Raw genomic sequence first — 56626 nt, forward strand, 5'->3', positions numbered from 1 at the left:
CGCACCCAGACGGAGATCATCGAGCTCTCGCAGTCGGCGGCCAAGATCGGCGAAGTGGTGATCCTGATCACCAACATCGCCAGCCAGACCAATCTTCTGGCCTTGAACGCCACCATCGAGGCGGCCCGCGCCGGCGAGATGGGCAAGGGGTTCGCGGTGGTGGCCCAGGAAGTCAAGCAATTGGCCGCTCAAACCGCCAAGGCGACGGAAGAGATCGCCGGCAAGGTCGGTGAAATCCAGCAGGCGACCAACCGCTCGGTGGCCTCCATCGACCGGATCGTCAACACCATCGGCCAGATCCGCACCGCCTCCTCGGCCATTGCCGCCGCCATCGAGGAGCAGGGCGCCGCGACCCAGGAAATCGCCACCAATACGCAGCAGGCGGCGCGCGGCACCGAGACGGTGAACGACAACATCAACGGCGTTGGCCGCGCCGCCACCATGACCGGTGCGGCCTCCTCGCAGCTGATGACCTTGTCCGGTTCACTCACCGGCCAGGCGCAGCAGCTGAAGATGGAAGTGGAACGGGTGGTTGCCAATCTGCGCGCTGGCTGAATCCCCCCCGGCCGCTCGCAGACGAAGGGTCCCGCGCCAGGCGCGGGGCCCTTCTCGCGTTTTTCGCCCGGGGTAAGGCTCCGATCGCCCGCCGCCAGAGCTTGCTTACGCCGGAGCCGCGCAGCGTGATCCAGGCCGAGCGCTGACGCCGCCCGCCGAAGAGCCTCTAAAGCAGGCCCAGTGCGCGCAATTCCCGTTCCATATGCTCCGGCAGCGGGTCGCCCGAACGCCCACCCGCATTCAGATCAGACGGCACTTCGGCGGCTTTGAGGTAACGCCAGCCCTGGAACGGGCGCGACGGCCGGGGCACCACCTTCACCACCTGGGGATCCAGCACCAGATGGCAGCGGCGGATGCCATCCGCGTCGACAAACGGCCGCACCTCCAGCAGGGTCTGGCGGCATGCCACTTCGCCCTTGATGACCCAGTAGAGCGAACCGCCGGAGACCAATTCGTCGATCCGGGTGGGGACCATGCGTGTGGTGTGGAATTGCTCCACCGGCTGTCCGGCGGCGCGCCGCTGCGCCAGACGCTCGCCGATCCACTCTTCGAGATCGGCAACCGACGTGGCGCCCACACACAATTTCAGCAGATGAAGCGGCATCGGTGATCCTGCAACATATCCGGACGCGGTCAGACCGCGCATGCGCCGCGTACGTTGAGCGCATCACGCCCGCCATGAAACGCCCGCCATGACACGCCCGCAAAGGCACTTTTTTTCAAGAAACGCCCGAGCGGTGCTCCGGCAGAACACTGCGGCTATGAAGCAGGCACCGCGCGGCCCGGCAAGGTCCGGTCAGCGGGCGCGCTTGACCACCGGCCAGTCCACCTCGTCTTTCGCCACCACCCAGTCCTCGGCCAAGGCGGCGGCGTGCCAGCGCACGAAATCCGGCTGGGCGTAAATGGCGTCCACATAAGCGGCGCTGACGGGGTCCAGCGGCACCTGATAAGTGCGCAGCCGGGTCGCCACCGGCGCGAACATCGCGTCCGCTGCACTGAAGTCGCCGAACAGGAACGGTCCCGCCGCGCCGAAATGCGCGCGGGCATAGGTCCAAATGCTCTGGATCCGGGCCACATCCGCTTGCGCCCCGGGACTGATGGCGCGGGCCTCCGGCGGTCGGGCGAGGTTCATGGCCAGTTCCCCGCGCAAGGACGAGAAGCTGGAATGCATTTCCGTCGCCACCGAACGAGCCATGGCGCGGGCTCGGGGATCTTCCGGCCAGAACGCCAGATCGCGGTAGCGCTCGGCGGCATAGTCGATGATGGCGAGGGATTCCCACACGATCACATCGCCATCCACCAGCATCGGCACGCGACCGGGCGCGCCATGGGCGCGGAAGGGCGCCAGTGTGGTGATGAACTCCTCACAGTCCAAAGGCACCACTTGCTCTTCGAACGTCAGGCCCGCCGCCGAAAGCGCGAGCCAGGGTCGCAGAGACCAGGACGAATAGGTCTTGTTGCCGATGAAAAGCTTAAGCGCCAATCCCACCTCCCCTATGGCCCCGGCGGTCAATGCGGCGGGGCGGCGGGGCGGCGGCGGCGATTGTGCCTTTAACGTCAGCGCATCGCGATGAAATTCGGATCGAACCCACCGAAGACATAGACGATGGCGATGCCCAGGCCGAAGGCCGTCAAGGCGAGACGCGCGAAACACCAGCAGGACCGGTTGGTTGCGACACTCATGATGAGATGATGAACCCTGTTCAGACGATGGCGGCCGTGTTGCGGCGCCGAATGCAAACTGAGTTAAGAAAGTGTTGCATAAAGTGCAATGGACTCTTCGCCGCAGCCCACAGGCTTTCATGGCAGCCATGCGCCAGGCTTGCATCGCGGCGCGCCCAATGTCAGGAGGGCTTATGACCAGCGAGCGCGCACCCGACCAATCCCCCCTCCCCGCAGAAACCGACGTGGAGCAGGCCATTCTCGACATCGCCCGCCAGCGCGGCGACGGCAAGACCATCGACCCATCGGACCCGGCCCGTGCCCTCTCCACGGGCGACGGCTGGCAGCGGGTGCTGCCCCTGGTACGCCGGGTCGCGGTGCGCCTCGCGCAGGAGGGTCGCTTGATCATCTACCGGAAGGGCAAGCCCGTGGACCCGAGCGCCTTCCGCGGCGTCTATCGCCTCGGGCTGCCGCGGGACGAATAGTCCAGGCGACGCGCTAGGACGCCGCGCCCACCGGATTGGGCGCGGGGAACAAAGCGGGGATCCGGCCGGAGAGATAATAGGCCAGGAGGCCCAGCCACTCCTTGGCCACCAGGTCGGTTAAATCCAGCCCCTGCGCCACGCGGGTGAAGCCGCCATCGAGGGCGCGTGGGGAAACCGTGCGATAGTCCACCGGATAGGCCTCCACCGGGAAATCCGCACCGCGGAAACAGCCCACCGCGCGCGGCATGTGGAAGGCGGAGGTCACCAGCAGCCACCGGCTGCCCGGCGCCGGATCCACCAATTGCCGGGTGAAGGCGGCATTCTCGGCGGTGTTGCGGGAGCGCCGCTCGAAGATCATCCGCTGCATGTCGATGCCCAGGTCCACGAGGGTGAGGCGAACCGCGTCCGCCTCCACCGCTTCCCCCGGCTCCAAAGCGGCGCTGCCGCCGCTGAACACCAGCCTGGCCTCGGGATAGCGGCGGGCCAGCGCCGCGAAGGCGACCATGCGCTCCGCCGCGTCGTTCAGCGCCGGCACGCCCCGCGCCAGTGCCACATCCGGCACCTCGGCGCCCCCCAGCAGAATGATGCCAGCCACCGGCTTGCCGTCATCCTGGAACGGCGGAAACCGCTCCTCCAGCGGGGAGGCGAGATAATTGGCTGCCGGCGAAAAACCGAACACCAGCACGCCCAGCACCGACAGTCCGGTCAATGCGATGGCGGGGCGGCGCACGTCCGCAACCCGCAACAGCAATCCGACCACAATGCCGAACACCAGGAGGTTGGACGGGGCGGCCAGCAGCCACCCCACCTTCGAGACCGTAAAGAACGAATCCATGCCCCCTCCCGCAGCCCCTCGTCTTACCCCATTTGGGGGATCGCCCGAAGCCTGAGCGGGATCACGCGGTCTTGTCGAACAACTCCCGGCCGATCAACATCCGGCGGATCTCGCTGGTGCCGGCGCCGATCTCATAGAGCTTGGCGTCCCGCAGCAGCCGACCGGTGGGATAATCATTGATGTAGCCATTGCCGCCGAGGGTCTGGATCGCTTCCAGCGCCATCCAGGTGGCTTTCTCCGCCGCCAGCAGGATGGCGCCGGCCGCATCCTCGCGGGTGGTTGCGCCGCGGTCGCATGCCTTGGCGACCGCATAGACGTACGCGCGCACGGAATTCATCGCCACGTACATGTCCGCCAGCTTGCCCTGCATCAATTGGAACGTGCCGATGGCCTGGCCGAACTGCTTGCGCTCATGCACATAGGGCAGAACGATATCCATGCACGCCTGCATGATGCCAACGGGGCCGCCCGCCAGCACCGCGCGCTCATAATCGAGCCCGGACATGAGCACATTGACCCCACGGCCAACCGCGCCGAGGACATTTTCTTCCGGCACTTCGCAATCCTCGAACACCAGTTCACCGGTGTCGGAGCCACGCATGCCCAGCTTGTCCAGCTTCTGCGCCGTGGAGAAACCCTTGAACCCCTTCTCCACAAGGAAGGCGGTCATGCCGCGCGCGCCCGCAGCCGGATCGGTCTTGGCATAGACCACCAGGGTCTCGGCGATGGGGCCGTTGGTGATCCACATCTTGCTGCCATTGAGAATGTAGCGGTCGCCCTGCTTCTCGGCGCGGGTGCGCATGGACACCACGTCCGACCCGGCGCCGGGCTCGGACATGGCCAGCGCGCCCACATGCTCACCGGAGATCAGCTTGGGCAGGTATGCGCGCTTCTGCGCCTCGCTGCCATTGCGGCGGATCTGGTTGACGCACAGGTTCGAGTGCGCGCCATAGGACAAGCCCACCGAGGCGGAGGCGCGGCTGATCTCCTCCATGGCGATCACGTGCTCCAGATAGCCAAGGCCCGAGCCGCCATATTCTTCTTCCACCGTCAGCCCCAGCACGCCCAGTTCGCCCATCTTGGGCCACAGGTCGCGGGGGAATTGGTTGGAGCGGTCGATCTCCTCGGCACGGGGGGCGATGAGGTCCTGGGCAAACCCGCGCACCGTGTCGCGGAGCATGTCGGCGGTTTCGCCGAGATCGAAATCGAAACCCGTGTGCGTATTGGCGATCATTCCCGTCTTCTCCCGCGGCTGAGCCGCCTGTGCTGGTTTTCGTCGCGGGGCTTCTGTGTCCCCGACGGAGCGATGGTAGAGGGGACCGGTCCCCGTTGAAACCCGCCGTCTGTTGCAACGGCGATCCCGCTCACGTGGGATGGCGCGCGCCATCCCGTCCGGCGCCCCGCCGTGACGCGGATAGCAACGCGCGGTTCTGCTCCAGCAGCGCCACGGCCGCCGCAAGGGGAAGCGGAGGCGAGAACAGGAAACCCTGCGCCTGTTGCGCGCCGAACGCCCGCAGGAAGCGCAACTGCTCGCGCGTCTCCACCCCCTCGGCGGTCAGGGTGATGCCAAGGGAGCGTCCGAGCCGGACCACATATTCCACAATCGCCGCCGCATCCCGCTCCACGCCCAGATTGGCGATGAAGGACCGGTCGATCTTGATCTTGGTGATGGGGAAGCGGCGGACGTGAACCAGCGACGCATGCCCGGTACCGAAATCGTCCAGCGCCAGCCGCACGCCCTGGGCACGCAACCGAGTCAGCGCCTCGTTCACGGTGGAGCCGCTACCGATGATGGCGCTCTCGGTGATCTCCAGCTCCAGCCGGTTTGGATCAAATCCGGTCTCCTCCAGGGTGGCCAGCACCTTGTCGCTCATCTGCGGATTGCGCAGATTGACCGGTGACATATTGACCGCCACCGTTACATCGCCGAACGCACGGGCCTGAAGGCAGGCGTTGCGGAGCACCCAATTGTCGATGCGGGTGATGAGTTGGGTGCCCTCCGCGATCGGCAGGAAATCGGCCGGCATCAGGCGCCCCCGGCGGGGATGATCCCAGCGCAGCAGCGCCTCAAAGCCGACGATGCGCTCGCTTTCCACTTCCACTTGAGGTTGGAAGACCAGGGCGAACTGATCCGTGGCGATGGCCTCGGCCAGTTCCATCTCGATATTTCGACGTTGGCGCACCTCGCGCTCGAGAAACGGCTCGAACCGCACCGAACCGCCCCGCCCGTCCGACTTCGCCCGATACAAGGCGATGTCCGCGAGCCGCATCAGCTCCGCTCCGGTGCCCGCGTCGATGGGGGCCACCGCGGACCCGATGGATGCCCCCACAAGGAGGTCGGCGCCGTCAACAGCGATGGGCTGACGCACGCAGTTCAACAGCGCATCCAGCAGGCCCGGCAGCCGCTCAAGTCCGTTCGGGGTGGCCATGAGAACGAACTCGTCGCCCCCGAAACGCGCCACGAGCCCGTCGCTCCCCAGACATGCGCGCAAGCGCTGCGCCACCTCGCACAACAGCACGTCTCCGGCGGCGTGGCCGAGGGTGTCGTTGATATCCTTGAAACCATCGAGGTCGACGTACATCAGGGCGAGGGTTTCCCCATCGCGGAGCCCAGCGACCGTCCGCTCCAGCGCCGCAATGAAGTGGCCGCGATTGGCGAGGCCGGTGAGCGCGTCGTGGGACGCCTGCACCAACGCGCGCGCCTCGCTTGCACCCAGGGCCGTCGCCGTCCGGCGCGCCTGGACCAGAAAGGCCGCACACATCAAGAACAGGATCGAGGACAGCACGGCAACCGGCGGCGCAATGCGCGCCAGGAGGGTTCGCACGGGACGTTCGGTCGTCCAGGTGAGCATGATCGGATGACCGTCGGCCAGATCATCCATGGGAAGGCCATTGTGGCCCCCCTCCACATTGCCTTCGGAGACCTTGCCCTCCACCAGCTTGAAGGCGCCGGACCGGAACGCCGCTCCCAGGCCGTTGAACAGGTTGTCGTCCAGCAGGTCCACCGTCACCGCAAACAGCCCACCCTCCTCTGGCGCGGCGTCGGCTTGGGGCTTGGGGGACAGCTTCTGCACCGCAGCCACCCCCGTGAGCGCCCCGTGCGCCAGGAGTCCGGTCTCCGCTTGCTTGCTTGACGTGGCTTGTCGGGCCAGTTCCGCCAGTGCAGGGCGGACCTTCTCCACCTCCTCCGGCGTGAGCATCCGGCCCAGGCTGGCCCCGTGGAGCACGCGCCCACCGCTGTCCACGAGGAAGCTTTGCTCGAACCCGTAATTGTCGTTCAGCGGCTGGCCGAAGGTGTGCAGAAACCAGCGGGCGTTCAACCCGGTCAGATCGGTGGTCGCCTCAGCCCCTCCCGCCGCAGTCTTCAGCGCTTGAAGCATATGGGTGGCATGGGCGCGCAGAAAGGCGCGGACCATTTCGCGTTCACGGTTTGCGCTCACGTCATCCGCGCGCAGCGCCGCAGCGATCAGAAATACCAGCAGCCCCGCCGCCACAACAACGATCGCAGCCAAGGCAGCGAGGGTGGTTCGGCTCCAGCGAGGGTTCAAGACGGTTGAAATGGTGATCTCCGTTGAAACCGGAGGAGGCCCAGTCCATGGGGCATTCTTGCGAGCAGCACCGTTTTACGGAGTTTGACCCACATCCTGCAAGGTGCGCTCACCGATCACCTTTGCATGAATTATCCCATGCGAGATCTCGCGGGATCATCCGGCAAACCAAAGCGAGGCCAAGCCGAGGAATGCGAAGAAGCCCACGGTATCCGTCACCGTCGTCACGAACACGCCGGAGGCCACAGCCGGATCGAGCTTCAGGCGGTTGATGACGATGGGAATGACGATACCAAACAGACCGGCGGCAAACATGTTGATGATCAGCGCCGTGGCGATCACGCCGCCCAACTGCCAGTTGGCAAACCAGGCCGCGGCGATCGACCCCAGCAGAATTGCCAGAATGCAGCCATTGACCAGTCCCACCAACACCTCTCGCAACACCACGCGACGGGCGTTGTGACTGCCCAGGTCCTTGGTGGCGAGGGCGCGCACCGCCACCGTCATGGTCTGGTTGCCCGCATTGCCGCCCATGGAGGCGACGATGGGCATGAGCACGGCCAGCGCCACCATCTTTTCGATGGAGTCGGAGAACAGCGAGATGATCGAGGCGGCAAAAAAGGCGGTCAGCAAGTTCACCAGCAGCCAGGGCAAACGCCCCTTGGCGGTATAGGCCACCGTATCGGACAATTCCTCGTCGCTGCCGACGCCGGCCATGGCGCGCAGGTCTTCGTCCGCCTCTTCCTGGATCACGTCCACGATGTCGTCGACGGTGATGACCCCCACCAGACGGCCGGCATCGTCCACCACCGGTGCCGATACCAGATTGTAGTGCTCGAACATGTGCGCGACGTCTTCCTGGTCGGCACTGGCCTTCACCACATGGGCGCGCTCGCTTTTCACCGCGGTGACCAGCACCGCGCGCTTGGTCCGCAGCAGGCGGTCCAGGGGCAAGGCGCCCATGAGGTGGTAGGCGGGGTCCACCACGAAGATTTCGTAGAAGGTCTCCGGCAGATCCTCGGTCTCGCGCATGTAGTCGATGGCACGGCCGACGGTCCAGAACGGCGGGACGGCGATGAATTCCGTCTGCATGCGCCGCCCGGCGCTCTCCTCGGGATAGTCGAGCGAGCGCTGCAGCGCGACGCGCTCAGGGGCGGGAATGAAGGCCAGGATCGCGGCCTTGTCGTCCTCATCCAGATCTTCGAGGATGTAGACCGCATCGTCAGAATCCAGATCGCGGATGCCGTCCGCCACCGTGCGCGGCGGCAGGTGGCGCAGGATCTGCACGCGCACCGTCTCGTCCAGCTCGGTCAGCGCGGTAAAATCGAAGTCCTTGCCCAGCAATTCGATAAGGCGGGAGCGTTGCTCCGGCCCCAGCGCTTCGATCAGGTCGCCGACGTCCGCCTCATGGAGGTCGCGGACCTTGGCGCGCAGCGCTTCTTGGTCCGATTCCGCAATGGCGGCCTCAATGGCGTCGACAAAGGCAGAGGAGAGATGCCCGTCATCGTCGCGAACCGGCAACGCAGGAGCCTCCGCAAGGGCGAGATCGGCGTCGTCGCGCATAGCTCGTCTCCTTGGGGCACATTGATCGCACGCTTGGGGCGTTCTAGGTGGGAGCACCCGGGAACGCAAACCCCCATGGCAGCGAATTCGGGCCGGAGACTTCTCATGCGGTGGCGCGTCACCGGCGCGGTTTGCGCCTTGCTGGTATCCCTTTCCCTGCCGGCGGCTGCGCGCGCCGCCGCTTGTGCCGGCCGTCCGGATGCGCTTGGAACGACACGGGTGTTGGAAGTCCCGCCCGGCGTCCGGGTGGGCACAAAATCCTTCCCCGAGACTTTGCCCCTCAACCCCGGCGAAGTGGTGCTGACCTTTGACGATGGCCCCTGGCCCCACACCACCGCCGCCATCCTGGACGCGCTCAAGGCCGAATGTGTGCGGGCCACCTTCTTTCTGATCGGCGAGAATGCGAAAGCCCGGCCTGAACTGGTGCGTCGGGAGATCGCAGAAGGCCATACGGTGGCCCATCACAGCATGACCCATCCCGATGTGACCCTGGCACGCCTGCCCGAGGCGGCAGCGCAGGCGGAGATCACCCGAGGCATGGCGGCGGATGATCTCGCCGCCTATGGCGCGGCGGGCGCGGTGCCACGGGTGCCGTTTTTCCGCTTTCCCGGCTTTGCAGCGACACCGGAGCTGCTGACGTATTTGACGCAGCGTGGCATTTCGGTCTTTGGCGCGGACTTATGGGCCAGCGACTGGAACAAAATGACACCGGAACAGCAGCTTGCGCTGGTGCTGCAACGCCTGGACGCCGCTGGTAGTGGTATTATATTATTCCACGATACCAAGAGCCAGACTGCGGCCATGATTCCGGCGTTCTTGCGGACCTTAGCTGCGAAGGGCTATCGGGTAGTCCACATCATCCCCGCGCGCGCCTCGTCAGCGGTGCGTTAGTTGTCGGCGAGTTCGCGCTGGCCGCGGAACCGGAGTCGGGTGGGCGAAAGGCCTGCCTGAGGGCATTCGCTCCGTGGGGAGCGTTACGCAGGTATCGGCTTATGCGGTCCATCATCGTGGCGAGCGCCCTGGCGGCACTGGCAGGCACGGCAGTTGTCGGCGGCGCGCAGGCGCAGGTCTCTCCAGCATTGTCGGCTCCGCCATCCACCGCCCAGACGTCGGCGCAAACTCCGGTGGCGCAGCCCGCTGTCGCGCCACCGCTTCAGGCCGCCTCGGCCTCCGCCGGCCTCCACGCGCCGCAGCAACTGCCGTCCCCATCGGCCTGCCCAGGAAATCCCGATGCGCTGGGCGTCTCGCGCACCATCGCCATTGACCCCAAGACCAGCCCGCTCCTCGGCCGCCTCCAGTACAAGCAGACCTTGCCGCTGGAGAAAGGCGAAGTGGTGCTCACCTTCGACGACGGACCGCTGCCGCCCATGACCAACCGGGTGCTGGATGCATTGGCCCATGAATGCGTAAAGGCCACCTTCTTCATCGTCGGCCGGATGGCGGGCGCCTATCCCCACGTGCTGCAGAAAGTGTCCGAGGCGGGCCACACAATCGGGACCCACAGCCAGACCCACCCGCTGATCTTCCCCAAGCTCACCCAGCAGGCGGGTCTGCAAGAGATCGAGCAGGGGTTTGCCTCGGTGAAGGCTGCCCTGGCCCCCATTGGGGCGACCCCAAACCCCTGGTTCCGCTTTCCCGGTCTCGGGCGGACCAAATTCTATGAAGCCTATACCCAGGAGCACGGCATCGCGGTCTTCAGCGTGGATGCGGTCGCCGACGACTGGATGCACCTGAAGCCGGACGAAGTGGAAAAGCGCGCGCTGGACCGCCTCACCGCCAGCGGCGGCGGCATTCTGCTGCTGCACGACATCCAGCCCTCCACCGCGGTGATGCTGCCCAGCCTGCTGCGGGAATTGAAGGCGCGCGGCTTCAAGATCGTCCATGTGGTCAATGCCACCCCCGGGGTCATGGCCAGCACGCCCACGGGCGGACCGCGCGGAACCCCGGTGGCCTCAGCGCCGCCCGCTGCGGCTGCCCCGGGTGCCACAGCCGCCGCCGCAAAGCCCGCCGCCAATCCGGCAGCGGCAAAGCCGGCGACGCCCAAGCCGGTCGCAGCGAAGCCGGCAGCCGCCGATGCGGTGGCCTCCGCGCCCTTGCCGGCGGCCGCCCCTGCCCCGGCCGCCGAGGCCGGCACGCGCACCGTGAGCGAGCCGCAGGAAAATCCCTTCACGCAGTTCTGGCCGCGCTTGTGGACCGACTCGCTGCCCAAGGGTCTGCAATAGCGCCTGCGCGCACGTGGTCGGGAGACCAAAGCAGTTCGAGAATGGCCTGCGGCCATGACATGCGTGGCGCGGTGACCGATGCCCCTTCGGAGGGCTGACGCACTGCGCCGGCGACGTTCCTGCAAACGTCCTCCCCTGAGGGCCTGAAAGCGCTGCTGGTGTCAGCGGGCGGCACAAACGACATCCGGCAGGATGGCGCAAAGATAGTGCGGGCTGTGCATCACAGGCAACTGTCGCAGCCAAATCGCGATCTGGGGCATCGGCCTGGAATTCCTGAACCTGTGGGCACACAACGGCAGCCGCCTGAAGAAGGATCGCACCGTCCGCCTCCTCGACAGCAGCCCGGCCAAACAGAAGCGGCGCGTGGACGGTACCCCCGTGGAGGCCCCATCGGCCGGCCGCGACGGCGAGGCGCTGATCTGCTGCAGCTACCAGTCGACCGCATCCATCCTCAGCGGGGCCGATGCGCTCGGATGGAAGCGGGAGAACATTTTCGTCTTGCAGTGACGCGTTGGGCGGAAGACCAGCCTTTCATCGCGCGGCCATCACTGACTTTCGCTGCCGGAACGGCGGCGAAAGCAGACCGGAGGCCGAGAGGCGTAGTGCGGAGGGATGACGCATTCGCCCCTGCGTCGCCAGCCGCGCCCGATGCCTTCGCCAAACGCCGCACACGCATAAGTCCGATGGTCCCGCCTGAAGTGGACCTTCAGCCGCCGCAAGAAAAAAGCCCGCCGGATCTCTCCGTCGGGCTTTTTTCTTCAATCCAATCTGGTGCGGTCGAAAGGACTCGAACCTTCACTGGTCTCCCAACTACCACCTCAAGGTAGCGCGTCTACCAATTCCGCCACGACCGCAGTCAGAGAGGGATACCGGCGCGGTGGATCCGAGGTGGATCGTCTTGCGCCGGGGTGCATCGTCTAGCAAATCGAATCCGGCCCCACAAGGCCTCACAGTCGGCTCAGCGAAGTTCTATATGTGCCTGTGGATGGCGAGTCCTCCGAACCGAGACCGATGAAGCCCGATATGAACGTCCACCCCCGTCCCCGCTCCACCCTCACCACCGCATTCCTGCCAAGGGATCCGCAGGCGCCCCCGGTGGAGTGGCGAGTCAGCGACGCCCCTGTGGCCTATCCCGAGGCCGTGGCCGCCATGGAGGCGCGGGTCGCCGCCATTGCCGCTGGCACCGCCTCTGAGCAGATCTGGCTGGTGGAACATCCCCCGCTCTACACCTCCGGCACCAGCGCCCGCGCCGATGACCTCATCGATGCCCGCTTCCCGGTGTTCGAGACCGGCCGTGGCGGCCAGTACACCTATCATGGCCCCGGCCAGCGGGTGGCCTATGCCATGCTGGACCTCAAGCGCCGCGATCCCGACCTGCGCCGCTACGTGGGCGCGCTGGAGGCCTGGCTGATCGGCACCTTGTCGGCCTTCAACGTCATCGGCGAGCGCCGGGAGGACCGGGTGGGCGTATGGGTGCCCCGCGCCGGTGGCGAGGACAAGATCGGCGCCATCGGCATCCGCGTGCGGCAATGGGTGAGCTTCCACGGCATCTCGCTGAATGTGGATCCCGAGTTGTCGCATTTCGACGGCATCGTCCCCTGCGGCGTGCGTGAACACGGCGTCACCAGCCTCGCCAACCTCGGCCGGCTGGTATCGATGGCCGAAGTGGACACGGTGCTGCGCGTGGCCTTCGAGGAGATTTTCGGACCCACCGTGGCGGTATAGCCCGCCGGACTAGCGGCAAGGTGCCGGGCCGTGCCACCCTCGGTGAAAGGCAAAAACAGGGAGGCGCCCATGGCTGATCTTGCGGATCTCTTTCCCGGCTTTGAATCCCATTATGTGGATACCGCAGCCGGGCGCATCTTCGCCCGTACCGGCGGCAGCGGGCCGCCCCTGCTGCTGTTGCACGGCTATCCCCAGACCGGCGTCATGTGGCACAAGATGGCGCCGGAACTGGCCAAGACCCACACGCTCGTCATCCCCGACTTGCCCGGCTATGGCTGGAGCGCCGCGCCGGAGCCCGGAGCGCACCACGACCCTTACTCCAAGCGGGCCATGGGCGAGGCCATGGTGCGAGTGATGGAGCATCTGGGCCACGCCCATTTCGCCGTGGCCGCCCATGATCGCGGCGCCCGGGTCGGCTATCGCATCGGCCTCGACCATCCGGGCCGGCTCGACAAATTGGCGGTGTTCGACATCCTGCCCACCAGCGCCATGTGGCACCACATGGACCGCGCGCGGGCCATGACCGCCTATCATTGGATGTTCCTGGCCCAGCCGCATCCCTTTCCGGAAACGGTGATCGGCAAGGACCCGCGCTATTATTTCGATTGGACCCTGGCCAGCTGGACCGCGGCCAAGGATCTGTCGGCCTTCGACCCGCGGGCCCTGGCCCACTATCGCGCCTCCTGCGAGGTTCCAGAGCGCATTCGCGCCATGTGCGAGGATTACCGCGCCGGCGCCACCATCGATCTGATGCATGACGAGGCGGATCTCGCCGCCGGTCGCACCATTGATTGCCCGGTGCTGGCGGTCTGGGGCACCAAATGGATTCCCGGGCGCGGCGCCAGTCCGCTGGAGGCGTGGCGCGCTTTCGCCCCGGATGTATCCGGGGCGCCGGTGGAGGCCGGCCATTTCGTCTGCGAGGAGGCCCCCGGGGAAGTGCTCGCGGCACTTGTGCCGTTCCTGGCCCGATAGGGCGTCGAGGTGCCGGCCCGTAGAGGCCGGCGCCTCACGTCAGCAGGGTGACCAGCCAGTCGGGGTGCAGCGTCCAACCGGCAAAGCCCGCCAGGCCCATCACGAGGCCGAAGCCGCCGAAGCCCCAGGACACGAACATCAAGATCCACATGCCGGTTAGAGCCGCCACCGCGGCCAGAGACAGCGAGATGGCCAAAGCCGCATCGGCCAGATCAAACTGGTCATCGTGGATGTTCAGCCCGTCATAGACGGCCTCGAAGCCCTTGGCCCTGGTGGACAGGGCATCCGAGCGCGCCTGGTAACGCTGCTTCTCCGCCTCGATGGCCGCCAGCTTCGTCACCACCTCGGCAGACAGGTTGGGGCCGGAGGTGATGCGGATGATCTCGGAGGTCTGCTCCATCATGTGGAGCTTGAGCCGGGCGGCCTGATACTCGTTCCAGCTGTCCACCATGTCGGTCTTGGCCGCCTGCATGGCCTGGACGATGTTGTCGTCCTTGATCTTGGCCACCGCCATGAACACCGACAGCATGACCACCGTCATGGCCACAGCCCGGTTGAGCCGCTTGGCCGCGCCTTCGGTGCTGATTTCCAGTTCCATGCCGCTCCCCCGCGATTCGCCGACGGTGTTACCGCCGCCGCCACATAGGACAGCGTCCCGGCGAAATGAAACGCTGACGAAGCGGAAGGCGAAACAGAGGGACTCGGTTTCGGTTGCAGGAGACCGGGTTCTAGCGGCGTTCCTGGAAGAAACTGCGCAGGACTTCCGCCGCCTGCCGTTCGGCAATGCCGCCATAGACCTCAGGCGCATGATGGCAGGTGGGCTGCGAGAAGAACCGTCCGCCGCTCTCCACCGCCCCGCCCTTGGGATCGGACGCGCCATAATAGAGCCGGCGAATGCGGGCGAAGGAAATCGCCCCGGCGCACATGGCGCAGGGCTCCAGCGTCACATAGAGATCGCACGACAACAGCCGCTCGGCCCCCATGGCGGCGGCACCGGCGCGCAGCACCAGCATCTCGGCATGGGCGGTGGGATCGGACAGTTCACGGGTGCGATTGCCGTCGCGCACCACCATCTGATTGCCCCGCACCAGGACGGCCCCGACCGGCACTTCGCCCCGCCCAGCGGCGGCGCGGGCCTCGGCGAGCGCCATTTGCATGAAAGTCTCGCTCACCGAAGGCCCCGTGATCTCGTCTCGCTGCACATATCGTGCTATCGCCCTTGCATGCCTCGAACATCGCCTCCCCGCAAGGACAAGAACCGCGTGCCGCGCGTCAAGCGCGCACTCCCTGAAGCTGCACCCAAGGAGGCAGAGCGCATCGCCAAGGTGATCGCCCGCGCCGGCCTCGGCTCGCGCCGTGAGATCGAAGACTGGGTCACCGATGGCCGCGTGTCCGTCAACGGCATCGTCCTCACCTCGCCCGCCTTCACCGTGACCCCCGAAGACCAGATCGTGGTGGACGGCGAACCGCTGCCCGAGCGCGAGCGCACGCGGCTGTTCCTCTACCATAAGCCTCCGGGCGTGGTGACCACCAACCGCGACCCCGAAGGCCGCACCACCCTGTTCGAGTTGCTACCCACCAGCCTGCCGCGGCTCGTCAGCGTCGGTCGCCTCGATCTGACCTCCGAAGGCCTGCTGCTGCTGACCAATGACGGTGGCCTCGCCCGCGTCCTGGAACTGCCGGACACCGGCTGGCTGCGCCGCTACCGCGTGCGCGCCAAGGGGCTGGTCAATCAGGTCCAATTGGATGGCCTCATCCGCGGCATCACCGTGGAAGGCATCGAATATGGCCCGGTGGAAGCGGTGCTGGATCGCGTCCAGGGATCCAATTGCTGGATCACCGTCTCCCTGCGCGAAGGCAAGAATCGCGAAGTGCGCAACGTGCTCGGCGCCCTTGGCCTGACCGTGAACCGCCTGATCCGCGTCTCCTACGGCCCGTTCCAATTGGGCGACGTGCCTGAAGGCGGGATCGAGGAAGTCCGCACCCGCATTCTGCGGGACCAGCTGGGCGATGAAATCGCCGCCGCCGCCGGCGCCGACTTCGACGGCCCGCTGTTCGAGCGCGAGCCGGAAGAAGCGCCCCGGCCTGCCCCGCGCGCTGCTGCCTCCGACGAAGGCCGCGCGGTCCGCCGTCCCGGCGCCCGCGCCGAAGACGGCGCACGGGGCGTCCGTCGCCCCTCCATGCGCGAAGAAGATCCCGAGCGCGCTGTCGCCGCCTCGCCCCGCTCCCGCCGTCAGGCGGATACCCGCGAAGTGGTCAAGGCCGGCACTGTGGCCGACCGTCGTGGCCGTGAAATCAAGGTGGAACGCAAAATTACCCCTCCAGGCGAAGAACGCGGCCCGCGCCGCCCCCGCTCCGACACCCCCGAAGGCGAGCGGGGCTTTGACGCCCGCCGCGGCGCCGGCTTCGATGGCCCGGCCCGTGGTCGCGACGTTCGCGGCGACGGCCCCAAGCGCTCCTTCCGCAGCGAAGGGGCCGGCGACCGCCCCCGCAGTGGTCCCGGCGGCGGACGCTTCTCCCGCGATGACGCCCCGCGCGGCAATCGCGAGGATCGCCCCCGCACCGGCCGGACCGAGGGCGATGATCGGCCCAAGCGGCCCTTCCGCGCGGATAGCGCCGGCGAGCGCCCGCGCAGCGGCCCCGGCGGCCCGCGCTTCTCTCGCGATGACGCCCCGCGCGGCGCCCGGCCCGATGCCCCCCGCCGGGGTCCGCCCCGGGAGGGCGGCCCCGAGCACCGCGCCCGCGGCCTGCCCGAAGGCGTGGATCGCTCCGACAACAGCCCCTGGCGCGATGACGCCCAGAGCCGCCCCGCCCGCCCGCGCCCGCCGCGGGAAGAAGGTGAGCGTCCGCGCGGCGATCGTCCGGCCCGGTTCGAAAAACCCGCTGGCGCCCGCCCCGCTCGGGCGCCCGGTGGTGCCGGCGGTTTCCGCAGTGATCGCCCCGACCGTGGTGATCGCCCCGAACGCAGCGAGCGCACCGAGCGCACACCCCGGCCCGCCGGGGCCAAGCCCATGGGCCGCAGCGGCCCGCGCGGCGGCAAGGACGTCGGCTTCGGCGGCGGTGAGCGCTCCGAGCGTCCCCGCAGCACGGGCGGAAAGCCCGGCGGCTTCAAGTCGGGCGGCTCGCGCGATGGCGGCCCCTCCAAGGGTGGCGGCTTCAAGAGCGGCCCGCCCCGCGGCAAGGGCGGCGGCAAGCCGTCCGGACCGCGCACCCGCGGCTGATCCGTGCGGATCGTCGGCGGACAGCATCGCGGGCGCTCGATTCAGGCGCCCGCGTCCAAGGCGACGCGGCCCACATCGGACCGGCTGCGCGAGGCGGTGTTCAATGTCCTCGCCCACGCCTATGGCGATGCGGCTGACGGGGCTCGGGTGCTGGACCTGTTCGCAGGCACCGGTGCCCTCGGGCTGGAAGCGCTATCGCGCGGCGCGACATTCGCCCTGTTCGTGGAGGATGCGGCGGACGCCCGAGGCCTCATCCGAACCAATGTGGAGGCGCTCGGCCTGACCGGCGTCACCAAGATCTTCCGCCGCGATGCCACCAAGCTGGGCGATATGGGGCCCGGTCAGCCCTATAGGCTGGTGTTCTGCGATCCGCCCTATGGCCACGGGCTGGCGGAAGCGGCACTGGTCTCAGCTCGCGCCGGTGGCTGGCTGTCACCCGACGCATTGCTGGTGGTGGAGGAGAAGGCCGGCGCCTTCGCGCCGCCCGCTGGTTTCCGGGAAATCGAGCGCCGGCGCTATGACGAGAGCGAAGTGACCTTCCTCGACCTCGAGTGACAGGCCATAAGCCCGTCAGCGCCGGGCGAACAGTTTCTCCACGTCCTTCAGCGACAAGGTGACGAACGTCGGTCGCCCGTGGTTGCACTCGCCGGAATTGGGGGTGGCCTCCATCTCGCGCAGCAAGGCGTTCATCTCTTCCACCCGCAGCCGCCGCCCGGCGCGCACGGAGCCGTGGCAGGCCATGGTGGCGGCCACATGCAGCAGCCGCCGCTCCAGCGGCAGCGCGTCGTCCCATTCGACCGCATGCTCGGCCAGATCGCGCACCATGCGGGTGACGTCGGCGGTGGCCAGCAAGGCGGGAACTTCGCGCACCAGCACTGCGCCGATACCGAAGGATTCGAGGACCAACCCCAGCCCGGTGAGATCCTCCGCCCGCTCCACCAGGCGATCGGCTTCGGCGGGGTCGAGATCTACCACCACCGGCACCAGCAAGCCCTGCCGCGCCACGCCGTCGCGCTCCAGCGCGCCTTTGAGCTTTTCATAGACCAAGCGCTCATGGGCCGCGTGCTGATCCACCAGCACCACCCCCTCGCGGGTCTGGGCGACGATATAGGTCTCGTGCAATTGCGCCCGTGCCGCACCGAGCGGCTTGTCCAGGTCCGTGGCCTCGGGCACGGCGCGGTCGGCGCGGGCATCAACGGACGGCGCGCCGGTGTCGAATACCCCTTGCCCGCCGGCGGAAAACCCCAGGTCCGCCATCCCGAACACCGCCTCCGGCGCCGGGTCAGCGCTCTGGGGCCGCGCGGGGGAGGCGCGCCAGTCGTAGCCGCCGCGCAAGGCCGGATCCGGCGCATAGCTGCGCGCCGACCATCCCACTGCGGGTGTCGCTGCGGTTGCGCGCATCTCCAGTTCCGGTGCCCGTGCCAGGGAGACCAGACGGTCCGCCATGGTGCCGGCCGTGCGCGGCAGCCGCGCGGCCAGAGCGTCGGTGAGGGTGCGAATCAGCAGCGCCCGCACATTGCCGCCGTCGCGAAACCGCACCTCGGTCTTGGCGGGATGGACATTCACGTCCACCTCGCGCGGATCCAGGGTGAGAAACAGCGCCAGCACCGGATAGCGATCGGAGGGAAGAAGATCGGAATAGGCCGCACGCAGAGCGCCCATGAGCAATTTGTCGCGCACCGGGCGGCCGTTGACGAACAGGAATTGCGACAGCGAATTGGCCTTGGAGAAGGTGGGCAGGCCCGCCAATCCGCTCAGGCGTACGCCCCCACGCTCGCCCTCCACCGCCAGCACATTGCGCCCCGCTTCCGCGCCCAGAACCTCGGCAACGCGGGCGAGGCGTCCCTCTTCATTGTCCTCCCGCGCCGCCCAGGTCAGCGGACCGCGCTCCTCGGCCACTACGGTGAAGGCCACGTCGGGCCGTGCGAGCGCAAGGCGGCGCACCACATCCACCGCCGCGGCGGTTTCCGCGCGGTCGGACTTCAGGAACTTCAGCCGTGCGGGGGTGGCAAAGAACAGGTCGCGGACTTCCACCCGCGTTCCGCCGCTGAGCGGCGTCGGCCGGGGCGGCTCCAGCACGCCCCCTTCCACACGTATCTCGAACGCATGCGGCGCCCCGTTGGGTCGGGAGGCGATGGACAGGCGGGCCACCGACCCGATGGACGGCAGCGCCTCGCCGCGAAAGCCGAGGGTCGAGATCGCCAGGAGATCTTCGGTGGGCAATTTCGAGGTGGCGTGCCGCTCCACCGCCAGCGACAGTTCGTCGGGGCTCATGCCGCCGCCATTGTCGGTGACACGGATCAGCCGCCGACCGCCGCCGTCCACCACGATTTCCACTGCAGTGGCGCCCGCATCGAGGGCGTTTTCCAGCACTTCCTTCACCACCGCAGCGGGCCGCTCCACCACCTCGCCGGCGGCGATGCGGTCGATGAGGATAGGCGGCAGGCGACGGATGGGCATGAGGGCGATTCGCTTCCGAAACAGCGCGATCTTAACCACCACCGCTGACGGCAACTACAACTCAGACGAGCAATTTTCGCGCCAGCCTCAGTTTACGGGTCACGCATCATTGGCGGGGTGGGCTCCAGCAGCCTGCCTCAGATGGACAAGGTCGGGTTCGGGCCTGGGCGCGCGTTCGGTTCGCCGTCGGGCTGGCCGGCAAGCAGGTCGCGCAACGCGGTCGTCATGAGGGCGCCGGTGTAGGGCTTGGGCACACGCAGATGATCGCTGTGCCGAGGCGGAAACTGCGAGTCGCCCAAGTGACCGCTGCAGAAGATCATGGGCACACCGCGCGCGGCCAAGACGTCGGCGGCGGGGAACACCAGATCGCCGCGCAGATTCACGTCGAGAATGGCCGCGTCGATCGCCTCGCATTCGGCCGCATGGATCGCGGAGCGCAGACTGGAAACCGGCCCCACCACCACACAGCCCAGCGACATCAGAGAGTCCTGAAGGCTAAGCGCCACCAGGAACTCATCTTCCACGATCAGTATCCGCTTGCCGGAAATATCCATGATCTGAAACCCTTCACCGCCCACCTGCCCGGACAGCCAACGGGGAATGCGGCGCCAGGGTTCCCAGAACGCAAAAGGCCGCCTGCCGAATCGGCAAGCGGCCTTTTGGACAGCTTCATGTGCGCAGCGCAGCCTGGGCCACGGCGAACCGACCATCAGTCCTTGGCGCGTTCCACGTAGGAGGCGTCGGCGGTCATGATGACCACGCGGGTGCCGGTTGCCACATGCGGGGGAACCATGGTGCGCACACCGTTGGACAGCATCGCCGGCTTATAGGAGGACGACGCGGTCTGGCCCTTCACGGTGGGCTCGGTATCGACGATTTCCAGCGTCACGCGCTGTGGCAGATCGATGGCGATGGGGTTGGCGCCATGCATCGAGACGATGCACTCCATGCCTTCCTGAAGATAGACCGCCATGTCGCCAAGGATCTCCTTGGACACGGTCACCTGATCGTAATTCTCCGGATTCATGAAGGTGAATCCGCTGCTGTCCTCATAGAGGAAGGTATGGGTGCGGTCTTCCACATAGGCGCGCTCCACCTGCTCGGTGGTGCGATAGCGCTCGGACACCTTCACGCCGTCGGAGATGCGGCGCATATCCAGCTGGGTGACCGGGGTGCCCTTGCCGGGGTGGATGTTCTCGGCACTGAGAACCACGTAGAGCTTGTCGTCCACATCCACGACATTGCCCTTGCGCAGAGAGCTGGCGATGACCTTGACCACGGTTTCTCTTCCTCAGACAGATTTTGGCGGCGAGCCGCAATATTTCATCGGGCCGCAACATAGCGATCTTCGCGATTTCCGCCAGTCCGGGGGCGGTGTTTTGTCGGCAAGGTCCATCCATCGGGCTGCCACGCTGTGAACGGTTCACGCCCTGCGGCCGCAATTTCCCCCTGGTGGCAGCCGGACATCCATGCGGACCGCCGGCCGTTTCTCCTCGGTCGGGCGCGCATCACGGCGGCGATCCGCGCCCATTTCGCGGCCCAGGACTTCCTGGAGGTTGAGACCCCCGTTCTTCAGCGCTCCCCCGGAAATGAGGCGCACCTGCACGCCTTTGCCACCACGCGCCTTGCCCCCGATGCCGCCAGCGACACGCTCTATCTGCGCACCTCGCCCGAGTTTGCCTGCAAGAAGCTGCTGGCCGCCGGCGAGACGCGGATCTTCGAATTGGCCAAGGTGTTCCGCAATCGCGAACGCGGTCCCAGCCATCACCCTGAGTTCACCATGCTGGAATGGTATCGCGCCCATGCGCCCTATGAGGCGCTTATGGCCGATTGCGCGGACCTGCTGGCCTTGGCCGCCCGCGCCGGCGGCGTGTCGATGTTCCAGTTTCGCGGCGTCTCCTGCGATCCATTCCAGGCGCCGGAACGGCTGACGCTGGTGGACGCCTTCGCGCGCTACGCCGGCTTTTCCCTGGAGCCCCATCTCAGCCCGGCCGGTCTGGAACCGGAGGTGGCTCCATTCGCGCACGCCGCGGCGCAAGCTGGCATCCGGGTGGCGGTGGACGACACCTGGGCGGATGTGTTCTCGCGGGTTCTGGTGGAGCGGATCGAGCCGCATCTGGGCCATGGGCGCCCCACCCTCCTGTGCGAATATCCCAGCAGCGAAGCCGCACTCGCCCGCCCCAAGCCGGGGGATCCGCGCGTGGCGGAGCGGTTCGAGCTTTATGCCTGCGGATTGGAGCTGGCCAACGCCTTCGGCGAACTCACCGATGCGGAGGAACAGCGCCGACGGTTCGAGGTGGAAATGGACGAGAAGGCACGGCTTTATGGCGAGCGCTATCCGCTGGACGAGGATTTCCTCTCGGCCCTCGGCCAGATGCCGCCGGCCAGCGGGGCGGCGCTGGGCCTTGATCGCCTGGTGATGCTCGCCACCGGCGCGCGCCGGATCGAGGATGTCCTCTGGGCGCCCGTGGCCTAGCGGGATGGGGCAGTCGCCGGCGGACGTCCCGCCGGCGATACGATCATTGCGATGCAGGCGTCGCCGCCGCGGACTTGCCCTGGGACGTCGACGTGAGTTGGCGCATGCGCTCCGCCCCGCTGATCTGCATCCCGTCCACGGAGATGGTCTCGGGCAGCACCCCGCCGTTGGCGGCCGCGTCCCGCGCCACGGCCTCGCGCATTTTCGAGCCCATGCCGATGATCTGGGCGAACTTGCCGTGGTTCATGCCATCCATGGCCTTCACGTTGGTCAGGTCAATGACCACGGCTCCCAGTTCCACCAGTTCCGCATCGTTGGAATAGGCGCCAAGCCGCGTCTTGCCTCCGGCGATCAGGTCGGAGAAACCGAGAGCCTTGTCGTCGCGCGACACGATGACGATGAACGGTTTCGCCGGCTTGCCGAAGCGCTTGAGCTGCGACTTGAACACATCCACGTCGATGTCGGGGGCTGCCAGAATCACATTGCCGATGCGGTTCGGCGGAATGCCGCGGCCGGCGATCTTCATCTGCCGCAGCGCCTCCACCGTGACCCAGTTGCCCATGGAGTGGGCGAGGATGGTGATCTCCTCCGCATTGCTGGCTGAAGCCAGCATCAGCGTCTGTTCCAGGCTGTCGCGGGCGGCGGTGGCGCTGTTGTTGTCATAGACATAGTCTTCCGTCTTCCCGCGTGAGGCCCAGGAAAACAGGATCGGCACGCCCTTGATCTCCGAATCGTCGGCGATCTGGGTGAGGCGGTAGAGCGCCTCGGAGAACATGGTGTTGTAGCCGTGGACGAAGATCAGGACCTTGCGCTGGCCCACCGGCAGCTTGACCAATTGGGCATTGAGATCGCCGAGGAACTGCTTCTCATTGTCCTGATAGATGGCTTCCTGGACCACGAAGTCCGTGGCCGGATTGCCGGCGCCCTGCTTGGGCCATTCGATGGCGCCTTGTACGTGCGAGGGCGGGACGCTGATCTTCACTGTCGCAAAATCGATGCCCGAGCTGCGCTCGCCGCTGAAAAAGGTGCCTGGCCTGCTGTCCCGTGCCCGGGTGGTCGCCACCAGCACCACGTGCTGCCGCGCTCCGACCGCCTCCGCCTGCAACGGCACCAGCACATCCGGGCCCGGCCGATCCGCACAGCCCGAGACGAATAGCAAGGTCCCAAACAGGGCGGCGCGGGCCAAGCGCGAGATGGCGGGCACGCAATTCATGGACAGGCCTTCGCGCCCACTTCGTCCGGGCGCACGGTCCGGGCGGTTAAAAAGGGACCAGACTACCAACACACCAATGCCCTCGGACCGACAGATGACCAGGCTGTCTTAACACCGCCGCCCCTTCTGAACGGTAAAATCTTTGACCGGGTTTCTGCGCCGGCGGGGCGGCGGACGCATGGAACATATTGCGATGCATCAAAGCGTTGCAGCAAGAAAGAGGATGAATGGTCTGGTTTGAATTTGGAGACATTGCCATGTCGCTCGGCCTATCCACCTCCACCCCGACGGCCGACGGTCGCGGCCTCTCGCTTCGCACTTTGATCGGCCCGGTGACGCTGCCGGATCGCTTTGCGTTGACCGACGGCATGAACATCGTCCGCATGCTGGCCGGGCTGCTCTATGCGCCGCATGTGATCCAGAAGCTGACCGGGATCGATGGCTCGCTGGCCTTCTTCACCAAGGCCGGCCTCGTCCCCGCCCCGCTGTTCCTCGGGTTGGCGCTGGTGTTTGAGTCGCTTTCGCTGGTGGGCCTGACGCTGGGCCTGTTCACCCGCTGGATTGCCTTGGCCTCGGCCGGCTGCATGGTGGTGGCGGCCTATGCCATCATCGCCACGAAGGGGCTGCACTGGTACTGGGCGCAGGGCGGCATCGAATACCTGCTGTTCTGGGGCGTGGTCTCCCTGGCGATCGCGGTGGACGCATGGCGCAAGGAGCAGGCGCTGGCCCGCTGAACCGCGCCTATACCGGCTCGTCAACGTCACAGGGGAGCGCCTCGCCCCCTGTGACCATATCGAACTGCAAGAGTTGCCGCGCCCGCACCGGCGCGAAGGACTGGCGGTGGTGGCGGCACGGCCCGAGGCCGATAAGCGCCGCGCTGTGCTCGGCGGTGCCATAGCCCATGTGGCGCTCAAAGCCATAGCCGGGAAAGGCCAGGCCCAAGCCGGCCATGAGGCGGTCCCGCGTCACCTTGGCGACGATGGACGCCGCGGCGATGGAGGCGATCAACCCGTCGCCGCCCACCACCATCTCCACGGAACAGCTCAGCGGCGGCCGGTCGTTGCCGTCCACGAACACCAGCGACGGCGCGCACGGCAGGCCGCGCACCGCACGGGCCAAGGCCCACAAGGTCGCCTGGCGGATGTTGTTGCGATCGATCCGGGCCGGCGGTGCCAGGGATACCGATACCTCGGCGGTGGCACAGATCTCCGCGAACAGGGCCTCGCGCTTGGCGCGGCTGAGCTTCTTGGAATCGTCCAGACCGACCGGCACCCGCTTCGGGTCCAAGACCACGGCGGCGGCCACCACCGGGCCGGCCAAGGGGCCGCGCCCGACTTCGTCCGCACCGGCCACCAGCATGGCGCCCGCGCGATAGGCGGCACGCTCCCGCTTGAAGTCCAGGCCCAAGGCGGAGGAACGCGCGGCCTTGGTCTTGGCAGTGGCCATAGGGCGAACCATGTCCTCACGATTCTCCCTGGCCGATGGTCGGCGGAAAATGGCGGGCCCGTCACCCGCTGGCAAGGTGCGAGGACCGCAGCATACGGTGGTACCGCGCCCTTTGCCATTCCTGGCTCATTCCACCGGTCGAGCACGCCCGGCGCGCGTGGTAGAGCTTGACGCGCCGCGATGCGCAGGGCGAGTGATCCGCCAACGAGGATCGCGGAAAAGTGCCGGCAGGCACATCTGCGATTGAACCTGCGGGCGGCGGCAGCATTGTCTGCGCGGGGCGGACCGTGCACCCGGGAGAGCGACATGCGTTTGGATGATTTCCGGGCCAGCAGCAATGTGGAGGACCGACGGGGCGGCGGCGGGGGCTTCCAGATGCCCGGCGGGCGCGGCGGCCTCGGCATCGGCACCATCATCATCGTCGGTCTGGTGGGCTGGGCCCTGGGCATCAATCCGGTGATGCTGCTCAGCGGCATCGAGGCGATTCAGGGGACCGGGACACAGACCAGCGCGCCGCAGAGCCACCCGGTGCCTGTCAACGACCCCGAGGGCAAGTTCGTGTCGCGCGTCCTGGCCCAGACCGAGGACGTCTGGACCAAGCTGTTTCGCGACCAGGGCAAGGATTATGTCGCCCCCACCCTGGTGCTGTTCTCCGGCCGCACCCAGTCCGGCTGCGGCGGTGCCGAGGCGGCCATGGGGCCGTTCTATTGCCCGGTGGATCAGAAGATCTATCTGGACCTCTCGTTCTTCAATGACATGAAGACGCGGTTCAAGGCCCCCGGCGACTTCGCCGCCGCTTATGTGATCGCCCACGAGGTGGGCCATCATGTGCAGAATGTCATCGGCATCCTGCCCAAGCTCCAGGCCGCCCAGCGCAGCGTCACCACCAAGCGCGAGGCCAATGGGATTTCCGTGCGCACGGAACTGATGGCCGATTGCCTTGCAGGGGTCTGGGCCTACCACGCCAACGAGATGTTCCGCACCCTGGAACCGGGCGACGTGGAGGAGGCCCTCAATGCCGCCTCGGCCATCGGCGATGACCGGTTGCAGCGGCAATCCCAGGGCACGGTCGTCCCGGACAGCTTCACCCATGGCTCGTCGCAGAACCGGGTGAAATGGTTCACCAAGGGGCTGAAGACCGGCGACATGAAGCAGTGCAACACATTGCAGGGATCACTCTGATGGCTGGCATTGATCCGGAACGGGCGTTCGTGGCCCTCAAGATTGCGGTCCTGACCATCTCCGACACCCGCGCGCTGGAGGATGATCGCTCCGGCAGCCTGTTGGCGGAGCGCCTGACCACCGCCGGTCATCACCTGGCCGACCGCCAGATCGTCACCGACGATGTGGCGGACATCCGCGCCGTATTGAAGGCCTGGATCGCCGACCCGCAGATCGATGTGGTCCTGACCACCGGCGGCACCGGCTTCACCGGCCGCGACGTGACGCCTGAGGCGATCGAGCCTTTGTTCGAGAAGCGCATGGAGGGCTTCTCCACGGTGTTTCACATGATCTCGTTCGGCAAGATCGGCACCTCGACCCTGCAAAGCCGGGCGACGGCGGGGGTGGCCAATGCCACCTATATCTTCTGCCTGCCCGGCTCCCCCGGTGCCTGCCGCGACGGCTGGGACGAGATTCTGGTGAACCAGCTGGACGTGCGCTACCGCCCCTGCAATTTCGTCGAAATCCTGCCGCGGCTCGACGAGCATCTCAAGCGCGCCAAGGCCAAGGGCGCCACCGTCTGAGCGACGCCGCGAGCGATCAGATTGAATCAACCTGCTCGGGGCGTGCTCTCGAACGCGCGCTCGCCTTGCGACGCGGCGGCGACGCGCCGGGGGGCGGCGGCACGACGCGTGGCGGCGGCGCCGGGCGGGACAGCGTTCCCACATACATCAGCGCCGCGGGCACGAAGGCATTCAACACCTGAAGGATGTTGAGCGGCCACAGGCCGATGTAGTCGCGCAGATAGGCCTGGAGCGAGCCCATCAGAATCAGGTGGAAGATGACGCCGCCTGCCACCACGAACGCCAGCGCGTGCTTGGCGATTCCGGCCCGGGTCACCGCCACGAACAGCGCCCAGAGGCTGAGCGGCAAGAAGACAAGGCATGCGGTGACAAGACCGGGATTGTAGCGCCCCTCGCCCACCGCCGCCCCGATGTGCACCAGGGCATTGACCAGCGGGATCGCAAAAACGCTCAAGCCGATCGCCGGCCAGCGCCTGGCCAGCAAAGCCGAAAGCAGCCCCGCCCCCCACACTGCGCCCACATTCGCCGTGGTGATGAATGACAGCGGAACCGGACAGGAAATGGGGTCTCGGTAGCCCAGGGCGGCGCACATGGCACCCCTAAAGGCATAAGGCACGCCGCGCAGGTCGATGCCATGCTCTTCGAATGCATGCAGTAGACAGGCCGCCAGCCCCAGCCACACCAGCCAGGGCAGATCCAGCCAGCGAGAGATGCTGCGATTCGCTTGCAATCCGTCGGTACAGAACAGCACCAGCAGGAGAATCCCCGCGGCACCGATCCCGATCCACGGCCAGATGATTGCGAACACAGGCATGGGCAGACACTAGCCCACCGCCGCCGGTGGTCAAACGGCCAAAGCCGCCTTGGGGCAGATGGATGTGCATGGCCCTAAGTTGGTGAGCCGGCACCGAGATCCCCGCTGCCGCATGTTCGATCGAACCGGCATCGCATCTGGCGCTTTGGCGACGGGAGGCGTACGACGACCGTCAGGGACGACCCCGGCGATCGGTTTATCAGGTCTGATTTGTGCGCCTCCGGTGCGCTCATGGCGAGGGCGCCATTGAATCCGGGGGCCGCCTTCGCTATAGGGGCCATCGACGATACCGATGGGGCCACCCGGCCGCACCCTTCGCCGTGGCCGCCGTTTTCGCCCAAGCGAACCGGATGCGCCCGCGGCGCTTGTGCAATCAAAGAGGCGTACTGATGTCTTCGACGTTCGATACCGTGGCCAACATCATCGCCGAGACCTGCGACATTCCGCGGGACACGATCACCTCGGAAAGCCATGCCATCGACGACCTCGGCATCGACAGCCTGGATTTCCTGGATATTGCTTTCGCCATCGACAAGGCCTTCGGGATCAAGCTGCCGCTCGAGCAGTGGACCCAGGAAGTGAACGACGGCAAGGCCACCACCGAGCAGTATTTCGTGCTCAAGAACCTCTGCGCCCGGATCGACGAACTGGTCGCTGCAAAGACCGCGTGAGGTCGGACGGAGCGTATGCGCCCTGAAGTTTTCAAGATGGTGGACCGGGTCGTCGCAATCGATCCCGGTCTTGAGACCATTCAATGCGAGGGACTGGTCCCGCAGGAGAGCTCCATCTTCGAGGGGCACTTTCCCGGCCATCCCATCATGCCTGGGGTTCTGCTCATCGAAGCGATGGCCCAGACCACCGGCTGGCTGATTCTCGCCCGCAACCGATTCGAGAAGATGCCCTTCCTGGCCACCGTCAAGGAAGCCAAGCTCCGCACCTTCGTGGTGCCGGGACAGATGCTGGATCTGCATTCGCGCATCCTGCATGAGGGCTCCGGCTTCGTGGTGGCGCAGACCAAGGCGCTGATCGAAGGCAAGCCCGTGTGCAATGCCGAACTGGTGTTCCGCGTCCTGCCCTGGCCCGAGGGCCGCATGAAGGACGTGGTGCTCAAGGTGGCTGAACGGGTGGAATTTCCGGTGGCGGGCTTCGTCGATGCGTGAGCGCAAGCGCGACGTCTGGATTACCGGCATTGGCCTGGTCTCCTCCCTGGGTGAAGGGCTCGAGGCCCATTGGGCTGCGCTGGACGCCGGCGCTCCGCCGGTCACCGATGCGGAAACCTTTGCTCCCTACGTGGTGCACCCGCTGGTCAAGGTGAATTACGACCAGCAGATCCCCAAGAAGGGGGATCAGCGGCAGATGGAGGCGTGGCAGCGCATCGGCACCTATGCCGCCGGGCTGGCGCTGGAATCGGCCGGCGTGGCGAAGAATGCCGAAATCCTCGCCCGCACCGACATGATTGTCGCGGCGGGCGGCGGCGAACGGGATTTCCTCGCGGATGCGGCGATCCTGAACGACCTTCTGGAGACCAACGACTGGGGCCGCTCGCTGAACGAACGGCTGCTGTCGGACCTGCGGCCTACCCTGTCGCTGGCCCAATTGTCGAACCTGCTCGCCGGCAACATCTCCATCGTCCATGGCGTCACCGGCTCCTCGCGCACCTTCATGGGCGAAGAGAGCGCCGGGGTGGATGCCACACGCATCGCCTTCTCGCGCATTGCGGCCGGACAGAGCGAGATCGGCCTGGTGGGCGGGGCCTACAATGCCGAGCGCGAGGACATGCTGCTCCTGTACGCGCTGAACGATCTGTGCATGACGGGCAGCTTCCGCCCGGTGCTCGGTGCCGAAGTGGCGCCCGGCATTCCCTCGGGCTCCATGGGCGCCTTCCTGGTGCTTGAGTCGCCCGAGCATGCCACCGCCCGCGGCGCCAAGCCCATTGCAAAGCTCTCCGGGGTCTGGTCGGAGCGGGCCAAGCGGGACGAGGCTGGCAGCGTGGCGGAGAAGGTCCGCAGCCTGATCGCCACCGCCGGCACCGGCCCGACCACCGCGCTCTATTCCGGCGCCACCGGTGCCTCCGGTGCCACCCAAGCCGAGGGCGAAGCCCTTAGTGATGCAGGCGTTCCGGTGCGCGTGGTCGCCAACCGCATCGGCCATGGCTTCGAAGCGCAGTTCACCGCGTTGCTGGGCCTCGCGGCCCTGAGCATCGCACGGGGCGCGGCCATTCCGGCCTCCCCCGCGCTGCCCCTGGAGGCCCCCCACGCGGGTGCCCTGGAGCGGGTGATCGTGACCTCCGTTGGCCATTGGCGCGGCGAAGGCGCGGGCCTGGTGGAGAAAGTCGACTGAGAACGGCCGACTGGGCATTTGCCTGCGGCGCCCCCGTGCAAAACCACGCGGACGCATTAGGTTAAGCGCAGCGGCGACAGACCGGGCGGGGTCTGCGCAAATTTAGGAACCCTTGGCGACCCTGGCTTTGCTCGAGAAACGGCAAAGCCAGACGTGGTTTCGACCACGCTCGGCCGCTGTGCCCGGTCCGCCCGGGCTTGCTCAGATGAGGAGGCGCCCGTGGCGCAAATCCACAACGACAAGTTCGGCCGTCCCATTGTGGTGGTCACCGGCATCGGCATCGTCACCTCGCTCGGCCAGGGCAAGGAAGACAATTGGGCCAAGCTCACCGCGGGCGAATCCGGCATCCATCGCATCACCCGCTTCCCCATCGAGGGCATGCGGACCACCATTGCGGGCACGGTCGACTTCCTGTTCGACGAGCGGGTCGCTGCGCCCAACCTGTCGCAGAAGCTGGCCACGCTCGCCGCCGAGGAAGCCATTTCGGAAGCCGGCATCGGCTCCAAGGGTGATTTCCCCGGCCCGCTGTTCGCCGCCGTGCCGCCGGTGGAAATCGAGTGGCCGGAGCGGCGCCAGCTGGCAGGCGAAATCAGCCGCCGCCCCCTGGTCTATCACGACCTGCTGGACGCGGCCGCCACCGGCAAGTTCCGGCCCTGGCACGAGCGTTTCCTGTTCGGCTCGGTGGCGGACGCCTTGGCGGACCGCTTCGGGACGCGGGGCCAGCCCATTTCCCTGTCCACCGCCTGCGCGTCGGGCGCCACCGCCATTCAGTTGGGCGTCGAGGCCATCCGGCGCGGCGAGTGCGATGCGGCGCTGGCGCTGGGCACCGATGGCTCGGTGCATCCCGAGGCGCTGATCCGCTTCTCGCTGCTCTCGGCGCTCACCACCGCCAACGACAATCCCGCCGAGGCCTCCCGGCCCTTCGCCAAGAATCGCGACGGCTTCGTCATGGCCGAGGGCGCCGCGGCTTTGGTGCTGGAGAGCCTGGAGCATGCCACGGCGCGCGGCGCCAAGATCCTGGGCGTTCTGGAAGGCGCCGGCGAGATGGCCGACAATTTCCACCGCACCCGGTCCAGCCCCGATGCCAAGCCGATCATCGGCTGCATCAAGCGCGCGCTGGAAGACGCTGGCGTCACGGCTGAGGACGTGGACTATATCAACGCCCACGGCACCTCGACCCCCGAGAATGACCGCATGGAGCATGTGGGGCTGGCCGCCGTGTTCGGCGACCATCTCAAGAACGTGCCGATCTCGTCCAACAAATCCATGATCGGCCACACGCTGACGGCGGCGGGCGCCATCGAGGCGGCGGTCTCGCTGCTGACCATCCGCAACAGCCGCATTCCGCCGACCATCAACTACCATGTGCCTGATCCGGCCATTCCGCTCGATGTGGTGCCCAACGTCGCCCGTGACGCCACCGTCCATCGGGTGATCTCGTCGTCGTTCGGCTTCGGCGGACAGAATGTGTGCCTCGTGGTCGCCGGGGAGCCCGCGTGACCACCGGCGCGCGGCAGAAGGTCCTGGTGACCGGCGGCGGGCGCGGGCTCGGCGCCGCCATCGTGCGCGCCCTGGCGGGCGCCGGCTTTGCCGTGGACTTCACCTATCGCAGTGCCGAGGCGGAAGCCCAGGCGCTGATGGCGGAGATTCGCAGCGAGATCCCCGATGCGGCGCTGAGCGCCCGTGCGGTGGATCTGGCGGACCGGGCCGCCGTGGACGCGCTGGCGGAAGAGCTGGAAGCGGGCGAGACCTATTTCGGCTTCTGCCACAATGCCGGTGCCTCCTACGATACGCTCGCCGCCATGGTGGACCAGGACAAGGCCGAGGCGGTGATGCAGGTCAATCACTTCGCGTTCGTGCGCATCGCCCGCGCCTTGGTGCGGCCCATGACCCGCGCCAAGGCGGGCCGGATCGTCGCCATCGGCTCGGTGGCCGCGGTGCAGGCCAACCCCGGCAATGTGGCCTATGCCGCCTCCAAGGCGGCGCTGCTGGCTCATGTGCGCGGCCTGGCGGTGGAGAGCGCCCGGCGCGGCGTCACGGTGAACTACGTCGCCCCCGGCTTCATCGACACCGCCATGCTGGCCAAGTTCGCCGATCATCGCGCGCGCCTGGAAGGCCAGATCCCCGCCGGGCGCTTCGCCCAGCCGGACGACGTGGCGCAGGTTGCCGCCTTTCTCTTCTCGCCCGGCGCGGGCTATATCACCGGCGCCATGATCCCGGTGGACGGCGGCCTCTCCGCCGCGCTCGCCGCTCATCGCTGATTTGTCAGGACCATTATGCGCGCCCTTCAGCTCGTCTCCGACCGCACCCTCCAGATCGTCGACATGCCCGAGCCCGACGCCCCCGGCGCCGGCGAAGTGCAGGTGCGCGTCAAGGCCCTGGCGCTGAACCATATCGACGTATGGGGCTGGCGCGGCATGGCGTTCGCCAAGCGCAAGATGCCCCTCGTGGTGGGCGCGGAAGCCGCCGGCGAGATCATCGCGCTGGGCGCCGACGTGCGCGGCCTGAAGGTGGGCCAGACGGTGGCCATGTATGGCGCCCTGACCTGCGGCCACTGCGCCCAGTGCCTGAAGGGCCGCGACAATCTGTGCGAGAAGGTGGGCGGCGTGCTCGGCTTCCACGTGGATGGCTTTGCCCGCGACATCATCAACATGCCCGAGCGGCTGGTGATCCCCGCCCCCGAGGGTGTGTCGTTCGAGGACGCCGGCTGCGCTGGCATCACCTTCTCCACCGTCGAGCACATGCTGTTCGACAATGCCAAGCTGGAGAAGGGCGAGACCGTTCTGGTGCATGCGGGCGGATCGGGCATCGGCTCGGCCGCCATTCGCCTGGCCAAGGATGTGGGCGCCACCGTCATCACCACCGTGGGCGACGACGAGAAGATGGCCAAGGCCCTGGCGCTCGGCGCCGACCATGTCATCAACTACAAGGTGGACCGGTTCGAGCACGAAGTGCGCAAGATCACCAAGAAGGTGGGCGTGGACGTGGTGTTCGAGCATGTGGGCGTCGACACCTGGCAGGGCTCGCTGCTGTCCATGAAGCCCGGCGGTCGGCTGGTGACCTGCGGCTCCACCTCCGGGGTCAGCACCACCATGAATCTGATGCAGTTGTTCCAGCGCCAGTACAAGATCTTCGGATCGTTCGGCGCCACCATCCGCAACGTGGCGGACGGCCTGGAGAAGATGGGCCGTGGCGTCAAGCCGGTGATCGACACCGTGGTGCCGCTGGAGCAGTACAACGAGGGCCTGGAGCGGCTGGAAAGCCGCAAGGTGTTCGGCAAGATCGTCGTGAAGTTCTGAACGGCATCCAGGGCCAGGGGAGAGAGCGCGTGCTCACCGCCAAGCGGGCGTGGCGCCGGTTTACCCGGGCATCACAGCCGGCGTTCGAGAGCTTCGTCGCCGGCTATGTCCGGTTCTCGATCTGGTGGATGCGGCTCTATCCCGTCTCCTGGTCGTCCAACATCATCGGCACTCTGGGCCGCTGGTTCGGCCCCTGGTTCGTGGTCAGCAAGGTCGCCCGTGCCAACCTGCGCGCCGCCTTCCCGGAGAAGCGTTCGGCGGAGATCGAGCGCATCCTCGCGGGGGTGTGGGAGAATCTCGGTCGGGTGACCGGCGAATTCGCCGTGCTGGACCGCATCTGGGATTATGACCCCGCCAACCCCGGCCAGGGACGTATCGAAGTGGTGGGCGGTGAAATCATGGCGCGGCTGCGCGATGACGGCCGCCCGGCCCTGTTCTTCACGGCCCATACCGGCAATTGGGAACTCAACGCCATCACCGGCGAGAAGCTGGGCGTGTCTGGCGGGGTGCTCTATCGCGCGCCCAACAATCGCAAGGCCGCCGATCTGATCGAGCGCATGCGGGCGCAGACCATGCCGGGCCTGATTCGCGCCGGCCGCTCCGCTGGCCGCCAGATGGTGCGGATGCTGGAGGACGGCGAGCATCTGGGCATGCTGGTGGACCAGCATTGGGGACAAGGCGTCACCGTCACCTTCTTCGGGCGGCCGGCGGCGACCAATCCGACGCTGTCGCGCCTCGCCCGGCAGTTTGATTGTCCCGTCCATGGCATGCGCGTCATCCGCCTGCCCAAGGGCCGGTTCCGCATCGAGATCACCGAGGAACTCCACCTGCCCCGCGATGCCGAAGGCAAGATCGACGTGCAGGGCGGCATGCAGGCCGTCACATCGGTGATCGAAGACTGGGTGCGGGAATATCCCGAGCAATGGCTCTGGCTGCACCGCCGCTGGCGATGAGCGGAGCGCAAGCCCTCGACCGTCCGGAGGTCACATTCATCCTCTTGTCGCGCAGGCGCGCTAAAACATATCCATATTGAAGCCAATTGCACTCGATTTGGAACGATACTCAGTTGCCTTCACGGCAGGTGCCGCTGATTATAGCAGCAGAGCAACGTTCCCATCATGCGACTTCAAACTCATGCGATGCTCGAACTGTCAGTGTATTTGACGCATACATACTCGTGTCATGCGATAAACATGCCATCGCATGTATGGACGTCCTTATCCTAAAAGGGCCCGAGAGTTATGCAGATCGTCCTGGTCGATGCCAGCCGCGTTACCCTCAAATTGATGACCAAAATGCTCAATGACAATGGGCATCACGTCTCCGCGTTCGCTGACGGCAACGAGGCCTTTGCGCACCTTCATGGCGGCGCGGACATCGATGTGCTGATGACCAGCTTCGAGATTCCCGGCATTTCCGGCCTGCAATTGTGCTGGGAAGCCCGGCTGATCGCCAATGCGGGGCGTCCCCTCTATGTGATCGCCATGTCGTCGAATACCGACATCGCCCACCTGGTCGAATCGCTGGATTCGGGAGCGGACGATTTCGTCTCCAAGCCGCCCGCCCTTCCCGAGCTCTATGCCCGCCTGCGCGCCGCTGAGCGCATGAACCAGGCCCAGCGCGAACTGGTGCGGCTGGCCACCCGCGACTTCCTGACCAATCTGTTCAACCGCCGCGCGTTCTTCTCCCAGGCGGAGGAACTCATCCGCAACCGCACGCCCGCGTCCGTGCTGCTGCTCGACATCGACTATTTCAAGCGCGTGAACGACACTTACGGCCACGATGGCGGCGACCTCGCGCTGCTGGCGGTGGCCCAGCTGATGGCACCCCATGCCGCCCACGCCGCCCGTATCGGCGGGGAGGAGTTCGCCATTCTGCTATCGGGCGTCTCCGAGGCGGATGCCTATGAGGAAGCCGAGCGGCTGCGCTGGGAATTCTCCAACATGTCCATCGCACTCCCGGGCGAGAAGTTCCTCAACATCACCATCTCCATCGGCGTGTCCGAGCGGAGCATGGACGACAATGTGGACGAATGGATGAAGCGCGCGGACATGGCGCTCTATGCCGCCAAGGCCGGTGGACGCAACCGGGTCGTCATGGCTGAAGAGATCGATTCGCTCGATGCGCCCAGCCTTGGCATCTCCCGCGGCGGCGGCGGACGGGCCTTGCGTGCGCCGCCTCCGCCGGCGTAAACGCCCGCTGGCGCGGACCTTACGGGCAAAGCCCCTTGCCCCAGCCCCCCCGATCCGATAAAGCCGCGCTTTCCTTTTCCGGGGATGTGTGAAATGGGGCAGCGGCCGGTGGCCGTCATCATGGGCAGCCAGTCCGATTGGGACACGATGCACCATGCTGTCGAGACTCTTGAAGCCCTTGGTGTCGGCTGTGACGCCCGCATCGTCTCGGCCCACCGCACGCCGGACCGCATGGTGGCGTTCGCCAAGGGCGCCCGCGCGGAGGGCTTCAAGGTGATCATCGCCGGGGCCGGCGGTGCGGCGCACCTGCCTGGCATGGTGGCGGCTCTCACCTCGCTCCCGGTTCTCGGCGTCCCCGTCGAATCCCACGCCTTGCGCGGCGTGGACAGCCTCCATTCCATCGTCCAGATGCCGGCGGGCATTCCCGTCGGCACCCTCGCCATCGGCAAGGCGGGGGCCATCAATGCGGCGCTTCTGGCGGCCGCCGTGCTCGCTCTGTCCGACCCCGCTCTGGCGGACCGGCTGGATGCGTGGCGGGCGGCGCGCACGGACGCGGTGGCGGAGCGCCCATCCTGACCATGCTCATCCCCGGTTCGACCATCGGCATCCTCGGCGGCGGGCAGCTGGGGCGCATGATCGCTCTGTCTGCGGCCCAGCTTGGCCTGAAGACCTTCATCCTGTGCCCGGACAAGGACAGCCCGGCCTTTCAGGTCAGCGACGGCCATATCTGCGCCGCCTATGACGATGCCGAAGCGCTGGACCGCTTTGCCGCGCAGGTGGACGTGGTCACCTACGAATTCGAGAATGTGCCTTTGGCCACCGCCGAGCGCCTTGCCGCGCGGGTGCCGCTGCGCCCCGGCGCCAAGGCCCTGGCCATCACCCAGGACCGGCTGCTGGAAAAGACCTTCGTCCGCGATCTAGGCATCGGCACCGCGCCGTTTGCCGCCGTGGATGATTTCGAAGGGCTGCAAGCGGCCGTGGCGGTCATCGGCCTGCCGGCGGTGCTGAAGACCCGCCGTTTCGGCTATGATGGCAAGGGGCAGGTGACCATCCGCAGCGGCGACGACCTGCTGGCCGCCTGGCACGCCATCGGCCGCCAGCCGGCGATCCTGGAGGGCTTCATCGCCTTCCAGCGCGAGGTGTCGGTGGTGGGCGCGCGGCGTGCGGACGATGCCTTCGCCGCCTATGACGTGACCGAGAACGTGCACCGCGAGCACATTCTCCATCTGTCCAAGGTGCCCGCCACCTTGCAGCCGGACGCCGCGCGCGACGCCAAGAGCATCGCCTGCCGCATCGCCTCGGCGCTGGATTATGTGGGCGTGATGGCGGTGGAATTGTTCGTGGGCAGCGCGGGCGGGCGGGATACCGTCATCGTCAACGAGATCGCGCCGCGGGTGCACAATTCCGGCCATTGGACCATGGACGGCGCGGTCACCTCGCAGTTCGAGCAGCATGTGCGCGCCATTGCCGGCTGGCCATTGGGCGATCCGCGCCGGCTCGGCCGGGCCGAGATGACCAACCTCATCGGCGAGGATGCGGAGCAATGGCTGCCGCTGCTGGCGGAGCCGGGCGCGCATCTGCATCTTTATGGCAAGGACGAAGCCCGCGCCGGCCGCAAGATGGGCCATGTGAACCGCCTCTGGCTTGAGGATTGAGGCTGTGCACGTCCCGGTGAAGCCGGGAGCGCCATAAGCGGGCGCTGGGACCTGCCCTCGCCGCCCGCGCACCCGCATTGCTGGAGTTCGGCCCCATGTCCCGCTCCGAACGCCTCCTGGACCTGCTCCAGACCTTGCGCCGGCATCGTCGGCCGGTGACGGGCGCGGCCCTGGCCGAGCAGATGGGCATCAGCCTGCGCACGCTCTATCGCGACATTGCCTCGCTGCAGGCGCAGGGCGCGCGCGTCGAAGGGGAGCCCGGCGTGGGCTATGTGCTGCGCCCCGGCTTCCTGCTGCCGCCGCTGATGTTCTCGGTGGAGGAGATCGAGGCCCTGGCCCTGGGTACGCTGTGGGTGGCCGAGCGCGCCGATGGGTCTCTGAGCCTTGCCGCGCGCAATGCCCTGGCCAAGGTCGCGGCGGTGCTGCCGCCGCATCTGCGCGACGATCTGGAAACCTCCGCATTGCTGGTGGCGCCTGGCCCGCCGATCCCATCTGATGGGGTGGACGAGGCACGGATCCGCGAGGCCATCCGCACCGAGCGCAAGGCGGTCATCGGCTATTGCGATCAGGCGGGCCAGCCCTCTACGCGCACCATCTGGCCGTTCGGCCTCGGCTATTGGGACCATGTGCGGGTGGTCATCGCCTGGTGCGAGCTGCGCCAGGATTTCCGCAACTTCCGCACCGACCGCATCGGCGATCTGGCGTTGACCACCGAGCGCTATCCCCGCCGCCGCCGCGCCCTGCTGAAGGCATGGCGGGAGACGAAGATGAAACGGACTGCGGACCGCAGCACTGCTGCCAGAAACTGACAGGGGGACGCGTTAGGACGGCTGCGTCTTTCCTCAACGGAGCGCAGCCATGCCCAAGCCCGGCCTGACCATTTTGTATGTCGACAACCCGCCCGCCAGTGCGGCCCTGTACGAGCGCCTGCTCGGCTGCGCGTCGGTGGAGGTGTCTGCCACCTTCGCCATGTTCGCCTTCCCCTCCGGCGTGCGCCTCGGCCTGTGGGCGCGCCCGGCGGTGGTGCCGGCGGCCACCGCCGCGGGCTGTGGCGGCGAGTTGGCCTTCACCGTCGACAGCGCGGAACAGGTGGATGCCACCTGCCAGGCGTGGCGGGCGCTCGGCCTGCCGATTCTCCAGGAGCCGGCGCAGGTGGACTTCGGCCACACCTTCGTGGCGCTCGACCCGGATGGCCACCGGCTGCGGGCTGTGTGCCCCTTCGGCTAAGGCAGATCAGAAAAAGGGGCACGATCGTGGCAAAATGCGGTCGCGCCCCTTGCCCTGTCACTGCGGAATACTAGCATGGCAGCCGTCATTGATCGGCGGCGCCAACCTCCGATCAAAACGATTTAACCGGCCGCAAAGGCCGGATCTGCATTCGTTGGAGGAAGCCCATGTCCCTGCTGTCCCGCGGCCTTGTGGCCGCGCTCGCGCTTGCGTCCGCCTGCGGCCTTGCCCCGCTGCCGGGCCTCTCCGCCGGCCCCGCCGCCGCCCAGACCAAGCTGAAATGGGCCCATGTCTATGAGCCCGCCGAGCCGTTCCACACCGCCTCCGTCTGGGCCGCCGGCGAAATCGCCAAGCGCACCAACGGGCGCTACCAGATCGATGTCTATCCCTCCTCGCAGCTCGGCAAGGAAAGCGACATCAACCAGGGCCTGACCCTGGGCACCGTGGACATGATCATTTCCGGCTCCAGCTTCGCCGGCAAAGCCTATCCGCCCATCGGCGTGACCTATTATCCCTACACCTTCCGCGATGCCCAGCACCTCCTGGCCTATGCCAAGAGCGACGTCTTCAAGGACCTCGCCAAGGGCTATGAGGACAAGACCGGCAACCATATCGTCGCCGTGACCTACTACGGCGTGCGCCAGAGCACCTCGAACAAGCCGTTCAAGACCTGCGCCGAAATGAAGGGCCTGAAGATCCGCGTGCCGGATGCGCCGGCCTATCTGGCCATGCCCAAGGCCTGCGGCGCCAATATCGCCCCCATCGCCTTCGCCGAGGTCTATCTGGCGCTCCAGAACGGCACCGTGGATGCCCAGGAAAATCCGCTGACCACCATCGAGGCAAAGAAGTTCTACGAGGTGCAGAAGAACATCATCCTCACCGGCCACATCGTCGACCATCTCAACACGGTGCTGTCGCCTTCGCTGTGGGCCAAGCTCTCGCCGGAAGACCGCAAGATCTTCACCGAGGTGGCGCAGGAAGCCGCCGCCAAGGCCAGCGCCGAAGTGGCCGCGCGGGAGAAGGAACTCATCGCGCTGTTCAAGGACAAGGGCCTGACCATCATCGAGGTCAATACCGACGACTTCCGCGACACGGTGATGAAGAACATCACCTTCGAGAGCTTCGGCTATCGCAAGGCCGACTGGGACCGCATCCAGGCGCTCAAGAGCACCATGTGAGGCGGGGGCGGTCCGCCGGCCCCCGCGGCCGGGATCGCCCATCATGGCCGTGGCTGCTGCCGACGTCCCGCGACCGCCCGCCTCCGTCGGCGGATCGCGGGGCGGTCGACGCAGGCCTTCCCTTTCCGATGATGTCCCGGAGTGCCGATGACCGCCGAGGTCCATACCCGCATAACCGGCGAAGAACTCGCCGAAACCTTCGACCAGGAGGTCCCCGTGGACCTCTCCCCCTATGCCGCCGAGGACTGGGTTACGCTTGTCCTGTTCTGGGTGATGGCGGGGCTGGTGTTCCTGCAATTCTTCACCCGCTACGTGCTGAACGACAGCTACAGCTGGACCGAGGAACTGGCCAGCTACACCCTGGTGGCGGTGGTGTTCCTGGGCTCGGCCATGTGCGTGCGGCTGTCGCGCCATATCCAGGTGGATCTGATCTATCGCTTCCTGCCGCCCGCCGTCGGGCGCGTCGCCGCCACGGTTGTGGACGGGGTGCAGGTGGCCTTCTTCGCTTACGCCTGCTGGCTCATGTGGCGCTACATCTCCCTCGTCGGCGACGAGCCCATGGTGATGGTGCAGGCCTCCAAGGGCATCCTCTATTGGGCGGTGTTCGCCGCCTTCGTGCTGATGCTGCTGCGCTCGGTGCAGGTGGCGATCGCCAATCTGCGGCGCGGCTACAGCCCGCTGGAACGCCCCGAAGCGTTCGACGGCACGGAGGCCTGAGCCATGTGGATTCTCATCGGCGGCTTTCTCGGCCTCATGATCTGCGGCGTGCCGGTGGCCATTTCCATGGCCGGCGCCTCGCTGCTCTACATCATCGTCTCCGGCACGGTGCCGGACGTGGTCATGGCCCAGCGCATGATCGCCGGGGTGGAGAGCTTCCCGCTGCTGGCGGTGCCATTCTTCATCCTGGCCGGCAACCTCATGAACATCGCCGGCGTGACCGGGCGCATCTATGCCTTCGCCGTGGCCCTGGTGGGCTGGATGCGCGGCGGACTGGGGCATGTGAACATTGTCGGCTCGGTGGTGTTCTCCGGCATGTCCGGCACCGCCATCGCCGATGCGGCCGGCCTCGGCACCATCGAGATCAAGGCCATGAAGGACCATGGCTATTCCACCGAGTTCGCGGTGGGCGTCACCGCCGCCTCCGCCACCTTGGGGCCGATCATCCCGCCATCCTTGCCGTTCGTGATCTACGGCATGCTGGCCAATGTCTCCATCGGCGCGCTGTTTCTCGGCGGGGTCATTCCCGGCGTGGTGATGACGCTGATGATGATGGCCACGGTGGCCTTCTTCGCCCATCGCAACGGCTGGGGGAGTGACGCCAAATTCTCCTGGCGCAAGCTGGGCGGGGCCGGCATCGAAGTGGGCGTGGTGGCGCTGTTTCCCGTCGCCGTCTACGTCATGGTGGAACTGGGCCTGTCCCTCAATGCCGCGGTGCTGATCGCGCTGGCGGTGCTGCTGGCGGCAGACTGGTATTTCGACTTTTCCGCCGTCATGGCGCTGATGGCGCCGGTGATCCTGATCGGCGGCATGACCTTGGGCTGGTTCACGCCCACGGAAGCGGCCGTCGCGGCGGTGCTGTGGTCGCTGTTCCTGGGGCTGGTGCGCTATCGCTCCATGACCATGCGGGCGCTGGCCAAGGCGACGTTCGACACCATCGAGACCACTGCCTCGGTGCTGTTCATCGTCACCGCCGCCTCCATCTTCGCCTGGCTGCTCACCGCCAGTCAGGCGGCGCAGGCGCTCTCGGACGCGATCTTGAGCTTCACCCAGAACAAGTGGGTGTTCCTGGCCCTGGCCAACCTCTTGATCCTGTTCGTGGGCTGCTTCATCGACACCATCGCTGCCATCACCATCCTGGTGCCGATCCTGCTGCCCATCGTGCTGAAGCTGGGCATCGACCCGATCCACTTCGGCCTGGTGATGACCCTGAACCTGATGATCGGGCTGCTGCATCCGCCCTTGGGCATGGTGCTGTTCGTGCTGGCGCGGGTGGCCAAGCTGTCGGTGGAGCGCACCACCATGGCCATCCTGCCCTGGCTGGTGCCCCTGATGCTGGCCCTGCTGGCCATCACCTACATCCCCGAACTCACCCTGTGGCTGCCGCGCATGGCGGGCCTCGGCCGATAGCCGGTTCAGACGGGCGAATGATGCGGAATTGACTGCATCATTCGCCCTTCATCACCAGACGGCCCTCCTGGGCCTTGTAGAAGAACTGGCTCGCCACCAGCCAGCCCTTCAGCGGCCGCAGCGGTGGGATGCAGGTGGCCAGCAGCAGCGGCAGCGTGGTGACCAGATGCACCCAATAGGGCGCCTGAAATGCCACTTCCAGCCAGATGGCGAACAGGATCGACGGCAGGCAACCGAAGGTGATGACGAAGAAGGCCGGCCCGTCGGCGGGATCGGCGAAGCTGAAGTCCAGCCCGCACACCTCGCAGGACGGCGCCAAGGTGAGAAAGCCGTTGAACAGATGCCCCTCGCCGCAGCGGGGGCAGCGGCCGCGCACGCCGGTCTCAAGGGGGGACAGCCGGGGATAGGAGATTGTCATAACAGCCCATCGCTTATTGTTGCGTTATTGAATGCATACGTAGCCCAATATTGATCGGATTCAATGTGGGCCGATGTCGCATCGCCCGCTCTCGCGCCCGCAGCTCCCGCCGGGCCGGGCTTGCCTGTGCGCACCTGCCGGCTAGGTTGGACGTCATGAGTCGCCCCCCGGCAGATCCCACCCGCATGAGACTGCTGGCCATCAGCGACCTGCACCTGAGCAGCCCGTCCAATTTCGCGGCCCTCGCCGCGCTTCCGGCCGCTCCCGACGACTGGCTCATCCTGGCCGGCGACGTGGCCGAGCATCCGGACAAGGTGCGCCAGGCCTTCGAGATGCTGAGTGCGCGGTTCGCGCGGTTGATCTGGGTGCCCGGCAACCATGAATTGTGGACCGTCTCCGCCGGCGGCGGCGGCGAGGCCAAGTATCGGCTGCTGGTGGATCTGGCGCGGGAGTGCGGCGTCCTCACCCCGGAAGACCCCTACCCGCTGTGGCCGGGGCCGGGCGGGCCGTGCGTCCTGGTGCCCATGTTCCTGCTCTATGACTACAGCTTCCGCCCCGCCCATGTCGCCCTGGAGGACGTGCTGGACTGGGCGCGGGAAGAGCGCGCGGTCTGCGCCGACGAGATGCTGCTCAGCCCCGCCCCTTTTGCCTCGCGCATTGCCTGGTGCCACGCGCGCTGCGCCTTGACCCAGGCGCGCCTGGAGGCGCTCGACCCCAGCGTTGAGACCATCCTGATCAATCACTATCCGCTGCGGGCGGATCTGGTGCGCATCCCGCGCATTCCGCGCTTTACCCCCTGGTGCGGCACCACGCTGACCGAGGACTGGCACCGACGCTATCGCGCCCGCGCCGTGGTCAGCGGCCATCTCCACGTCCGCCGCACGGATTGGCGCGACGGGGTGCGGTTCGAGGAGGTGTCGCTGGGCTATCCCCGGCAGTGGGATCCCCAGCGCGGCATCGCCCCCTATCTGCGGGAGATTCTCCCGGGCCCCTCGGATTGAGCGCACCGCGCCAGCAGCTCCGCCACCGGCATTGCGGCGGCGTCCACCATCACCGCGGCCGGCTGCGGATGGCGCACGGCCAGGGCCAGCGCATGGGTTCGGATCGGGCGCAGGCGTTCGAGCCGCCAGATGGCGGGATCGTCTGGACAGGCGTCGGAGAACTGGATCGACAGCGGCGCCAACGCGATGGCGAAGCTGTCCAGGGGCAGGGAGAGCCCCTGCCCCACCGCCTTGATATAAGCTTCCTTGAGCGTCCAGAGCGCGAACAGCGCCTCCGGCCGCTGCGCCGGCGACAGCCCCCGGACATAGGCCACCTCCGCCGGAGCGAAGGTGGCGGCGGCCAGATCCAGCGACAGGCGCGAGGGATCCACCGCCTCCACATCGATGCCCACGTCGCGCCGCTCCGTCACCGCCACCGCCACCAGCCCGCGACTGTGCGAGAGGTTGAACCGCAGGAGGGGATCGTCGAACGCGCGCGCAATCTCGGGGCGGCCATGGGCGGTCGGTGCAAAGCGCCACGCCTGCGGGGCACGGGGCGCGTGGGCCGACAACATGCCCCGCGTGAGGGCATGGGCCGCGATATAGGCCTCCCGGTCGGCGGCGAAATGGAACCGCGCGGACCGTGCCCGTTCACCGTCATCCAGGCACGCCGTGAGGACGGGCCAAGCGTCCGGCGGGATCTGCGCCGGCACCAGCCAGCGCACCGAGACCGTATCCGGCGGGAGGGGGGTAACGGCGGCAGGCGCGGGGGCGGGATCAGGCACGCCGGACTCTAGCCCGCCCCGCGCACCGTCGGCAAATTCCGCAGCCATGGCCGCTCAACCACCCCGCGCGCCCCATTCCGCCGGGGCGCTGCCGAGCGGACCGGCCGGACGCGACCAGCGCAGCGCCGTCCCGGAAACGGTGAGCGGCGGCACCAGGCGCTGGGCTGGCCCCCACACAGTCTGCTCCAGTTCGGGCGATCGATCGTCGGGGGTCTCCGGCGCCAGTGCCGGCCCCGGAGCTGCGGTTCCAGCCCCGACGAGAAGCTCCGCCACCCGCGCCAAAGAGGTCCTGGCCGTACCGCCCGCGCCGGTCGTCAGGCGTTGGGTCAGTCCCCGCACGGCGGCGGTGGCGAGGATGTAACCTGCGGCATGGTCGAGGGCCTGCACCGGCAACGGGGTGGGACGGTCGCGCCCGAGCAGTTCCATGCCGGCCTGCGCGATGCCCGTGCTCATCTGCACCAGGCTATCGAAGCCGCGACGCCGGTTCCACGGGCCGCTCCAGCCATAGGCATCCAGGCACACCTCCACCAAAGCGGGATTGAGCGCGCGACGGCGCGCGGCGGAAAACCCCAGCCGCTCCAGGGCATCGGAGCGGTAGCCGTGGACGATCACGTCCGCTTGCGCGAGCAGCCCTTCCAGCACCGCCAGCGCGCCGGCATCCTTCAAATCCAGCCGGGCGCAGCGCTTGCCCGGCGTCACCTCGGGCGCCAGCGAGGGCTCGTCCCAGTCGAGCGGATCGATGCGGAGCACATCCGCGCCGAACCCGGCCAGAAACCGCGTGGCCACCGGCCCGGCCAGGATCCGGGTCAGGTCCAGGACCCGGACACCGGACAAGGGACGGTCCGCGGGCACCCGCCAATCGGGGCGCCCTGCGGCCTCACCCGCGCTCAACGCCAGCAAGGGTTCGGCGGCGACGGCCAGCCCTTGCGGATGCACGGCCCACTGCGCCCTGGAGCGCATGGCCGCGGCGCATCCCCCCGCAGCCACCACCGCCGCTTCGAGCGTATCGGCACGCCACAGCGCCACCGCCGCCGCGACCGCAGCCTTGTCCGCCGCCGTGCCCAGGACGCTGAGCGCCGCTGCCCGATGGTGAGGCGCGTTGGTATGCAGCCGGATCCAGCCGTCGGCCGTGGCATAGTCGCCGGCAATGGCATCCCAGGCGGGCGGGAGATCCCACCCCATGGGCCGGATGGACATGGAAAACCACAGGGACGCCAGGCGCCGATCCACCCGCACCTGCGGCACCGCACCGCCCGCCGTCGCCACCAGTTCGGCCACGGCCGCGCCCGCCGCAGCGACGGAGGCCGCCGCGAGGTCGGTGACCGCGAACACCGATGGCAGGGCACCGCTGCCATGGGCCTCCACCGCGGCAAGCTGCGCCGGCGCGCCGCCGGCAGCGGCCCAGATGGATCCCAAGAGCTCCGAGAACACCGACGGCTCTGACATGGGCCTGCTCTCCCTTGGCCTGCACGCCAGAAAATGGTGCATGCCGTGATTGCGCTTATTCGCGGTTGTGCGCCCCGGAGAATGGACCGGACGGCTCTCCGACGCGGCGCGATGCTCTGCCGTGCCTAGGCCCACCGGACGGCACACGCAAAGGCCAAAACGCATCTTCACATGGGCAGTATCACGAAATTGTGAACAGCTGCGCGCGGGATGACGCCCCGCGGCTGTCGGCGTTTTGCGTTGCAGTGTCAGCCTGTTGGCGTTTGCGCGCCGCGGCGCGGCCACTGGCGCGGGGCCGATGAAGGGCTAACCGCGCAAGCTTCGCACAAGCTAGAATTCGCCCACTAAGCCATGGGTCAAGCGAGGAACCATGGATCAGGTCCGTGGTAGCCGGCGGGCAGCCCGGACCTGCGGGGGTCTGAAGGACGCGGAGACTTAACAGCCATGTCGGTAGCACCAGTCACGCCGGTCGAGAGCGTCAACCTTCAGAGCTTGACCCGTCAGAGCCGGGAAGCTGCGGAAGCCATGGCCGCTGCCATTATGGCCGGCGACATGGCCGCAGCCCAGCGGTACCTGATGATCGTGCAGGACGTGCAGGCCGTAACCGGCATTCGGGCCGCTGCCGCCACCGAGGTGACCGGCGGGGGCGAGCGCCGCACCGGCCTCGGCGCCTTGATCGCCGCCGTGCAGGCCGGTGACATGGATCGCGCCCGTTCCGTGGTCGGCGGCAAGACCAAGGATGGCAAAGACGATACCCGTCCCGCCTTGGCCCCGGCCCATGATGCCATTGCCGCTCCGAAGGTGGTGGATGCCTCCAATGCCGGAACCGTGCTGATCGACCTCTCCGCCCGTCTCAACGCCGAGACGTCCGGTGCGCGCAGCGCGGTCGAGATCGCAGCGGACAATCGCAATGCATCCGGTGTGTCTGATTCGCCGGAAGCGCCTGTGCATTACACCGACAATGGCCAGAAGGCCCCCGGCCCAGGCGAGGAAGAGAACGGCAACACCCGCTTCACGGGCGAGGCCATTCGCTCGCGCGAAGAGGTCCTGCACAGCTACAGCCAGAATCTGGCGATCTGAACCGCCGGGGCGGCGCAACCCACGCGCAACCCCGACGCCATAGCCTCATCGCTCAAGCGCGCCCGGTGGGCTCGCCGTGACTCGCCTCCTGATACCGGGTGCCGCATGACCATCAGTCTTGGATCCACCTACGCGACATATTCCTATATGGCGAAGAACTCTGAAAAGGTTCTCGCCCAGGAGGCCGCCGATCCGATCAATGCGCGCGAGACCGCCTATTACAAAGCGAACATCGAGAAGGTGAAAACCGTCGATGATTTCGTGAATAACTACCAGCTGTTCAACTATGCCATGAAGGCCTACGGACTCTCCGACATGGCCTATGCCAAGGCCTATATGAAGAAGGTCTTGAACAGCGACGTGAACAGCTCAACCAGCTTCGTGAACAAGCTGTCTGATGACAAGTTCAAGTCGTTCGCCAAGCAGTTCGCCTATTTGAAGAACGGCACGCTGCCCTACTCCACTGACATCACCACGGTGGTGAACAAATTTACCCAGCAGACGATGGAAGAGAATGCCGGCGCGGATGACCAGGGCGTCCAGCTGGCGCTCTATTTCAAGCGCAACGCCTCAACCACCACCTCCGCCTATAGCCTGCTGGGCGACGCGGCATTGTGGCAGGTGATGAAGACCGTCTATGGCTTCCCGGACGAGATGGCCAATGCCGACATCGCGACGCAGAAGAAGGCGGTGGACGCCAAGTTCAACGTGAAGGACCTCCAGGATCCCGAAAAGGTCGACAAGCTCCTGAAGCGGTTCACGGTCATGTGGGATGTGCAGAACAACACCTCCAGCGATCCGGTGCTGCAATTGTTCGACACCAGCAACAGCTACGTCTCCACTGGCGTCAGCTCGAGCCTGCTGGACCTGAAGTATGGCGGCTGAGCCGCCGCTGTCCGGCTCTGCCTGAGATCGTTTCCCGGGCACATTGTTTTGTCCTGCCGCAAGGCGGCGGGCGCGTCGTCGGACCACTGTTGCTGCAACGCGGTATCGTGCCTCTCCCGGTGCGGTCCCGCAGCGCGCAGCGAGTGTGTCCATGACGAGAGATATGTTGCAGAATCGCACGTTCGAAGAGCTGGCCCTGGGCGATACCGCCTCCCTCGTCCGCACCGTGACCGAGGACGACATCAAGCTCTTTGCCGCCGTGTCCGGCGATGTAAACCCCGCCCATCTCGACGCCGCCTACGCCGCCACCGACATGTTCGGCCATATCGTCATTCACGGCATGTGGACCGGCGCGCTCATCTCCACCTTGCTGGGCACCGAACTACCCGGCCCCGGCACGATCTATCTCGGCCAGACCTTGCAGTTCCGCCGGCCGGTGGCGCCGGGCGACACGGTGACCGCCTCGGTCACGGTCACCGAGAAGCGCGCCGACAAGCGGATCGTGACGCTGGACACCCGCTGCACCAATCAGAAGGGCGAGGAGGTGCTCACCGGCACCGCCACCGTGATCGCACCGGCGGAAAAACTCTGTCTGCCGCGCATGGCGGTGCCCGATGTGGCCGTGCGCCCCCATGTGCGCCATGAGCGCTTCATCGACGAGGCCCGCGGCCTGCCGACAATGGTGGTGGGCGTGGTGCATCCGTGCAGCACCGAGGCGATCCAGGCGGCCATCGAGGCCCGCGACGAAGGCCTGATCGAGCCGGTGCTGATCGGTCCCGAGCGGAAGATCCGCGCCGCGGCGGACGCGGCGGGCGTATCCCTCACGGGCCTGCGGATCGAGGAGACCGAGCACAGCCACGCCGCCGCCGCCCGCGCGGTGGAACTGGCCGCCGCCGGCAAATTGGGCGCCCTGATGAAGGGCAGCCTGCACACCGACGAACTGCTGGGCGCCATCCTGGCCTCGGGCTCCGGCCTGAAGACCGAGCGCCGCATCAGCCATGTCTATGCCCTCGACGTGCCCACCTATCCCAAGCCCTTGATGGTCACCGACGCCGCCATCAACATCGCCCCCACCCTCGCCCAGAAGCGCGACATCTGCCAGAACGCCATCGATCTGCTGCATCGCCTGGGCGTGGCGGAGCCGCTGGTGGCGGTGCTGGCGGCGGTGGAGACCATCAATCCCGATATGCAGGCGACGCTGGACGCGGCGGCGCTGGCCATGATGGCCCTGCGCGGCCAGATCACCGGCGCCAAGGTGGACGGGCCGCTGGCGTTCGACAATGCGGTGAGCTTCGATTCCGCGCGGATCAAGGAGATCGTCTCCCCGGTCGCCGGACAGGCGGACATCCTGCTGGTGCCGAACCTGGAGACCGGCAACGTCCTGGCCAAGCAGATGATCTATCTGGCCGGGGCCGATGCCGCCGGGCTGGTGCTGGGGGCGCGGGTGCCCATCATCCTCACCAGCCGGGCGGATTCCGTGCGGGTACGCCTCGCTTCCGTGGCCCTGGCCAAGCTCTCGGCCGCCGGCGCCGCCAAGGGGGCGGTGTCCGCATGAGCGACCACATCCTGCTGACCTTCAACCCCGGCTCGTCCACCATCAAGATCGGCCTGTTTGCGGACGGTGCGGAGGGAACCCGCCGCCTGGGCAAGGGCGTCATCGACCTGCGCCACGTGCCCTTGTGCCTGCACATCGTGGAAGGCCCCACCACGGCGGAGATTCCGCTCAAGGCTGCGGTCACCGAGGATCTGCACGAGGTGATCGCGGAGACGCTGGGCTGGCTGGCACAGCATTTCGGCGTGAGCGCGCTGACCGCCATCGGCCATCGGGTGGTGCATGGCGGCGATCAATTCTCCGGCCCGGTGCGCATCACCCCGGAGGTGGCGGACGCCATCGCCGCGCTGGTGCCGCTGGCCCCGCTGCATCAGCCGCACAGCGTGCGGCTGATCAAGGCCATCGAGCATCTGCGCCCGCACCTGCCGCAGGTGGCCTCGTTCGACACCGCCTTCCACCGCACCCAGAGCGACCAGGTCCGCCGCTTCGCTCTACCGCGCGATCTGTTCGATGCCGGCATCAAGCGCTACGGCTTCCATGGGCTGTCGTACAAATACATCGCCTCGGCCCTGGCCCGCGAGGCACCGGAGGTGGCGCAAGGCCGGGTGGTGGCCGCCCATCTGGGCAGCGGCGCCAGCCTGTGCGCGCTCCAGGGCGGCTTAAGCGTCGACACCAGCATGGGCTTCTCCACCCTGGACGGCATCCCCATGGCCACCCGCTGCGGCGCGCTGGACCCCGGCGTCCTCCTGCATCTTTTGACCCAGAAGGGCCTGCCGCTCAGTGAGGTGGAGGACATGCTCTACCATCGCTCCGGCCTGCTGGGCCTGTCCGGCATCAGTGCCGACAGCCGGGCTCTGCTGGAGAGCCCGGCCCCCGAGGCCCGCGAGGCGCTGGATTATTTCAGCTTCCGCATCGCGCGGGAGACCGCGGCGCTGGCCAATACCTTGTCCGGCCTGGATGCCTTGGTGTTCACCGCCGGCATCGGCGAGCACCAGCCGGCCATCCGCGCGGCGGTGTGCGCCCATCTGGGCTGGCTGGGGGTGTCCCTGGATGCGGCGACGAACGCGGCCAATGCCACCCGCATCAACGCCCCGGACAGCCGCGTTGCCGTCTTCGTCCTGCCCACGGACGAGGAGCAGGTGATCGCGGACGAAACCTTCTCCATCCTGCATGCCCCGGAGTTCAGCTCATGATGCCGATCGTCGATCTCGCCGGAAAGCGGGGCCTGATCATCGGCATCGCCAATGAAAGCTCCATCGCCTATGGCTGCGCCCGCATGCTGCGCGCCGCCGGGGCTGAACTGGCGGTGACCTATCTCAACGCCAAGGCCGATCCCTATGTGCGCCCGCTGGCGGAAGCGCTGGAGGCGTCCATCATCGTGCCCTGCGACGTGCGCATTCCCGGCCAGCTGGAAGCGGTGTTCCAGGAGATCGAAACCCGCTGGGACGGGCTGGACTTCGTGTTCCACTCCATCGCCTTCGCCCCGCGCGAGGATCTGCACGCCAATCTGATCGACTGCTCGGCGGACGGCTTCGCCCAGGCCATGGATGTGTCCTGCCACTCCTTCGTGCGGGCGGCCAAGCTGGCGGTGCCGCTGATGCGCAACGGCGGCTCGCTGCAGACGGTCAGCTTCTACGGCGCCGACCGGGTGGTGGAGCACTACAATCTCATGGGGCCGGTGAAAGCGGCGCTGGAGGCGGTGGTGCGCTATCTGGCGGTGGATCTGGCCCCGCGCCGCATCCATGTGCACGCCCTCTCCGCCGGGCCGGTGAAGACGCGCGCCGCCTCCGGGATCGATCGCTTCGATGAATTGCTGGACAAGGTGCGCGAGCGCACCCCCGCCAACCAATTGGTGACCATCGAGGAGATCGGCCGGGTGGCGGCGCTGCTGGCCAGCGAGGCCGGCGCGCCGCTGAACGGCTCCGTCACCTATGCCGACCACGGCTTCCATATCGTCGCCTGACCCATAAAAAAGGCTCCGGTCCTTCCACGGACCGGAGCCTTTATTCAGGAGACCGCCGCCCTCAGGCCGCCGTGCGGTCGAAGATGCTGGCGCCGTGCTCCGCGCTGCCCACCGCCGCGCGGAACGGCGCGAACAATTCCCGGCCGACGCCGATGTGCGAGGAGGAGAGGTCTTCCACCGCCACCGGCCGTGCCGCCCATTCGGCCGCGTCCACCAGCACGGTGAGATGGCCGTTCACGCCGTCGAAGCGCACCATGTCGCCATCGCGGATCTTGGCGATGGGGCCGCCATTGGCCGCTTCCGGCGTCACGTGAATGGCCGACGGCACCTTGCCCGAGGCGCCGGACATGCGCCCGTCGGTGACGAGGGCCACCTTCTGCCCGCGATCCTGCAGCACGCCCAAGGGCGGCATCAATTTGTGCAGCTCGGGCATGCCGTTGGCCTTGGGGCCCTGGAACCGCACCACCGCCACGAAATCCCCGGTGAGGCTGCCGGCCTTGAACGCCGCCTGCAACGCCTCCTGGGAATGGAACACGCGGGCGGGGGCCTCGATGATGTGGCGCTCGGAGGCCACGGCCGAGGTCTTGCTGACCGCACGGCCCAGATTGCCATCCAGCACCCGCAAGCCGCCGGTGGGCTGGAACGGCCGCTCCAGGGGCCGCAGCACCGCTTCATCGCCCGAGGCGGTGGCGCCTTCGCGCCACGCGAGGTTGCCCTCGGCGTCCAGCATGGGCTCCGCGGTATAGCCATTGAGGCCGGTGCCCCAGATGGTCTCCACATCCTCGTGCAGCAGGCCCTGCAACAGCAATTCGCGGATCACGAAGCCCATGCCGCCGGCGGCCTGGAAATGGTTCACGTCCGCCTTGCCATTGGGATAGACCCGCGCCAGCAGCGGTACCACTTCGGCGAGGTCCGAGAAATCGTCCCAGGTCAAAGTGAGGCCCGCCGCCGCCGCCATGGCCACCAGATGCAAGGTGTGGTTGGTGGAGCCGCCGGTGGCATGCAGGCCGACCACCGCATTGACGAACGCCTTCTCGTCCAGCATGCGGCCGATGGGGGTGTAATGGTTGCCCAAGGCGCTGATGGCCAGCGCCCGCTTGGCGCCCTCGCGGGTCAGCGCGTCGCGCAATGGCGTGTTGGGATTGACGAAGGAGGCGCCGGGCAGATGCACGCCCATGATCTCCATCATCATCTGATTGGTGTTGGCGGTGCCGTAGAAGGTGCAGGTGCCCGGCCCGTGGTACGACTGGGACTCCGCCTCCAGCAGGGCGTCGCGCCCCACCTTGCCCTCGGCGAACAATTGCCGGATCCGGGTCTTCTCGTCATTGGGCAGGCCCGAGGTCATGGGACCGCCGGGCAGGAAGATCGCCGGCAGATGGCCGAACGACAACGCCCCGATCACCAGCCCCGGCACGATCTTGTCGCAAATGCCCAGGAACACCGCCGCATCAAAGGTCTGGTGCGACAGGGCCACCGCAGTGGAGAGCGCGATCACCTCGCGGGAGAACAGCGACAGCTCCATGCCCGCTTCGCCCTGGGTGACGCCGTCGCACATGGCCGGCACGCCGCCGGCCACCTGGGCCACGCCGCCCGCCTCCCGCGCGGCGGCGCGGATCAGATCGGGATAGCGCTCATAGGGCTGGTGGGCGCTGAGCATGTCATTATAGGCGGTGACGATGGCCAGGTTGCCGCCATCGCCGGCCCGCAGTTCGGCTTTGTCGCCGACACCGCAGGCGGCAAAGCCGTGCGCCTGGTTGGCGCAGCCCAGCGCCCGGCGGCGGGGGCCTTCCTCACCGGCGGCGGCGATCTGCGCCAGATAGCGCTGGCGGGTGGCGGCGCTGCGCTGGGCGATGCGCGCCGTAACCTCACCGACGCGGGCATTGAGAGTGGCTTGGATGGCCATGGCGTGCCTCCTGGCTGGGCGGTTGCAGGCGGCGGACACGATGCCCCCACGCCCGAACAACGTCCGGGAGGGCGATGCCGAACAGCGGCATCCGTCTCTCGGCGCTGCGAGTCTGGTTCATCTTATCTATGTCGGCGCGCGACGGGGATGCGCAACCCTTGTTGCCCACCTGCCGTAGCGGCGCGGGCAAACATGGCATGGCGCCCATGACAGCGGCATGCCACCGCCCGAAGCCGCAGGGCGGTGGCGGGAGACCGATGCGCCTGTGCCTTATTCCGCCGCCGTGGGCCGCTCCAGCTGGACCACCGCCGTGTCGGCCGGCGGGTCATGGGCGGCAATGGTCTTGCGGCGCCAGCGGGCGAGGCGCGTGGTGAGCCGGTGCATGGCCAGATATACCACCGGCGTGGTGTAGAGGGTCAGGATCTGGCTGACGATCAGGCCACCGACGATGGCAAAGCCCAGCGGCTGACGCAGTTCCGAGCCGGTGCCGGTGCCCAGCATCAGCGGCAGGCCGCCCAGCAGCGCCGCCATGGTGGTCATCATGATCGGCCGGAAGCGGGTGAGGCAGGCCTCATAGATGGACTGCTCCGGCGCCATGCCCTCCTCGCGCTCCCGCTGCAAGGCGAAGTCGATCATCATGATGCCGTTCTTCTTCACGATGCCGATCAGCAGCAGGATGCCGATGATGCCCATGACGCTGAGGTCAAAGCCGGCCACATACAGCGTCAGCAGTGCCCCGAGGCCCGCGGACGGCAAGGTGGAGAGAATGGTCAGGGGGTGGATGAAGCTCTCATAGAGCACACCGAGGATGATGTAGACCGCCACCAGGGCGGCCGCGATCAGATAGGGCTGGGTGCGCAGGGAGTCCTGGAACGCCTGGGCGGTCCCCTGGAAATTGCCGATGAGCGTCACCGGCTTGCCCATCTCCTGTTCCGCTTGCCGGATCGCCGTCACCGCCTGTCCCAGCGCCGTGCCCGGCGCGAGGTTGAAGCTCAGCGTCACTGCCGGGAACTGCCCCTGGTGGCTGATGGAGAGATAGGCGGTCTTGCTGGTGTCCACCTTCACGAAAGCGGACAAGGGGATCATCTCGCTGGTGCGCGGTGACTTGACGTAGATCTTGTCCAGCGAGCTGGCGTCCAGCTGGAGCTTCGGATCCACCTCCAGCACCACATGATATTGCGACAGCTGGGTGAAGTATTGCGCCACCTGCCGCTGGCCGAAGGCATCATAGAGCGTGTCGTCGATCACCTGCGGCTGGATGCCGAAACGGGCGGCGGTGTCGCGGTCGATGGCGAGCGAGACTGTGGGGGCGTTGGTCTGCTGGTCGGTGGCCACGTCCTGGAGGCCCGGGATGGAACGCAGCTTGGCCAGGATCTTCGGCGCCCATTCGTTCAGCTCCGCCAGATTGGCGTCCTGAAGGGTGTATTGATACTGGGTGCGCGCGGGGCGCCCGCCCACATTGATGTCCTGCGATGCCTGGAGGAACAGCAATGCTCCGGGCACCTTGGCGACCTGCGGCCGCAGCCGGTTGATGATCTGGTCGGCGCTGGCGCCGCGCTCGTCGCGCGGCTTCAGGTTGATCCACATGCGCCCGGTGTTGATGGTCTGCGAGCCGCCGGTGGCGCCCACCGATCCCGCCACGCTTTCCACGTCCGGATCCTTGGCGACGATGGCCATCAGCGCCTGCTGCTTCTGCGACATGGCGGCGAAGGAAATGTCCTGCGCCGCCTCTGTGAAGCCGGTGAGGAAGCCGGTGTCCTGCTGCGGGAAGAAGCCCTTGGGAATGGCCACATAGAGCGCGATTGTGGCCGCCAGGGTCACGAACAGGCTCATGAGGGCGAGTGTCTGGTGCCGCAGCACCCACTTCAGGCCGCGGTCATAGCCGCGCAGCATGCCGTCGAAGAAGGCTTCGGACGCCATATAGACCCGGCCGTGCTTCACCCCGTGCTCGCTCTTGAGAAACAGCGAGCACATCATGGGGGTGAGGGTCAGCGACACCACCACCGAAACCAGGATGGTGATGGTCACGGTCACCGCGAATTCCCGCAGCAGCCGGCCGACGATGCCGCCCATGAGCAGCACCGGGATGAACACCGCGATCAGCGACAGGCTGATGGAAATGATGGTGAAGCCGATCTCGCCCGCGCCCTTGAGGGCCGCATCCATGGGCGAGAGCCCCTCCTCGATATGCCGGTGGATGTTCTCCAGCATGACGATGGCGTCATCGACTACGAAGCCCACCGCGATGGTCAGGCCCATGAGCGAGAGATTGTCCAGGCTGTAGCCCAGCACATACATCACCGCGAAGGTACCGATCAGCGCCATGGGCACGGTGATGGACGGGATGATGGTGGCCCAGACGTTGCGCAAAAATGCGAAGATCACCGCCACCACCAGGGCGATGGTCAGCAGCATGGTGAGTTGCACATCCTCCACCGAGGCGCGGATGGTCTGGGTGCGGTCGGTGAGGATGTCGACGCTGATGCCCGGCGGCAGCGAGGCCTCCAGGCGTGGGATCATGGCCCGCACCCGGTCCACGGTCTCGATCACATTGGCGCCCGGCTGCTTGAACACGATCAGCTGAATGCCGCGCTTGCCCTTCTGCCAGGAGGCTAGGCGCATGTTCTCGGGGGCATCCACCGCGGCGCCGATGTCGCGGATGCGCACCGGGGCGCCGTTCTTATAGGCGATGATGACATCGTTCCACGGCTGGGAGGCCAGCAGCTGGTCGTCCGCATAGATGGTGAAGCTCTGGGTCGGGCCGTCGAAGCTGCCCTTCGGCGAATCCACCGTGGCGGCGGCCAGCACCCCGCGCACATCCTCCAGGCTCATGCCCAAGGCCGCCAGCTTGGCCGGGTCCACCTGCACCCGCACCGCCGGCTTCTGCTCGCCGGTGATCGCCACCTGGGCGATGCCGGGAATCTGGCTGATCTGCTGCGCCAGGATGGTGTCCGCCAGATCGTCCACCTTGGTGATGGGATAGAGCTGCGACTGAACCGCAATGATCAGGATCGGCGAATCCGCCGGATTGACCTTGCGGAATGTCGGGGGGCTGGGAAGATTCTTGGGCAATTGGCCCGAGGCGGCGGTGATGGCCGACTGCACGTCCTGGGCGGCCGCGTCGATATTGCGGGCGAGATCGAACTGGATGGTGATGGAGGCGACGCCCAATGCGCTGGACGAGGTCATCTGCGTCACGCCAGCGATCTGGCTGAACTGCCGCTCCAAAGGCGTGGCCACCGAGGAGGCCATGGTCTCCGGGCTGGCGCCCGGCAGGCTGGCGGACACCTGGATGGTGGGAAAGTCCACCTGCGGCAGCGGCGCCACCGGCAGCAGCGGATAGGCGATGGCGCCCACCAGCACCATGGCCACCATCAGCAGCGTGGTGGCGATCGGGCGCCGGATGAAGGGGGTCGAGATGCTCATGCGGGCGTCTTCGTGCTGGCGTCGCTCACCGGCGCGGGAGCGGTCGCCGGCGGCGGCGCGCCGGTGACGGACACCTTGGCGCCCGGTGTCAGCCTGAGCTGGCCATCCACCACCACCCGCTCGTCCAGCTTCAGGCCGGAAGCGATCACGCTGGTGCCCGCCGTGGTCGGCCCCAGGGTCACGGTGCGCTTCTCCACCGTGTCGTCGGTCTTGATCACATAGACGAACAGGCCATCGGCGCCGCGCTGCACCACCTGGGCGGGGAGGGTCACCGCGGCGGTCAGCTTGCGCACCTGCACCTGCACATTCACGAACGCGCCGGGCCAGAGCTTGAGGTCGTCATTGGGGAAGGTAGCCTTCACCCGCAATGTGCCGGTGCTGGAGTCGATCTGGTTGTCGATCAGCTCCACCTTGCCGGTGCCGAGCTGGGTGGTGCCGTCGCGCTTGAAGGCCAGCACCGCCACCGGCCCGTGCGCCATGGCGGCGACCAGTTCGTCGAGGCGATCCTGCGGCATGGCGAAGATCACCGAGATCGGCTTGACCTGGGTGATGACCACCACGCCGGTGGTGTCGGTGGCGCGCACGATATTGCCCTGGTCCACCAGCCGCACGCCGGTGCGGCCGGAGATCGGCGCCTTGATGGTGGTGTAGCCCAGCTGCACCTCGGCACTGTCGATGGCCGCCTGATCGCCCTGGACCGCGGCCTCATACTGCGCCACCTGGGCGGTCTGGGTGTCGAGGGTCTGCTGCGAGGCGGCATTCTTGGCCACCAGCGTCTTGTAGCGCTCCAGATCCATCTTGGCGTTATTGAGCTGGGCCATGTCCTTGGCCTTGGCGGCCTGGGCCTGGGCCAGGGAGGCGGCGAAGGGGCGCGGATCGATCTGGGCCAGCACGTCGCCGGCCTTTACATCCTGCCCTTCGGTGAAGGACACCTTCTGCAATTCGCCATCCACCCGCACCTTCACGGTGACGGTGTTGAAGGCCTGCACCGCGCCGATGCCGGTGACATAGACCGGCACGTCCTGGGCCCGGGTCATGGCCGCCACCACCGGAATGGGCGCCGGCGCCCGGGGCCGGGCCGCCTCGGGCGCCGGGGCGGCAACGCCGAAGCGCCACGCCAAACCTCCCGCCACGATGACCATCGTGGCCACGATCCATACGGCACGGCGCATCGGCTTTTTTCCCTCGGAACGCGGCAGTCAGACCTTGAACACGCTGCATTGCACAA

Annotated in this window: 55 protein-coding genes and 1 tRNA gene; 34 read left to right on the forward strand and 22 right to left on the reverse strand. The window is 67.2% G+C overall.

Features of this window, described 5'->3' with window-relative positions; genetic code table 11:
• A partial coding sequence (locus tag AAG816_RS05525; protein ID WP_341988543.1) for a methyl-accepting chemotaxis protein occupies positions 1-555 on the forward strand: 555 nt, incomplete at its 5' end.
• A gap of 166 nt (positions 556-721) precedes the next feature.
• On the opposite strand, the gene AAG816_RS05530 is transcribed toward AAG816_RS05525, so the two are convergent.
• The 3 genes from AAG816_RS05530 to AAG816_RS05540 all read right to left on the reverse strand — a co-directional run bounded on the left by AAG816_RS05530 (position 722) and on the right by AAG816_RS05540 (position 2238).
• Positions 722-1159 carry a DUF1489 domain-containing protein gene (locus AAG816_RS05530; protein WP_341988544.1) on the reverse strand — a complete coding sequence of 146 codons (438 nt, stop codon included), beginning with the start codon at positions 1157-1159 and terminating at the stop codon, positions 722-724.
• A gap of 192 nt (positions 1160-1351) precedes the next feature.
• Positions 1352-2038 carry a glutathione S-transferase family protein gene (locus AAG816_RS05535; protein ID WP_341988545.1) on the reverse strand — a complete coding sequence of 229 codons (687 nt, stop codon included), beginning with the start codon at positions 2036-2038 and terminating at the stop codon, positions 1352-1354.
• A 74-nt stretch (positions 2039-2112) separates the two neighbouring features.
• On the reverse strand, positions 2113-2238 hold the full coding sequence (locus AAG816_RS05540) for a hypothetical protein (protein ID WP_341988546.1): 126 nt from the start codon (positions 2236-2238) through the stop codon (positions 2113-2115).
• Between the two features lie 173 nt (positions 2239-2411).
• Here AAG816_RS05540 and AAG816_RS05545 point away from each other — a divergent pair, with 173 nt between their 5' ends.
• Positions 2412-2702 carry a DUF3253 domain-containing protein gene (locus AAG816_RS05545; protein ID WP_341988547.1) on the forward strand — a complete coding sequence of 97 codons (291 nt, stop codon included), beginning with the start codon at positions 2412-2414 and terminating at the stop codon, positions 2700-2702.
• Positions 2703-2715: 13 nt separating this feature from the next.
• Here the strand turns inward: AAG816_RS05545 and AAG816_RS05550 are convergent, their stop codons facing one another.
• The 4 genes from AAG816_RS05550 to mgtE form a co-directional block, all read right to left on the reverse strand.
• Positions 2716-3537, reverse strand: coding sequence for a YdcF family protein (locus AAG816_RS05550; RefSeq protein ID WP_341988548.1), 822 nt, complete (start codon positions 3535-3537; stop codon positions 2716-2718).
• 61 nt (positions 3538-3598) lie between these two features.
• Positions 3599-4771, reverse strand: a complete 1173-nt coding sequence (locus AAG816_RS05555; protein WP_341988549.1) for an isovaleryl-CoA dehydrogenase — start codon at positions 4769-4771, stop codon at positions 3599-3601.
• A gap of 130 nt (positions 4772-4901) precedes the next feature.
• Positions 4902-7049, reverse strand: a complete 2148-nt coding sequence (locus AAG816_RS05560) for an EAL domain-containing protein (protein WP_341988550.1) — start codon at positions 7047-7049, stop codon at positions 4902-4904.
• Between the two features lie 192 nt (positions 7050-7241).
• Entirely contained in the window at positions 7242-8648 is a 1407-nt protein-coding gene (mgtE, locus tag AAG816_RS05565; protein WP_341988551.1) for a magnesium transporter, read from the reverse strand.
• Between the two features lie 105 nt (positions 8649-8753).
• Between mgtE and AAG816_RS05570 the strand changes: the two genes are divergently transcribed.
• From AAG816_RS05570 to AAG816_RS05580, 3 genes are all read left to right on the forward strand, one after another.
• On the forward strand, positions 8754-9539 hold the full coding sequence (locus AAG816_RS05570) for a polysaccharide deacetylase family protein (protein WP_341988686.1): 786 nt from the start codon (positions 8754-8756) through the stop codon (positions 9537-9539).
• Between the two features lie 101 nt (positions 9540-9640).
• Positions 9641-10870, forward strand: a complete 1230-nt coding sequence (locus tag AAG816_RS05575; protein WP_341988552.1) for a polysaccharide deacetylase family protein — start codon at positions 9641-9643, stop codon at positions 10868-10870.
• A gap of 363 nt (positions 10871-11233) precedes the next feature.
• Positions 11234-11377, forward strand: a complete 144-nt coding sequence (locus tag AAG816_RS05580; protein WP_341988553.1) for a hypothetical protein — start codon at positions 11234-11236, stop codon at positions 11375-11377.
• 262 nt (positions 11378-11639) lie between these two features.
• Here the strand turns inward: AAG816_RS05580 and AAG816_RS05585 are convergent.
• Positions 11640-11724: transfer RNA gene (locus tag AAG816_RS05585), tRNA-Leu, on the reverse strand.
• Between the two features lie 169 nt (positions 11725-11893).
• Here AAG816_RS05585 and lipB point away from each other — a divergent pair.
• Entirely contained in the window at positions 11894-12595 is a 702-nt protein-coding gene (lipB, locus tag AAG816_RS05590) for a lipoyl(octanoyl) transferase LipB (protein ID WP_341988554.1), read from the forward strand.
• Positions 12596-12664: 69 nt separating this feature from the next.
• Entirely contained in the window at positions 12665-13567 is a 903-nt protein-coding gene (locus AAG816_RS05595; protein ID WP_341988555.1) for an alpha/beta hydrolase, read from the forward strand.
• A 34-nt stretch (positions 13568-13601) separates the two neighbouring features.
• Here the strand turns inward: AAG816_RS05595 and AAG816_RS05600 are convergent, their stop codons facing one another.
• Both AAG816_RS05600 and AAG816_RS05605 read right to left on the reverse strand, forming a co-directional pair.
• Entirely contained in the window at positions 13602-14165 is a 564-nt protein-coding gene (locus AAG816_RS05600) for a DUF4337 domain-containing protein (protein WP_341988556.1), read from the reverse strand.
• Between the two features lie 130 nt (positions 14166-14295).
• Complete coding sequence (locus AAG816_RS05605) at positions 14296-14724, reverse strand: nucleoside deaminase (protein ID WP_341988557.1); 429 nt, start codon at positions 14722-14724, stop codon at positions 14296-14298.
• Positions 14725-14829: 105 nt separating this feature from the next.
• Between AAG816_RS05605 and AAG816_RS05610 the strand changes: the two genes are divergently transcribed.
• Positions 14830-16788: a pseudouridine synthase gene (locus AAG816_RS05610; protein WP_341988558.1), complete on the forward strand. Its 1959-nt coding sequence runs from the start codon at positions 14830-14832 to the stop codon at positions 16786-16788.
• Between the two features lie 3 nt (positions 16789-16791).
• Positions 16792-17343, forward strand: coding sequence for a 16S rRNA (guanine(966)-N(2))-methyltransferase RsmD (gene rsmD / locus AAG816_RS05615; RefSeq protein ID WP_341988559.1), 552 nt, complete (start codon positions 16792-16794; stop codon positions 17341-17343).
• Positions 17344-17358: 15 nt separating this feature from the next.
• On the opposite strand, the gene mutL is transcribed toward rsmD, so the two are convergent.
• The 3 genes from mutL to efp all read right to left on the reverse strand — a co-directional run bounded on the left by mutL (position 17359) and on the right by efp (position 20527).
• Positions 17359-19248, reverse strand: a complete 1890-nt coding sequence (gene mutL, locus AAG816_RS05620) for a DNA mismatch repair endonuclease MutL (protein WP_341988560.1) — start codon at positions 19246-19248, stop codon at positions 17359-17361.
• Between the two features lie 137 nt (positions 19249-19385).
• Positions 19386-19802: a response regulator gene (locus tag AAG816_RS05625; protein ID WP_341988561.1), complete on the reverse strand. Its 417-nt coding sequence runs from the start codon at positions 19800-19802 to the stop codon at positions 19386-19388.
• A gap of 155 nt (positions 19803-19957) precedes the next feature.
• Positions 19958-20527, reverse strand: coding sequence for an elongation factor P (gene efp, locus AAG816_RS05630; protein ID WP_341988563.1), 570 nt, complete (start codon positions 20525-20527; stop codon positions 19958-19960).
• 135 nt (positions 20528-20662) lie between these two features.
• On the opposite strand from efp, the gene epmA reads away from it, so the two are divergent.
• Complete coding sequence (epmA, locus tag AAG816_RS05635) at positions 20663-21724, forward strand: EF-P lysine aminoacylase EpmA (RefSeq protein ID WP_341988564.1); 1062 nt, start codon at positions 20663-20665, stop codon at positions 21722-21724.
• Positions 21725-21767: 43 nt separating this feature from the next.
• Here epmA and AAG816_RS05640 read toward each other — a convergent pair whose 3' ends face one another.
• Complete coding sequence (locus AAG816_RS05640) at positions 21768-22937, reverse strand: alpha/beta hydrolase (protein WP_341988565.1); 1170 nt, start codon at positions 22935-22937, stop codon at positions 21768-21770.
• A 257-nt stretch (positions 22938-23194) separates the two neighbouring features.
• On the opposite strand from AAG816_RS05640, the gene AAG816_RS05645 reads away from it, so the two are divergent.
• The gene (locus tag AAG816_RS05645) at positions 23195-23671 is read left to right on the forward strand and encodes a DoxX family protein (protein WP_341988566.1); all 477 of its coding nucleotides are present in this window, start codon (positions 23195-23197) and stop codon (positions 23669-23671) included.
• A 7-nt stretch (positions 23672-23678) separates the two neighbouring features.
• Here the strand turns inward: AAG816_RS05645 and AAG816_RS05650 are convergent, their stop codons facing one another.
• A complete protein-coding gene (locus AAG816_RS05650; protein WP_341988688.1) occupies positions 23679-24383 on the reverse strand; it encodes a ribonuclease HII in 705 nt (234 codons plus the stop codon).
• 306 nt (positions 24384-24689) lie between these two features.
• Here AAG816_RS05650 and AAG816_RS05655 point away from each other — a divergent pair, with 306 nt between their 5' ends.
• Together AAG816_RS05655 and moaB are read left to right on the forward strand one after the other, a co-directional pair.
• Entirely contained in the window at positions 24690-25565 is an 876-nt protein-coding gene (locus AAG816_RS05655; RefSeq protein WP_341988567.1) for a neutral zinc metallopeptidase, read from the forward strand.
• Positions 25565-26128, forward strand: coding sequence for a molybdenum cofactor biosynthesis protein B (moaB, locus tag AAG816_RS05660; RefSeq protein ID WP_341988568.1), 564 nt, complete (start codon positions 25565-25567; stop codon positions 26126-26128). Before AAG816_RS05655 ends, moaB begins: the two co-directional genes overlap by 1 nt.
• 16 nt (positions 26129-26144) lie before the next feature.
• Here moaB and AAG816_RS05665 read toward each other — a convergent pair whose 3' ends face one another.
• Positions 26145-26936: an HXXEE domain-containing protein gene (locus AAG816_RS05665; protein ID WP_341988569.1), complete on the reverse strand. Its 792-nt coding sequence runs from the start codon at positions 26934-26936 to the stop codon at positions 26145-26147.
• 395 nt (positions 26937-27331) lie between these two features.
• Here AAG816_RS05665 and AAG816_RS05670 point away from each other — a divergent pair, with 395 nt between their 5' ends.
• From AAG816_RS05670 to AAG816_RS05740, 15 genes are all read left to right on the forward strand, one after another.
• On the forward strand, positions 27332-27613 hold the full coding sequence (locus AAG816_RS05670) for an acyl carrier protein (protein ID WP_341988570.1): 282 nt from the start codon (positions 27332-27334) through the stop codon (positions 27611-27613).
• 15 nt (positions 27614-27628) lie between these two features.
• Complete coding sequence (locus AAG816_RS05675) at positions 27629-28102, forward strand: 3-hydroxyacyl-ACP dehydratase FabZ family protein (protein WP_341988571.1); 474 nt, start codon at positions 27629-27631, stop codon at positions 28100-28102.
• Positions 28095-29282 carry a beta-ketoacyl-ACP synthase gene (locus AAG816_RS05680; protein WP_341988573.1) on the forward strand — a complete coding sequence of 396 codons (1188 nt, stop codon included), beginning with the start codon at positions 28095-28097 and terminating at the stop codon, positions 29280-29282. The genes AAG816_RS05675 and AAG816_RS05680 overlap by 8 nt, the downstream gene beginning before the upstream one ends.
• 219 nt (positions 29283-29501) lie before the next feature.
• Positions 29502-30782: a beta-ketoacyl-ACP synthase gene (locus AAG816_RS05685; RefSeq protein WP_341988574.1), complete on the forward strand. Its 1281-nt coding sequence runs from the start codon at positions 29502-29504 to the stop codon at positions 30780-30782.
• Positions 30779-31543: an SDR family NAD(P)-dependent oxidoreductase gene (locus AAG816_RS05690; RefSeq protein ID WP_341988575.1), complete on the forward strand. Its 765-nt coding sequence runs from the start codon at positions 30779-30781 to the stop codon at positions 31541-31543. The genes AAG816_RS05685 and AAG816_RS05690 overlap by 4 nt, the downstream gene beginning before the upstream one ends.
• Before the next feature lie 15 nt (positions 31544-31558).
• Positions 31559-32581 (forward strand): zinc-binding dehydrogenase, encoded by a 1023-nt coding sequence (locus AAG816_RS05695; protein WP_341988576.1) that lies wholly within the window; start codon positions 31559-31561, stop codon positions 32579-32581.
• A 29-nt stretch (positions 32582-32610) separates the two neighbouring features.
• Positions 32611-33534, forward strand: a complete 924-nt coding sequence (locus AAG816_RS05700; RefSeq protein ID WP_341988577.1) for a lipid A biosynthesis lauroyl acyltransferase — start codon at positions 32611-32613, stop codon at positions 33532-33534.
• Between the two features lie 288 nt (positions 33535-33822).
• Positions 33823-34773, forward strand: a complete 951-nt coding sequence (locus AAG816_RS05705) for a diguanylate cyclase (RefSeq protein WP_341988578.1) — start codon at positions 33823-33825, stop codon at positions 34771-34773.
• 93 nt (positions 34774-34866) lie between these two features.
• Positions 34867-35349, forward strand: a complete 483-nt coding sequence (gene purE, locus AAG816_RS05710) for a 5-(carboxyamino)imidazole ribonucleotide mutase (protein ID WP_341988579.1) — start codon at positions 34867-34869, stop codon at positions 35347-35349.
• 2 nt (positions 35350-35351) lie between these two features.
• A complete protein-coding gene (locus tag AAG816_RS05715) occupies positions 35352-36428 on the forward strand; it encodes a 5-(carboxyamino)imidazole ribonucleotide synthase (protein ID WP_341988581.1) in 1077 nt (358 codons plus the stop codon).
• Positions 36429-36523: 95 nt separating this feature from the next.
• The gene (locus AAG816_RS05720; RefSeq protein ID WP_341988583.1) at positions 36524-37237 is read left to right on the forward strand and encodes a YafY family protein; all 714 of its coding nucleotides are present in this window, start codon (positions 36524-36526) and stop codon (positions 37235-37237) included.
• Between the two features lie 49 nt (positions 37238-37286).
• On the forward strand, positions 37287-37655 hold the full coding sequence (locus tag AAG816_RS05725; RefSeq protein WP_341988584.1) for a VOC family protein: 369 nt from the start codon (positions 37287-37289) through the stop codon (positions 37653-37655).
• Positions 37656-37822: 167 nt separating this feature from the next.
• Positions 37823-38833, forward strand: a complete 1011-nt coding sequence (locus AAG816_RS05730) for a sialic acid TRAP transporter substrate-binding protein SiaP (protein WP_341988585.1) — start codon at positions 37823-37825, stop codon at positions 38831-38833.
• Between the two features lie 147 nt (positions 38834-38980).
• Positions 38981-39550, forward strand: coding sequence for a TRAP transporter small permease (locus tag AAG816_RS05735; RefSeq protein WP_341988586.1), 570 nt, complete (start codon positions 38981-38983; stop codon positions 39548-39550).
• Between the two features lie 3 nt (positions 39551-39553).
• Complete coding sequence (locus tag AAG816_RS05740) at positions 39554-40960, forward strand: TRAP transporter large permease (RefSeq protein ID WP_341988587.1); 1407 nt, start codon at positions 39554-39556, stop codon at positions 40958-40960.
• 37 nt (positions 40961-40997) lie between these two features.
• On the opposite strand, the gene AAG816_RS05745 is transcribed toward AAG816_RS05740, so the two are convergent.
• Entirely contained in the window at positions 40998-41378 is a 381-nt protein-coding gene (locus AAG816_RS05745; RefSeq protein ID WP_341988588.1) for a DUF983 domain-containing protein, read from the reverse strand.
• Positions 41379-41533: 155 nt separating this feature from the next.
• Here AAG816_RS05745 and AAG816_RS05750 point away from each other — a divergent pair, with 155 nt between their 5' ends.
• Positions 41534-42379, forward strand: coding sequence for a metallophosphoesterase (locus AAG816_RS05750; RefSeq protein WP_341988589.1), 846 nt, complete (start codon positions 41534-41536; stop codon positions 42377-42379).
• Here AAG816_RS05750 and AAG816_RS05755 read toward each other — a convergent pair.
• Together AAG816_RS05755 and AAG816_RS05760 are read right to left on the reverse strand one after the other, a co-directional pair.
• Positions 42343-43191: a 4'-phosphopantetheinyl transferase superfamily protein gene (locus AAG816_RS05755; protein ID WP_341988590.1), complete on the reverse strand. Its 849-nt coding sequence runs from the start codon at positions 43189-43191 to the stop codon at positions 42343-42345. The two genes, AAG816_RS05750 and AAG816_RS05755, sit on opposite strands and share 37 nt — an antisense overlap.
• A gap of 6 nt (positions 43192-43197) precedes the next feature.
• Positions 43198-44589: a CoA transferase gene (locus tag AAG816_RS05760; RefSeq protein ID WP_341988591.1), complete on the reverse strand. Its 1392-nt coding sequence runs from the start codon at positions 44587-44589 to the stop codon at positions 43198-43200.
• A 444-nt stretch (positions 44590-45033) separates the two neighbouring features.
• Between AAG816_RS05760 and AAG816_RS05765 the strand changes: the two genes are divergently transcribed.
• The 5 genes from AAG816_RS05765 (at position 45034) to fabI (ending at position 50069) form a co-directional block, all read left to right on the forward strand.
• Positions 45034-45669: a hypothetical protein gene (locus AAG816_RS05765; protein ID WP_341988592.1), complete on the forward strand. Its 636-nt coding sequence runs from the start codon at positions 45034-45036 to the stop codon at positions 45667-45669.
• A gap of 105 nt (positions 45670-45774) precedes the next feature.
• Positions 45775-46554 carry a DUF1217 domain-containing protein gene (locus AAG816_RS05770; RefSeq protein ID WP_341988593.1) on the forward strand — a complete coding sequence of 260 codons (780 nt, stop codon included), beginning with the start codon at positions 45775-45777 and terminating at the stop codon, positions 46552-46554.
• A 163-nt stretch (positions 46555-46717) separates the two neighbouring features.
• The gene (locus tag AAG816_RS05775) at positions 46718-48109 is read left to right on the forward strand and encodes a bifunctional enoyl-CoA hydratase/phosphate acetyltransferase (protein WP_341988594.1); all 1392 of its coding nucleotides are present in this window, start codon (positions 46718-46720) and stop codon (positions 48107-48109) included.
• The gene (locus tag AAG816_RS05780) at positions 48106-49299 is read left to right on the forward strand and encodes an acetate/propionate family kinase (RefSeq protein WP_341988595.1); all 1194 of its coding nucleotides are present in this window, start codon (positions 48106-48108) and stop codon (positions 49297-49299) included. Before AAG816_RS05775 ends, AAG816_RS05780 begins: the two co-directional genes overlap by 4 nt.
• Positions 49296-50069 (forward strand): enoyl-ACP reductase FabI, encoded by a 774-nt coding sequence (gene fabI, locus AAG816_RS05785; RefSeq protein ID WP_341988596.1) that lies wholly within the window; start codon positions 49296-49298, stop codon positions 50067-50069. The genes AAG816_RS05780 and fabI overlap by 4 nt, the downstream gene beginning before the upstream one ends.
• 61 nt (positions 50070-50130) lie before the next feature.
• Here the strand turns inward: fabI and edd are convergent, their stop codons facing one another.
• The 3 genes from edd to AAG816_RS05800 all read right to left on the reverse strand — a co-directional run bounded on the left by edd (position 50131) and on the right by AAG816_RS05800 (position 56570).
• A complete protein-coding gene (edd, locus tag AAG816_RS05790; protein ID WP_341988597.1) occupies positions 50131-51972 on the reverse strand; it encodes a phosphogluconate dehydratase in 1842 nt (613 codons plus the stop codon).
• A 270-nt stretch (positions 51973-52242) separates the two neighbouring features.
• Positions 52243-55398, reverse strand: coding sequence for a multidrug efflux RND transporter permease subunit (locus AAG816_RS05795; protein ID WP_341988598.1), 3156 nt, complete (start codon positions 55396-55398; stop codon positions 52243-52245).
• The gene (locus tag AAG816_RS05800; protein ID WP_341988599.1) at positions 55395-56570 is read right to left on the reverse strand and encodes an efflux RND transporter periplasmic adaptor subunit; all 1176 of its coding nucleotides are present in this window, start codon (positions 56568-56570) and stop codon (positions 55395-55397) included. The genes AAG816_RS05795 and AAG816_RS05800 overlap by 4 nt, the downstream gene beginning before the upstream one ends.
• Positions 56571-56626: the final 56 nt, after the last annotated feature.

Origin of the sequence: Azorhizobium sp. AG788 (assembly GCF_943371865.1) — a bacterium.
Classification (GTDB): Bacteria; Pseudomonadota; Alphaproteobacteria; order Rhizobiales; family Xanthobacteraceae; genus Azorhizobium.

Coding starts and splice junctions, on each gene's coding strand:
- AAG816_RS05730 (WP_341988585.1), top strand. CDS start 37,823: ATGTCCCTGCTGTCCCGCGGCCTTGTGGCCGCGCTCGCGCTTGCGTCC.
- mgtE (WP_341988551.1), bottom strand. CDS start 8,648: ATGCGCGACGACGCCGATCTCGCCCTTGCGGAGGCTCCTGCGTTGCCG.
- AAG816_RS05750 (WP_341988589.1), top strand. CDS start 41,534: ATGAGTCGCCCCCCGGCAGATCCCACCCGCATGAGACTGCTGGCCATC.
- AAG816_RS05770 (WP_341988593.1), top strand. CDS start 45,775: ATGACCATCAGTCTTGGATCCACCTACGCGACATATTCCTATATGGCG.
- AAG816_RS05740 (WP_341988587.1), top strand. CDS start 39,554: ATGTGGATTCTCATCGGCGGCTTTCTCGGCCTCATGATCTGCGGCGTG.
- AAG816_RS05725 (WP_341988584.1), top strand. CDS start 37,287: ATGCCCAAGCCCGGCCTGACCATTTTGTATGTCGACAACCCGCCCGCC.
- moaB (WP_341988568.1), top strand. CDS start 25,565: ATGGCTGGCATTGATCCGGAACGGGCGTTCGTGGCCCTCAAGATTGCG.
- lipB (WP_341988554.1), top strand. CDS start 11,894: ATGAACGTCCACCCCCGTCCCCGCTCCACCCTCACCACCGCATTCCTG.
- AAG816_RS05545 (WP_341988547.1), top strand. CDS start 2,412: ATGACCAGCGAGCGCGCACCCGACCAATCCCCCCTCCCCGCAGAAACC.
- AAG816_RS05605 (WP_341988557.1), bottom strand. CDS start 14,724: ATGCAAATGGCGCTCGCCGAGGCCCGCGCCGCCGCTGGGCGGGGCGAA.
- AAG816_RS05760 (WP_341988591.1), bottom strand. CDS start 44,589: ATGTCAGAGCCGTCGGTGTTCTCGGAGCTCTTGGGATCCATCTGGGCC.
- AAG816_RS05705 (WP_341988578.1), top strand. CDS start 33,823: ATGCAGATCGTCCTGGTCGATGCCAGCCGCGTTACCCTCAAATTGATG.
- AAG816_RS05735 (WP_341988586.1), top strand. CDS start 38,981: ATGACCGCCGAGGTCCATACCCGCATAACCGGCGAAGAACTCGCCGAA.
- AAG816_RS05695 (WP_341988576.1), top strand. CDS start 31,559: ATGCGCGCCCTTCAGCTCGTCTCCGACCGCACCCTCCAGATCGTCGAC.
- AAG816_RS05675 (WP_341988571.1), top strand. CDS start 27,629: ATGCGCCCTGAAGTTTTCAAGATGGTGGACCGGGTCGTCGCAATCGAT.
- AAG816_RS05650 (WP_341988688.1), bottom strand. CDS start 24,383: ATGGCCACTGCCAAGACCAAGGCCGCGCGTTCCTCCGCCTTGGGCCTG.
- AAG816_RS05530 (WP_341988544.1), bottom strand. CDS start 1,159: ATGCCGCTTCATCTGCTGAAATTGTGTGTGGGCGCCACGTCGGTTGCC.
- AAG816_RS05595 (WP_341988555.1), top strand. CDS start 12,665: ATGGCTGATCTTGCGGATCTCTTTCCCGGCTTTGAATCCCATTATGTG.
- AAG816_RS05645 (WP_341988566.1), top strand. CDS start 23,195: ATGTCGCTCGGCCTATCCACCTCCACCCCGACGGCCGACGGTCGCGGC.
- AAG816_RS05795 (WP_341988598.1), bottom strand. CDS start 55,398: ATGAGCATCTCGACCCCCTTCATCCGGCGCCCGATCGCCACCACGCTG.
- mutL (WP_341988560.1), bottom strand. CDS start 19,248: ATGCCCATCCGTCGCCTGCCGCCTATCCTCATCGACCGCATCGCCGCC.
- AAG816_RS05625 (WP_341988561.1), bottom strand. CDS start 19,802: ATGGATATTTCCGGCAAGCGGATACTGATCGTGGAAGATGAGTTCCTG.
- AAG816_RS05670 (WP_341988570.1), top strand. CDS start 27,332: ATGTCTTCGACGTTCGATACCGTGGCCAACATCATCGCCGAGACCTGC.
- AAG816_RS05600 (WP_341988556.1), bottom strand. CDS start 14,165: ATGGAACTGGAAATCAGCACCGAAGGCGCGGCCAAGCGGCTCAACCGG.
- AAG816_RS05720 (WP_341988583.1), top strand. CDS start 36,524: ATGTCCCGCTCCGAACGCCTCCTGGACCTGCTCCAGACCTTGCGCCGG.
- AAG816_RS05655 (WP_341988567.1), top strand. CDS start 24,690: ATGCGTTTGGATGATTTCCGGGCCAGCAGCAATGTGGAGGACCGACGG.
- AAG816_RS05765 (WP_341988592.1), top strand. CDS start 45,034: ATGTCGGTAGCACCAGTCACGCCGGTCGAGAGCGTCAACCTTCAGAGC.
- AAG816_RS05640 (WP_341988565.1), bottom strand. CDS start 22,937: ATGAATTGCGTGCCCGCCATCTCGCGCTTGGCCCGCGCCGCCCTGTTT.
- edd (WP_341988597.1), bottom strand. CDS start 51,972: ATGGCCATCCAAGCCACTCTCAATGCCCGCGTCGGTGAGGTTACGGCG.
- fabI (WP_341988596.1), top strand. CDS start 49,296: ATGATGCCGATCGTCGATCTCGCCGGAAAGCGGGGCCTGATCATCGGC.
- AAG816_RS05745 (WP_341988588.1), bottom strand. CDS start 41,378: ATGACAATCTCCTATCCCCGGCTGTCCCCCCTTGAGACCGGCGTGCGC.
- AAG816_RS05780 (WP_341988595.1), top strand. CDS start 48,106: ATGAGCGACCACATCCTGCTGACCTTCAACCCCGGCTCGTCCACCATC.
- AAG816_RS05540 (WP_341988546.1), bottom strand. CDS start 2,238: ATGAGTGTCGCAACCAACCGGTCCTGCTGGTGTTTCGCGCGTCTCGCC.
- AAG816_RS05800 (WP_341988599.1), bottom strand. CDS start 56,570: ATGCGCCGTGCCGTATGGATCGTGGCCACGATGGTCATCGTGGCGGGA.
- AAG816_RS05575 (WP_341988552.1), top strand. CDS start 9,641: ATGCGGTCCATCATCGTGGCGAGCGCCCTGGCGGCACTGGCAGGCACG.
- AAG816_RS05715 (WP_341988581.1), top strand. CDS start 35,352: ATGCTCATCCCCGGTTCGACCATCGGCATCCTCGGCGGCGGGCAGCTG.
- AAG816_RS05550 (WP_341988548.1), bottom strand. CDS start 3,537: ATGGATTCGTTCTTTACGGTCTCGAAGGTGGGGTGGCTGCTGGCCGCC.
- AAG816_RS05775 (WP_341988594.1), top strand. CDS start 46,718: ATGTTGCAGAATCGCACGTTCGAAGAGCTGGCCCTGGGCGATACCGCC.
- purE (WP_341988579.1), top strand. CDS start 34,867: ATGGGGCAGCGGCCGGTGGCCGTCATCATGGGCAGCCAGTCCGATTGG.
- AAG816_RS05570 (WP_341988686.1), top strand. CDS start 8,754: ATGCGGTGGCGCGTCACCGGCGCGGTTTGCGCCTTGCTGGTATCCCTT.
- AAG816_RS05555 (WP_341988549.1), bottom strand. CDS start 4,771: ATGATCGCCAATACGCACACGGGTTTCGATTTCGATCTCGGCGAAACC.
- AAG816_RS05680 (WP_341988573.1), top strand. CDS start 28,095: ATGCGTGAGCGCAAGCGCGACGTCTGGATTACCGGCATTGGCCTGGTC.
- AAG816_RS05755 (WP_341988590.1), bottom strand. CDS start 43,191: ATGGCTGCGGAATTTGCCGACGGTGCGCGGGGCGGGCTAGAGTCCGGC.